Raw genomic sequence first — 57671 nt, forward strand, 5'->3', positions numbered from 1 at the left:
GGACGGATTCGAACCATCGAAGGCAGTGCCGGCAGATTTACAGTCTGCTCCCTTTGGCCACTCGGGAACCCCTCCAGAGGATTTTTATACTTAGTAAGATGTTTTCCCAACTCATCTCCCAAGTGCGGAGCGAATCATAGCAAACTCGCTCAGGCTGTAAAGCGTTTTTCTTACGTTTTTACGTTGAATGCTGTCTTTTTGGGCAAAGATGGTAGAAAGTCAGCGTTTTGTTTGTCCTTTGAACAGAAGAGAAGCGCGCTTTTTACTTGAATTTACACTACTTGACGTTAAACACCGTATCTACTGATAAACTGTAAGCAGTTTAATGACATAAGTTTATTCGTTTAGAAGTCAATATCATGAGCATGAAAGCCACGTTATCGTTATCTGTTTTAACGCTTTCTATATTACTGAGTTCTCCATCGGTTTGCGCTGCGATGCGAGGAGGCTCAGCGGTTACCGTTGTGACTGAACAAGTAGAAACGCACGAGATCAATCAATCCTTAACTCTTATCGGCAAATTAAAGGCAGCGGAGTCTGTGGTTGTCGCATCGGAAGTCGCCGGCAAAGTGAATCAAATCGCTGTTAAAGCGAATCAAAATGTTCAGCAAGACCAGTTATTAATTAAGTTAGATGACGATAAGGCTCAAGCCGCTTTGATTGAGGCAAAGGCGTATCTAAAAGATGAACAGCGTAAGTTAAAAGAGTTCCAACGTTTGGTTAAGCGGAATGCGATTACTCAAACTGAAATCGATGCACAAAAAGCCAGTGTTGAAATAGCACAAGCGAGGCTAGATGCTGCTCAAGCCAATTTAGCTGATCTCCATATTACTGCTCCATTTTCTGGCACTGTTGGTTTTATCGATTTTAGCCGCGGCAAAATGGTCAGTGCGGGTACTGAACTTTTGACGTTGGATGATCTTTCCGTCATGGAACTGGATTTACAAGTACCGGAGCGCTATTTATCGATGCTTTCTATTGGTATGGAAGTCATCGCTAAAACCAGTGCATGGGGTAGCCAGATCTTTACTGGTCAAGTCACAGGTATTGATACGCGTATCAGCGCCGAAACACTGAATCTTCGCGTGCGTATTGAGTTTGATAACCCAGAAAATCAATTGAAGCCGGGCATGTTGATGAACGCTTCACTAGCATTTCCTGCTATTAAGGCGCCAATCATTCCTGTTCAAGCACTTGAATACTCCGGAACTAAACGTTTTGTATATGTAATTGATGAAAATAACAAAGCTACTCGTCAAGAAGTGTCGCTAGGTGCTCGTGTTGGTAACGAGGTGGTGATCGAATCTGGTGTTGAGATTGGTGACAAGATTGTGGTTCAAGGCATTGTTAACATGCGTGATGGTGTCGAAGTGAAAGAAATTGTCGCGCCACTAAAATCGAACACCACGGATGTGACACGCAATGACAGTGAATCGGATGAGGAAGAAAACTAATGTTACTGTCCGACGTTTCAGTTAAACGCCCTGTCGCGGCGTTGGTTCTGAGCATGCTGTTGTGTGTGTTTGGCTTTGTGTCATTCACCAAATTAGCCGTTCGTGAAATGCCTGATATAGAAAGCCCTGTCGTTTCTATCAGTACGCGTTATGAGGGTGCATCGGCGACTATTATTGAAAGCCAAATTACCTCCGTTTTGGAAGACCAGCTTTCTGGGATCAGTGGGGTTGATGAAATTAGCTCCACTACTCGTAACAGCATGTCGCGTATCACGATCACGTTTGAGCTAGGTTACGATCTCAACACAGGTGTGAGCGACGTGCGTGATGCCGTAGCTCGTGCTCAGCGCTCGCTACCTGATGAAGCGGATGACCCTATTGTTTATAAGAATAATGGCTCGGGAGAGGCGTCGCTCTACATCAATCTCAGTTCTGCAGAGATGGACCGTACTCAATTAACCGATTATGCCGAACGTGTATTGATGGACCGCTTTAGCCTGATCTCTGGGGTTAGCTCCATTGATCTCTCCGGTGGTTTGTACAAGGTCATGTACGTGAAGCTTAAGCCAGAACTAATGGCTGGACGTTCAGTTACAGCTTCGGACATTACATCAGCTTTACGAAGTGAGAACCTAGAAAGCCCAGGTGGTGAAGTTCGCAACGACTCAACAGTAATGTCCGTGCGTACGGCTCGTACTTATAACACGCCTGAAGATTTTCAATATCTTGTCATTAAACGCGCAAGCGACAATACACCTATCTATTTAAAAGATGTAGCAGATGTCTTCATTGGTGCAGAAAACGAAAACTCAACCTTCAAAAGTGATGGTGTAGTAAACATCAGTCTTGGTGTGGTACCGCAGTCAGACGCAAACCCGTTAGAAGTAGCGAAGCTGGTTAGGTCTGAAGTCGATAACATCCAGAAGTTCTTACCAGAAGGTACACGTCTTGCGATAGATTACGACGCGACAGTATTTATCGAGCGTTCAATCGAAGAGGTGTACAGCACGCTATTTATCACAGGCGGCCTGGTGATTTTGGTGTTGTACATTTTCATCGGCCAAGCGCGTGCAACCTTAATTCCTGCGGTTACGGTGCCTGTTTCTCTGATTTCTTCGTTCATTGCCGCGTACTACTTTGGGTTTTCTATCAACTTGATCACCTTGATGGCGTTGATATTATCGATTGGTTTGGTGGTGGATGACGCAATTGTGGTTGTAGAGAATATCTTCCACCATATTGAACGCGGTGAATCGCCATTACTCGCCGCATATAAAGGCACCAGAGAGGTTGGTTTTGCTGTTATAGCAACAACATTAGTGCTGGTGATGGTGTTCTTACCGATCTCCTTTATGGATGGCATGGTAGGTCTACTATTTACAGAGTTTTCTGTATTGCTGGCTATGTCTGTCATATTCTCCTCTTTGATTGCCCTGACGCTGACTCCTGTATTAGGTAGTCAGATTTTGAAAGCGAATGTAAAACCAAATCGATTCAATGAAGCGGTTGATCACTTGTTTAGCAAGCTTGAGAGTGGCTATCGCGCATTATTGAAAGGCGCATTGAAAGTACGTTGGGCTGCTCCGCTGGTGATTCTAGCTTGTTTGGGCGGTAGCTATTTCTTGATGAATCAGGTACCGGCCCAACTGACCCCACAAGAAGATCGCGGTGTGATATTCGCGTTTGTGCGCGGTGCAGATGCTACGTCATACAATCGTATGTCAGCCAATATGGATATTGTCGAAGACCGATTGATGCCATTACTAGGGCAAGGTTATCTGAAGTCATTCAGCATCCAAACGCCAGCGTTTGGTGGCCAGGCAGGAGACCAGACAGGCTTTGTGATCATGATTCTAGAAGATTGGAACGAACGTGATATCACGGCTCAGCAAGCCCTTAACAAAGTACGGAAAGAATTGGCAGGTATCCCAGATGTTCGAGTGTTCCCATTTATGCCAGGTTTCCAAGGTGGTTCGAGTGAGCCAGTTCAGTTCGTATTAGGCGGCTCTGATTACGGTGAGCTCGTTGTTTGGGCTGAAATGCTAAAGAACAAAGCAGAAGAATCACCAATGATGGAAGGAGCAGAGATAGATTACTCGGAAAAAACGCCTGAGTTATTGGTTACAGTTGACCGACAGCGTGCCGCAGAGCTAGGAGTCAGTGTTCAAGACATTTCTGACACCCTAGAAATCATGCTCGGTGGTAAAAGCGAAACGACTTATGTTGAGCGTGGCGAAGAGTACGATGTGTATCTTCGCGGTGATGAAAATAGCTTTAATAATGCTGCAGATTTAAGTCAGATTTATCTGCGTACGAATAGCGGTCAGCTAGTGACGTTAGATGCGGTCACAAAAATTGAAGAAGTGGCGGCCTCTATTCGTCTTTCTCACTACAACAAACAGAAGTCCATCACTATTACTGCCAACCTGTCGGAAGGTTATACATTAGGAGATGCGCTGAATTACCTAGACCAGGAAGCCATCGACAACTTACCGGGTGACATTTCGGTGAGCTATTCGGGGGAGTCGAAAGACTTTAAAGAGAACCAAGCGAGTGTTGCTGTTGTGTTTGCATTGGCACTACTAGTGGCGTATCTCGTGTTGGCGGCTCAGTTTGAAAGCTTCGTAAACCCGTTAGTGGTCATGTTTACGGTGCCGATGGGTGTATTTGGTGGCTTCCTTGGTTTGGTTATTATGGGCCAAGGTATGAACATTTATAGCCAGATCGGCATGATCATGTTGATTGGTATGGTGACGAAAAACGGTATTTTGATCGTAGAATTTGCCAATCAGCTACGTGATCGTGGCGTTGGGTTTGAAAAAGCGATCATTGATGCAGCTGCGCGACGTCTACGTCCAATCTTGATGACTGCGTTTACCACACTTGCTGGCGCAATTCCGTTGATCGTATCGACAGGGGCGGGTTATGAGAGCCGTATTGCCGTGGGTACGGTAATCTTTTTCGGGATGGGGTTTGCGACATTGGTGACCTTGTTTGTTATCCCGGCAATGTACCGATTGATTTCGGCGAAAACACAAGCACCAGGTCATGTAGAAGCAGAGTTAAACAAAGCAATTAGCCATGATACGAAGGGCCGTGTTGCCCACCCCTAGCAGTAGCACGTAAAGCTTTGATTGAAAACGCCGGGCAATTTTTGTTCGGTGTTTTTTTATATAGATAGTGATTACTTATAGATTTAATGATTATTTTTGTTTATTATTTCGCCACTTCTTCGAGGGGCACAGGACTCGCTCATCGTTTTGACTGAATGTTGGATCTTGTTAGGTTTAATGCTAGGAAAGCAGCCTATGCCTATTATTATTGAGGTGTTTCCTTGAAAAAAGTACGTGGTAGTTACATGGTCGAAATGGTTTTAGTTGCGGGTGTTATGGCGTTGCTAGCAACTACCGCACTTCCAACGTTGACGAATGCATTAAAAGATCGTCAAGATGGTATTTTGCATTCTCTCGATGCTGGTCAACCAAGCAACCATGTGAACAAAGAGGCAACAGAAACGTTCTCTGTTCAGTAAATGACGACATACTATAGAATCTAAAAGAAGCCGAGGTAAAACACTCGGCTTCTTTGTTTTTCAATTATGGAAACTTGGTGCTATCTAATGTTAGAAGCGTTTCCCTAGGCTGATTTGTACACCTTCGTAGCTGTCGTAAAAATCTTCAAAACCCATATCCGCGACATTATAAATGTACTCTGCGCGTAACCAGATATCTTTGCTCATATCCCAATGGACACCAGCACCGATGTTGAATAGTGCGCCTGAATCATCTGTGACTTTTTGTTCGTTTGGAACATACATTTCAGCTTGAGTGCCAAGCGCAGTTACGCGACCAAACAGTGACAGCGGCGTATCGCCTAAGTTATCACTTGTTACAACAGCAGACATACCTGCTTGGTAATAGTGAAGATCTAAGTCAGTTTTTAGAGCATCGTTCTTAAGTTCATTTTGTGAATAGCGCAGAACCCCTTCAAACGCGAGGTATTGGTTTACATGGTAACCCCAGCCAACTGTGATATGTGGTGTTGACCACTCATTGTCTCTATCCGAGCCGAAGTACGGTGTATCAAAACCAACGTTACCAGTACCCAGATAAAAATAAGATTGATGAGCTTGTTCTTGAGCAGCTAAAGTTGGCACGCTAATGGTCAAGGCAGACAATAATAGAATGGCGTTTTTCATAACTAGACGATAACCTTGGTAAAAGACCGTTGTAATGATTTGTTTAAATGTTAATTTAATCAATAGGATGGATGGTAATTATCATATCAGCTTTTATCAAAGGTAGTGATTTTAGAATGGGAATTGTTGCGCTAAAGCATACTTCTTACTCATGACTACCGACTAACTAGATATGGTGACGAAAGCTAGTTAAATAAGAGAGAAGGAAAGGAAAGTGGCTGAATTCAAATACAAAAACTTGACTCAAGAAGAACAAGATAAGTTAGACGCGGCGACATTTCGCCGTTTATTGGCGCATTTAGATGCCAACAAAGACGTACAAAACATCGACCTGATGATCCTTGCGGGCTTCTGTCGCAACTGCTTTAGCAAATGGTATAAATCTGAGGCTGAAAATCTCGGTTTGGATTTAGATATTGATGACGCTCGCGAACGTGTTTACGGGATGACTTACGATGAATGGAAACAAAATCATCAACCAGCGGCAACGCCAGAACAATTGGCTGCGTTTGAAGCGCGCCAGAAAAAGTAAAACCCAGCGATAAAAACAGCCCGCATGAAGTTGGGCTGTTTTTAAAGTCCAGTTTGCACGTTAAGCGTTAGTTGAGCCGCAACAAGCTGGCTCAACGCAACCTTTTGCTTGAATGACTTCGAGTTGAGCTAAGTAAGGTTGAATATCGCCGATGTTCTCTTTTACCCATGTTAAGTCATAATACGTATCTAGGTAACGCTCTCCAGAATCACATAGAAGCGTCACGATAGAACCCTTCTCACCGCGTTGTTTCATCTCACAAGCCAATTGCAGCACGCCGTAAAGATTGGTGCCTGTTGATGCGCCGACTTTACGCCCAATCAGCTGAGATACCCAATGGGCAGTTGCCACACTGGCTGCGTCTGGAATTTTGCGCATTTCATCAATGACACCAGCAATAAAGCTTGGTTCGACACGTGGTCGCCCGATACCTTCAATTTTGCTGCCAGTATCACCTTTCAATGAGTGATTTCCTGACTGGAAAGCGTCGTAAAACACTGAGTTTTCAGGGTCTACCACGCAAAGCTTGGTGTCGTACTTTTGGTAACGAATAAAACGGCCAATGGTTGCTGATGTGCCGCCTGTTCCAGGGCTCATCACTACCCAGCTAGGAATCGGGTGATCTTCTAACTCCATTTGGCTAAAGATAGAGTTCGCGATGTTGTTGTTACCGCGCCAGTCAGTCGCACGTTCAGCATAAGTAAACTGATCCATGTAGTGACCATTTAGCTCTTGAGCCAAGCGTCGAGACTCGTCATAAATCTGATCTGAGCGCTCTACAAGATGCGCTTTACCACCGTAAAACTCAATTTGTTCAATCTTTTTACGTGCGGTGGTTTTCGGCATAACAGCAATGAACGGTAAGCCAAGTAAACGCGCAAAATACGCTTCCGAAACGGCAGTGCTGCCTGAGGACGCCTCGATTACAGTGGTTTCAGGACCAATCCATCCATTACAAATAGCATAAAGAAACAATGAGCGCGCCAATCGATGCTTAAGAGAGCCTGTAGGGTGCGTACTCTCATCTTTTAGATAGATATCGATACCATCAAGAGAAGGTAGTTCGAGTTTAAATAAGTGAGTATCAGCAGAACGTTGGAAGTCTGCTTCAATTTTACGCACTGCATTGTTGATCCAATTGTGGTCAGTACACATGGCGTCTCTCCTTGGGAAATCGATAGATAAGTATTAGATAGGGATAATTTATCTATAATTTTCGAGAAAAACTTTGCTATTGTTACTCTTAATAAAGATATCTGTAGAAAAATTTTCTACATTTTATGGGTTTTATAGAAATGAGTTTAGATCGAATAGATAAGCAGCTACTTGCTTTACTACAAACCGACAGCACCTTGTCATTAAATGACGTGGCTGAGCGAGTCAATCTTACTACAACACCATGCTGGAAGCGCTTGAAAAGGTTGGAAGAAGAGGGCTACATCGAAAAACGCGTGGCGTTGTTAAGTGCAGAAAAGCTCGAGCTATCTTTCATTGCATTTGTTCAGTTAAAAACGATTGATCATTCCGAAGGTTGGTATCACCATTTTGTTACAACTGTGAGTGACTTTCCTGAGGTAATGGAGTTTTATCGTATGGCTGGCGAGTATGACTACATGATGAAAGTACTAGTCAAAGATATGAAGTGTTTTGACGAATTCTATAAGCGGTTAGTTAATAGCGTAAAAGGGCTATCTAATGTGACTTCAACATTTGCTATGGAGTCCATTAAATACACAACAGAGTTACCAATCCTAAAATAGCTCGCCCTATAAGAATTCTATCTAATGTTAATTCTACCTTTTAGTTTTTTAAATGTTAAAAGGTAGTTTGATTATGCTTTTAAAACTATTTCCTACCAGATTTTTATAAATATAAACGATATTTATTCTCTCTTCTATTTTTCATTAACCATTTGTTTTTACAGTCCATTAATCCTGTACATCATAATGAAAGAAAAAATAACGCAATTTTTTCTCTTTCTTTTTCATGTTTTATTTTATTGAATATTAATTTTTACTAAATTAATGGAAGAGTTTGATTTAAACGTTTGCTTTTTGTTTTTTCATGTAATTTGGTCGCTATTTTTGAGTATTTGTTTTTAGGATTAATACAGTAGCAATTACTTAAGTAATAAAGTACTCAAAAATGGGGATAGTGATTAATAAAACATCGTATTATTATCGCCCCATCTTGTATGTAACAAAGTATTACTAAAAATGAACAGAAATTACTATTTGCTTTTTCTCGCAGCTTTACTCGCTGGCTGTGGCGGTGGGGGAGACTCTAAGCCGAACAATACGAAGACACCAACTACGATAACAAAGCAGAACCGTCCGCAATTAAAAGTTGAAGACACGGTATTGAAGTTTGAAGGAGTGGGAACGGTTACTGAAGCAAAACTGAGCAATGTACATGGGTCGGTATCTTACCAAGTCATTGACTCTAATCCGCCAAATGTCGTGAAAATTAATGACTCAGGAATACTACAAATTCTGCGCCCAGGAACGGCGACTATTCTTGCTACAGATAGTAGCTCTGCTTATGAATCTTCTGAAGCAAGATTTTCTGTCACTGTAGAGCGAGGCATCAATACTGAACTTTCAGTGAGTGATCTGAATTTCAATGCGATTGAGTCAGAAGGAAAAACGTTGATCGTCCGTGGCCAAAAAGGCGAACTGAGTTATGAGGTAGAAAGTGGTCATAACTTGATTCGTGTTGATGAGAACGGTTCGGTATATTCATTAGGTTCAGTTGGTCAGGCATCGGTGCTGATTACCGATTCAGGTAACGACTTTTACTTGCCGAAACAAGTTCGCGCTGCGGTTAAACTGCATGCAGTAGCTCCGGGGCAATTACAGTTCGCTTTGCTTGAAGACGAGTATCGAGAAGGGTTGACGTTAGAACCAGTGCGTCTAGATAAAGCTCAAACGCAACGTATTTCTTACAAAATTATAAATAGCGTACCAGACAGCAAGGTGGCCGAGTTGCTAGATCCTGAAACGGGTTTGCTTCTTGTTCATAATGTTGGTCGATTAACGGTTGAAGCGACTGCAACTTACAGCGACGCGTTTCTGGATAAACAGCAAACAGCGCAATTTTTTGTGGATATAAAACAAGGCAAGCGTCAAGAAATCAGCGCAGCGGATATCGTCACAACTTATGAGGAAGGTGGACGAATTTTCCCTAAGGTGACGAACGCCTACGGTGACTATGAGCTGAGAATCATTCGTGGTGAAGACGTTGTTGCTAAAACTGAAAATGGTGAAGCATTACTGATCAAAGGTGTTGGTGCTGCTGAAGTGGAAATTTACGAGCATGACATGCGTAATTATCCTGCAAGCAAAACTCGTTTTGATCTTGAAGTTAATCGCGCGCCTCATCCCGTTATAAAAGACATTGAAATGCCGCTTACCTATCAACCAAATCTTTCAATCCCTCTGGCGTTTAAAGGGCAAAAAGGTAACGTAAATCTAGTTAGCAGCTTACCTAATGGCTTACGAATGACTGACGGCAAGTTGGAGGTAGTGACTGCGGGTGAGTACGACCTTAAGTTTGAAGACGATGGTGGGGAGTTCTACCAACCTATTCAATTTAAGGTCGTCATCAAAGTTGCAAAGGCTGAAGGCCAACCCATGGCAACGCACGATTATGACGCTGTATACAGCAACAAATACAGTTTTGATCTTCACCGTGATTTTGGTTTGAGTGCTGACGAGCAAATTGAGATTGTAGATAACACCGCACCAGATGTTGTCGGTGGTTTTAGTGAAGGACGTCTCCATGTGTATAAAGCGGGTAAAGCGACGTTAACTGTGCGCAGAAAAGAGAGCGCGAATTATACCGTTGGTCCTGATCAAAAAGTCTACGTGACAATTCTGAGTGCGCCGAGTCGAATTGAAGTTCAATCCGATGTGGAAGAGATTTGGAAGGTTGACCAAACATTTCTTGCGCCGGAAATCTCTGGTGTGGTCGGGGAGCTTACTTATCGATTTGAAGACAACGCAGCAACAGATGTGGTTTCCTTAAACAACCAAACGGGTGCCATGAAAATTCTCAACGCGGGTAGCACAAAAATTATTGTTTCGGATGCGGGGGACGATAAAGTTAATCCGGGTGAAAGCAGTTTCTTGGTCACGATTAAACCAGGCGCAAACCCTGTATCGATTGCTTATCCAACCGTAGACTTTTCAGCGGGTACTATTATCTCACCAGTGATGAGTGGTGGTACTGCGAAGGCAAGTTACCGCCTTATTAACCAAAAAGATCCTGTGGTAGAGTTAGTTTCCCCTGATACGGGGCGCTTGAAGATTTTACACGCAGGCACGTACCAAGTAGAGGTTACTCTTACTGGACGCAACTACAAAGCTAAAACAATCGTCGTAAATGGCACTATTAACAAAGCGAAGCACCCTGGTTTAAGTACTTCTACAATGAAGGTGGAATTTGAACCATTTAAAAAGGTTAAGCTAGATTTTGGTACACCAATAGGAAAACGCAGCTATCAAATATCCGGCTCAACAACTAACGGTGTCGCTTCATTAGATGTTAATAAGGAAGAGCTGACATTACTTGACCTCCCACCGATAAATAAACGTTGGATTTCTCTTGACGTTTCGGAAGGGGAATCTCGAGATTACGAAGAGCTGGAAAGTAAGAATGTTCAGGTTTTTATAAGCTTCGCTGACAAAGGTGTTGCGGATCAATATGAATTGTTTGAGAAAGAACAAACGGTGTTGATTAGTACTCTGAATAAGCTTGAATTTTCCAATTTAGAAGAAAGTGAGTTTGGTTTGATGAACGTTCGTTCAGTGCGTGAGCCAACGGACGAAGAATTGAAATTATACGGCAAAGGTAAGGTTGCGAAGCTTATATTTAAGCCGGTGGGTAACGATGACCCAACTCTAATAAAAGCTGCGTGGGTACATGTGGCTCGATTTGATGGATGTACATCAGAACTGTTCGAAGATGATCTCAAGCCTTTTCAAGCAATTGACTACGATGACTCAGGATACTGTACCAGCGGCAGCACGATTCGTATGACTCGGTTCTTAATAATTGATGACTCGAAGATGGAAAAGGTAGAGTATGAGTTAGTAGCGCCTGTGATTATTTATCGCCGCGGCCAACGCGAATTTTTGCCAAGTGATAAAGGATCGTTTTTAGAGAGTAAGCCTGGTGGCTTTTATTTGGAACCTGGTATGATTCATAACGGAAACGAATTTGGAAAGCCGAGAACATTGTATGAATGGTCGGTTATTAACATGAAGTATCAACCAAATTAATCATCGTTTGATACCCATTAAAAAAGGAGTGCGGAACAGCACTCCTTTCTTCGTCTAGCGAACACGAGCTATTTCGTGTAGCGCATCACCCCTTCTTGCACGGCGGTCGCCACTAAGTGACCTTGCTGGTTGTATATTTCGCCACGGACCAACCCACGAGTATTGCTCGCCGTTGGGCTCTCTATCGCATATAGAAGCCATTCATCCATCTTAAACGGACGATGGAACCAGATAGAGTGGTCAATGGTGGCCACTTGAAAGTTAGGCGTCATTAATGAGACTTCATGTGGATGCATTGCTGTCACAAGGAATCCCCAATCGGATGCGTAGGCCAGAAGGTACTGGTGAATTAGCTGATTCTCTGGCATTTCACCATTAGCACGAATCCAAAGGTACTGTTTGGGTTCTGCTTTTTTGGGCTTCAAAGGGTTGATAACCGTAACGGGGCGAGTTTCGATTGGCTTTTCCCCGCAAAATGTTTTGCGTAAGCGTTTGGGTAGAAATTCTGCAATATGGCTTGCGAGCTCACTCTCTGAGGCAAAGTTTTCTGGACCAGGGATATCTGGCATTTCTTTTTGATGATCAAACCCAGGTTGATCGCCATGGTAGGATGCGGTTAAGTAAAAAATAGGGCGTCCATTTTGAATTGCCTTTACGCGTCTAGTGCTAAAGCTACGGCCATCTCTCAGATTTTCTACGTCATAAATAATAGGTTTTTCTGGATCGCCAGGGTACAAAAAATAGCTATGGAAGGAGTGTACCGTGCGTGTTTCTTCAACGGTGTAGCGCGCAGCAGAAAGTGCTTGCCCAATTACTTGACCGCCATAAACTTGAGGCAAACCTAGGTTTTCACTTTGGCCACGAAACAAGCCTTCTTCTAATTTTTCGAGTTGTAGTAGGCTGAGCAATTCTCGTAGTGGTTTACTCATTGTGTCTCCTCACCGTTGTCTTTCATTCCAAGTTACCTCAACAGCCTCACTCTTGTGAAGTGGCATAGTTAAGAACTATTGAGTAACTTAGAAATAGTATTGTTCCAATTATGAAACAAAATCAATTGTTTGATAAATTCTAACTCAGTCAAACTATTGTCAAATAAAGTGACAGGAAGCAGACAGTTTTATATTCCACACCTATAATTGCTTCGGTTTAATGCTCTTTTCGAGGAATATATGAAAAAAACACTACTACTTGTTACTTCTCTACTCTTTGGGGTTGCGTTATTGGGTTGCCAAACTTCTCAAAATACAGAAATGGAATCTACAGAGGCGTCAATGAAGACGATTACAGGTACAGTGGCTTATCGCGAGCGGATTGCCTTGCCACCAAACGCAGTGGTTACTATTGCGTTAGAAGATGTGTCCTTGGCGGATGCGCCAGCAAAAGTGTTGGCGAAACAGACATTCGAAACGGAAGGTAAGCAAGTTCCTCTTTCTTTTGAGTTGAGTTACGATAGCAATGAAATCAAACCAAACCATCGTTACAGCGTTCGTGCTCGCATTGAGGTAGATGGAAAGCTGCGTTTTATCAGCGACACACATAACGGTGTTATTACAGATGACGCACAAACTCACCAGTTAGATATTCGTCTAGTTGGCACACGTTAATACGACGTAGTGAGAACAAAAAATGGCAGCTTAAGGCTGCCATTTGTATTTTTTAAGTGAAGTTTTGCCAACTTCCGATACTTCAATCCCTTCTGCTTCTAATTTCTTTTTTTGTCGCTCTAAGTCTCTGCCTTTTAAAGATATTTTTCCTTGGCTATTTACCACTCTAAACCAGGGGAGTTTACTGCCTTCTGGTAAGTTGCCCAGTGCTTTACCAACATGTCTCGCATAGCCCGGATAACCGGCCATTTTTGCAATTTCCCCATAGGTGGAGACTTTTCCTTTTGGAATTTGGTGAATTACAGCAAAGATTTGCGCTAAAAATTGGTCCATACTCAAAAGTGTCTATTTTGGATTACTAAGGAATGGTAAACCATTGGACTTGTATATTGCTAACGGTTCTTAACCCTTGTGTTGCCAGCGACTCACTTTGAAGAATTACATTTTCTGTTCTTTAGTGTCGTTGGTTGATGAGCCTTAAACAGCATGAAGCAAACGCAAGCTAAGCTTGAATCTAGACCCTCTCAACGACTTTCAATCCCAGTTTTTGCCGTTGAGTTACCAAGTAGGTGGGGAAGCCAGGAGGCGCTATGATTTTATCGACACTTCAATTTTTCGTTACGACCTTACTCGCTGTTGTCTGCGTTCGGGCGATGAGTTTGAGCGAGGGTGACATTCCCGTTCTTGCACTTATGATCCCCGCGCTGTGGGTTCTGCCACAAGGTGGGTTCGCTGGCCTAGTATTACTGGGCGCGATGATGGCTTTTGGTGCGACACTCTCAATGCAGCCAATTGCTTTGTCGGTTGGTGTTTTGATCCTTTTCCCACTTTTAATGGTGGTATTTTCTCGTAGAAGCTCTTTAGGTGTGTTGCTCACCGCTGGTCTTATTGTACTTACACTGCAAGTTGGTCTTATGGTCACACAGCAAGGCGGTAAGCTGGATGGGTCTGCTTGGGTTACAGTGGTTCAAACCATTGCGGTTATGGCGATGTGGTGGTCGGCTGCGCATTGGACGCCATCCAATAAACACAGCTGGTGGCCGTTGTTTTTGTTGCTCCCATTGTGGATTGCAGGCCTACCGTACGCCGTTCTTATGGCGTTAAGTTTGACGGGAATGTTAGCGTCAATGGAAGCACTTGCGAAGCTTCAACATACCATTCGTTGGAGCAAATTATTATGTTGGACATTGCCGACTGTGGGTTTTGCCGCTTTAGTCGTCAGCCCGACCGCGGATGTGCCAAACCCTGTTTTCGTGGTTTGGATCTGTTTGTTAGGGACGGCTTGGATGACTGACTATATTTTACGTAGTAGCGATGAACAGGCTGAATTATGAATTTTTAGTCAGGTAAAAAGTGACATGTGCGGCAGAGTATCGAATTGGTTGTGGAACAAAATGGAGATTAGTATATGTTCTTCATTTCATATTTACTACACTTCCAATAATAATAACCACAATATAAGTGGTTGATTTAAGATAAGTTTGTCATGACAACTTTTGCTCGAACACTGTTGCTTTTTGCATGTTGCCTCTTGAGTTTGAATGTAAAAGCCGAAGCCCCTTTAATTGCTCATTATAAAGTCGCGACTGAAGCGGATGATGTCGTCACTCGTGTTCTTTTCAATGCTGCTTCAAAGGAGTTTGGCTTTATCGTTCAATACGTAAACTACTCCAGCTTTGATGCCATTCTAAATTCAGTAGCGAATGGGGAAGCGGACTTTGCTGCGAATATCACTTACACACAAGAACGTGCTCAACGTTTTAGTTATTCCCGCCCAACAAATATCGAATATACCTACCTCTTTGGTTTAAAAGATTCGACGTTGAGTGACATTTCGCGTGTTGGCGTCCCCAAAGATACAGTTTATGCCCAATTACTTAAACAACACTACCCTGAGCTAGAACAGATCTCTTATCAAGGTCACGAACAAGCAGTAACACTGCTACGTTCAGGTGCTGTGGACGGCGTTGTCGATGCCATTAACCAGCTCAAGCCGATGCTGATGGAGGGGTTTGACGCCAAGATGCTCAATGATCAGATTTCGATAAAGCCCGTATCCATCATCAGTAAAAAAGATCATCATCTTGAGGAGTTGGACACGTTCGCCACGTTTATTCACGGAGAAGCGGTGCAAAAGCAGCTTCGCGAAGAAATTTCCCAGTATCAATTTGAATTAAGGCGAGCAGCGTTGCGTGAGTCTATTCGTTTATTGCCCCTTGATTTTAATGAACCAATACGGATTAAGCTCGAATCTATCTTTCCATATGTTGTATACAACGCAGATGGTAGTGTCGAAGGGATGACGGCTGATGTAGTCCTGAGAAGCTGTGAGATCTTGGCTTTAAACTGCTTGATCATTAGTGAGCCTGGTGAAAGCTGGGGTTCTATGTACCATGAGTTTATCCAAGGTAATTTCGAAATTTTGGCGCCGTTAACGGTCAGCCGTGAGCGGCGCGCATTTAGCTACTTTCCAAAGCCCCATTACGCGCCAGCATCGGTGATGGTCAAGCGTTTAGGTTACAAGCCGAGCACATACTCTCATGTTTCACAGTTGATATCTGAGCGGATTGGCGTGGTTAAGGATGACTTTTTCGATCAAATGATGACGCAACTGTTACCGCTAAAAGAACTCAAACGTTATCGTACTCAACAAGAGCTCATTCAGGGGCTATTAAATGAAGAAGTCGATTACATTCCGATGGATACGGCGATGCTCAATCATTTTTTACGTCTCAGTGAACTGGTTCCGATAGAGCAGGATACCGCTATTGGCGAGTTTTATGAGTCACAACTCTCTGTTGGATTGGTCGCGAATGAAAAAGGAGCCATGCTTGCGCCTTTCTTCAGTCGAGCGATAGCGATGTTAGAAGTTGATAAGATCATTGCTCAGTACGATGTACGCCCAGATTGGCGTACCGCACTTGAATATGAGATTCGATTAGCGACGCAAACACAAGCTGTGTTTATCTTTGTATTATTGTTTGCTATTTGTGTTTCGCTTTATCTTTACCGTCAATCGAACACTGACAACTTAACAGGGTTAAGGAACCGTCGTGCGTTGCAAGTAAAGTATCGAAAAGGAGTAAACAAAGATCTATCCATACTTTACTTAGACATTAATCATTTCAAACGAATCAATGACACTTATGGGCATCGCGCTGGGGACGAAGTTTTACAACTACTGGCACTAAAAATTCATTATGTCTGGTCGGGAAGATGTTATCGAATTGGAGGGGATGAGTTCATATTGCTGGGTTATCCAACGCAAGCCGAGTTAACTAGAGCAATGAGAGAGCTCAGTAGAATCGACGTGAAAGGCAAATTATGTAGTGATTTGGAGTCTATAAGTATCTCTATTGGTTTCTCTGCAAAAAGGGAACGGCACATGAGCTTAGAGCAAGCGATGCATTTGGCTGATGAAGACATGTACATGAGTAAGCAGTCCTCACGGCACGACTCCTCTTATCGTGACTGTACGGTTTCATCATAAAGGAATGAATTGATCGAGTTTTGTCCAAACGATAATGAAATGATGAAATTCAAGGTTTTTGCTCTTGCATTATGAGAGCTGATACTGAATAATCGCCCCATCGATTGAGGCAAGACCTCTCGAAAAGAATTATGGGGCTCTGGTCCTCTCGCAACAATAGCTCGTGAACTCGGTCAGGTCCGGAAGGAAGCAGCCGCAGCGTGTGACTTGTGTGCCGGGATGTGGCTGGGGTCCCACCCTTTGAAAGCCCTGCGTTATCGCAGGGCTTTTTTCGTTTTTGAACCTTCTTTTATTTTGGCTACGCTTGGTGTTCAACGTCTTCTGATGATCAAGCTTCTTGAGGTTATTTAGGTATAATTTATAATCTCATCCGCTTGATACCGAATTTTCGTGAAGATTGTTTAGGGTACGCTCGCCGAATAACCATTTTCACCTGGGATACTTTAATGATTTCAAAAAACCAATTAAAACTGCTTCGTGCTTTAGGTCAAAAGAAACAGCGTAAAGCGCATGGCTTATTCCTAGTTCAGGGTGAAAAGAACGTACTAGAGCTAGCAAGTAGTTCATTGAAGGTGAAGCAGGTTTTTGCAACAGCGGCATTTCTCGAACAAAATGCTGGTACGCTAAATCGTTTTGATTGTGTTGAAGCATCGCTTGATGAATTGACCAAAGCGAGCACGCTTGTGAGCAATAATGCGGCCATTGCTGTGGTTGAAATTCCGAGTGTAAAAGAGCCTCAAGCGAAAGGATTGATGATTGCGCTAGATGGTGTATCCGACCCTGGTAATCTAGGTACGATTATTCGTGTTGCAGACTGGTATGGCATCAAGCACATTATTGCGAGTACAGATTGTGCTGATCCTTATAATCCTAAAACGATCAGTGCGACCATGGGCAGCTTTGGCCGCGTACAAGTGAGTTTGGTGGATTTGCCAAGTTACTTGGAACACGCCAAATTGCCAGTATATGGCGCGTTTTTGGAAGGAGAGAGCGTTCATAAAACGGATTTCGCTGCTGAAGGTATTTTGTTGATGGGCAGCGAATCTCATGGTGTGCGAGAAGCCGCAGCAAAATTCGTGACAGATAAGATCACGATTCCGGCGTTTGGCGGTGCCGAATCACTGAATGTCGCGATGGCGACTGGCATTATTTTAGACAACATGCGCCGCCAACATAGCTAACGCAACAATTACTTAATAACAAAGCCAGTCAATTTGACTGGCTTTGTTGTATTTATTGCCTAGAAAAATCAGCCTGGCTGAATCTTGCGTTTAACGAAATACAGTGAATGTTGTTCGGTGAGTTAATTTTGTTTTAGTTCAATAGGCTGTGCCTATAAATAAAATTACTCCTTTCCATTTAGTAAAATCAGGAAATTAGGCGACACTTATCTAAAGGCCGCAATAAAATGCCCTTAAGGAGATAAGAATGCATTCATTAAAAGTAAAAGATTACATGACGTTGCAAGCGGTGACTTTCACGAAAGATATGTCACTTTCGGCAGCTTTAAACAAAGTAATGCAAAGTGTCACACTAGGTGGCCCTGTCATTGATGAAAATGAAAAAGTGGTTGGGTTTTTATCGGAGCAAGACTTATTAGATAAGTTGGTGAAAACAAGTTATCACTGCCAAGATACACATACGGTACAAGAGTGTATGCATGATGATGTTTTATCTGTTTCTCCAGAAATGTCAGTAATTGAACTGGCTGACATGATGAAAGTTGGAAAGCCGAAAATGTATCCAGTGGTGGATGGCAAAGGTAAGTTGGTTGGTGTTATCACAAGAAGAGACGTGCTGCGTGCCATCGGAATGACATTAAATGAGTGTTTTAAGCATCCCGTTTAACCTCTCTGTTTAAATTTTACGGAATATTGCTTTTAAACTGGTTTGGAAAGACGCTTCGGCGTCTTTTTTATTTTCTATCGCCGAACTGTACAAATTTATCTTGACCTTGGAGCTTACTCTAAGGTTTATCCTTAGCAATAGGTAAATCACCGATACCAATAAGGAAAAAATTATGTGTACAAAACATCAAGGTTGCCAATCTAGCAAAATCAAAGCTGTGGTGCCGCTTGGTGCAAGCGAGTCATGCTGTGCGCCAGTAAAATCTTCGCTCAATATCTCTCAGGCCAGTGTTGATGTTTCTGAAAGCTCTTGCTGTAGTGGAGGAGGCTGCAGCGTTGACACAGGCGAGGAAGACGATCCCACAAGGGAGAGTAATTCCTCCGTTCGGAACGCTTGGCTTGTGTCAGGTATGGATTGTCCATCTTGTGCGCAAAAGCTTGAAAAAGCCATTACGTCTTTACAAGGCGTCAGCCAAGCCAAGGTTTTGTTTGCAACAGAAAAACTGGTCGTCGATTTTGATGGTCTAGAGCTGATAGCTACGATAGAGCAGACAGCCCAAAAAACGGGTTTCCCGCTCTCTTCACTGGATGCTCCAAAACCAATCACTACAAAGAAAGGCTGGCTTGGCGTCATAAGAGACAACATCCAAATTCTCTCGATTGCTGGTGCAATGGCTACTGCGGCAGTAATTTCTAAGATCGACCCTCAAATAAGCGCTTGGTTATTCACTTTGACGTGTTTACTTGGTTTATACCCAATCGCGCTCAAAGCATTTAAGTTGGCGCGTAGCGGTACGCCTTTTGCGATTGAAACGTTAATGAGTGTAGCGGCGCTCGGCGCTTTATATTTAGGTGAAACCGCCGAAGCCGCAATGGTGTTATTGCTTTTCCTTATTGGTGAAAAGTTAGAAGCATATGCATCATCTCGCGCGCGAAGCGGTGTCCAGGCGTTAATGGACTTAGTCCCAGAAAATTCAATTTTAATAATTGATGGTGAACGTAAAGAAGTACCAGCTGCTCAGCTTAAACCAGGGGATATCATAGAAGTCGCCCCCGGAGGTCGTTTGCCTGCCGACGGTGTTTTGCAAGATGCGCTTGCGAGTTTTGACGAAAGTGCGTTAACGGGAGAATCTGTTCCCGTTGAGCATCAAACCGGTGGCAAAGTGATGGCCGGGGCTGTGGTTGTCGATAAAGTGGTTCGTTTACAGGTGACTTCCCGTCAGGGCGAGAATGCGATAGACCGAATTCTTCATTTGATTGAAGAAGCAGAATCCCGTAAGGCACCATTAGAACGCTTTCTTGATAAATTTAGCCGTTGGTATACGCCACTAATGATGTTGGTGTCTCTGATGGTTATCGTTACACCGCCATTACTATTTGCCCAACCGTGGGAAACGTGGATCTATCGAGGACTCGCCCTGCTGTTGATTGCTTGTCCATGTGCATTAGTAATTTCAACACCTGCGGCGATCACTTCTGGCTTGGCGGCAGCGGCTAAGCGGGGCGCATTGATCAAAGGTGGAGCGGCGCTTGAGTTGCTTGGCAAGGTTGAGTCTGTCGCATTTGATAAAACTGGGACACTGACGCAAGGTAAACCAGAAGTGACTGACGTCTTTGCTTTTGATATGGATGAAGACAAGTTACTTAGCCTAACTGCGTCAATCGAGGTTGGTTCAAGTCATCCTCTAGCGGTTTCTTTAGTTACCAAAGTGCAAGAGCAGGGGCTTACTATTCCTGAAGCGTTGGATAAAACCGCGCAAGTAGGCTCTGGTGTCACTGGTTACGTCGATGGAAAAATGGTCCAAGTGGTCACGCCTTCAAAGGCAGACTTTCCACTTTCTCAAGAAGCCAAAGAGCAAGTGGTTACGTTGGAACAACAAGGTAAAACGGTTGTCATTGTGCGTTTCGATGACGAGGTCATTGGCGTGATCGCATGGCAAGATACATTGCGCTCAGATGCCCAGCAAGCCATCGCAATGTTGAAGGAACTTGGGGTCACGTCGGTGATGCTAACGGGTGACAACCCGAGAAGTGCAGAAGCAATGGCAAATAGAATAGGCTTGGATTATAAAGCGAGTTTGTTACCTGCAGACAAGGTGCATTACGTCGAGAAGCTATCACAACAACATACCGTTGCGATGGTGGGAGACGGTATCAATGATGCTCCAGCCATGAAAGCTTCGAGTATCGGCATTGCGATGGGAGGCGGTACGGATGTTGCGCTCGAGACTGCTGATGCGGCGTTAACACACAACCGTTTGATTGAGCTACCTGCCATGATAGAACTGTCGCGTGCGACGCTAAGTAACATTCGTCAGAATGTCGCGTTAGCGCTAGGTTTGAAAGGTGTATTCTTAGTGACAAGTTTACTTGGTGTAACTGGGTTGTGGGTTGCTGTATTAGCCGACAGTGGTGCAACAGCACTGGTGACATTGAATGCGTTGAGATTACTTCGTTTTGAGTCCAAGCAGATCAAATAACTGACCTAACCATTGATCCCACTCATTAATAGCCCGAGGCATTCGTGTATCGGGCTTTTTTTAACCGTATTCACCTGATGCGATCAGACGTTTTTCTCGTCCTTGAAATCACGCATTGCTATGCAACAAAATGATCTAATGCCCCTTAAAGTGTGATCAATACCAGTTTTGTTTGAAATTTCATTTTCATTACATTTTGTCATTGTGATTGTGATCACTCTATGTTGGTGAAAGGTTCGCTACAGTGCATCTGTACCCAATAACTGATTAATGAGCTTATTGTTCATAAAATAAGCCACAATAAGGAGCGACTTATGTCTCAAGCTGTATTCCATTTAGGTATTACTGAAGCTGATCTTAATGGTGCGACTCTAGCGATCATTCCTGGTGACCCAGCGCGTGTTCAAAAAATCGCAGAACAAATGGAAAATCCAGTATTTCTAGCAAGCCATCGTGAATACACGCTATACCGTGCAGAGCTAGACGGTAAACCTGTTGTGGTTTGTTCTACAGGTATTGGTGGTCCTTCTACCTCTATCGCAGTTGAGGAATTGGCACAGCTTGGTGTTCGCACTTTCCTACGTGTTGGTACAACGGGTGCAATTCAACCGCATGTAAACGTGGGTGACATGATCGTAACGACGGGGTCAGTTCGTCTTGACGGTGCGAGCCTACACTTTGCTCCTATGGAATTCCCAGCAGTTGCTGACTTTGAAGTAGCAACCGCAATGAAAGCAGCGGTAGAAGAGTCTGGCGCTACAGTTCACATGGGTGTGACTGCATCAAGCGACACGTTCTACCCTGGTCAAGAACGTTACGATACGTTCTCTGGTCGTGTTGTTAAGCGTTTCCAAGGCTCTATGCAAGAATGGCAAGACATGGGCGTACTTAACTTCGAGATGGAGTCTGCAACACTGCTAACAATGTGTGCGAGCTCTGGTTTAAAAGCGGGTTGTGTGGCTGGTGTTATCATCAACCGTACACAAAAAGAGATTCCAGATCATTCAACTCTGAAAGAAACGGAAGCGCGTTCAATTAAAGTGGTTGTAGAAGCAGCGCGTAAAATGCTTTAAGCCTCTATAGTTGGCATTTAAACAAACAGAAAAAACCAGAGGCTAACCTCTGGTTTTTTTCTACTTATAGAAATGCGTACAGCTAAAATTTAGGTATAAAAAAAGCAGCATTAATGCTGCTTTTTATCGTTGTGAATTTTAGCTTTTCTTAATGGCACTATATCTCGTCTGAACCGCCCGCGTCTTTAAACCAAGCCGTTAAGTGCGTTCTTAAATCTTTAAGCTCATCAGGGCCAATCAGGGCTAGCCCTAAGTCTTCAGCACGAGTAATGTCATTGTGACGAAGAGGACGGAAGCTCACCAACATTGCGCGCGCTTGCAAGCCACCTAATAGATCGCGAAGCGATTCTAACTTATATAAAGTATCGTCGCCGTCATCTCTCATGCCTTTGGTTTTGCACTCGATGATGTGCAGCTTGTTGTTTACAACTGTTGCGACATCTAACTCATTGCGTACTTCACTTTCACCAAGTTTACGATAAACCTGAACATTTAACGATCGATCTTGGATCGTCGGCATGGTGTCTTGGATTTGCTTCACGGTGCTGTGAACCAAAGTTTCTAACCACTCACCGTTTGAAAAGCGTCGAGCATCTTCATCTGCAAACGTTAAAACGCCATTCTCATAGGTGGCGATTTCTGCTTCTACTAAATCTGAAAGCAACATGTTGAGCTCACGGTAGCCCTGCTGTTTTTCGGAGAGCTCGACATCAAGCTTTTGTTCTTTGCGGCATGTGGTTGCAAGGTAGTTAAGTGTTGCTAGACCTGGCCCAAGCTCAAGCGCATTTGAGGCCCATCGTTCACCAAGTTCATACAATTTTTTATCAAGAAGAGGTGGTAAATCAACGTGGTGAAACTCGCCGCGTGCACCAAAGATAGTGAGGTAATCTGCAATCGTAATGTGATCTTCGACTTGGGTATCTTCTTTGCCATCAGGGTATAACCAACAAAGCTTATCGCTACTAGGCTCAACCACAAAAATTGGCCAGCGATAGGTACGGAAAACTTCGTACACCGACAACAAGCGATGACGAAGACCACAGCTCGCGTTCAATTTTACATCTTCGCCGCGTTCATGAAGGTCTTTTGCCAGTTTTTGAATTGCTTGTTTGATCAGAGATGTATTAACAGCGGATGGAATTTCAAAAAATTCAGAAGTAATTTCTCGTTGAGCTAAAACGGCACTCAGTCGGTCAAATATATCTAACTGGCTCTTGTCTCCGATGAAGACGATATGTGTGCTTAGCGTACGATTATCTAATAGAGGAGTGACCAATCTCACTGGGTCTTGGTCGATAATACCAACATGAACAGCCATAGATTTTCCTTTTTATGAGGCCGCTCGAAAAGAGTTGTGCAAGGGGATGAGCTGGCCTTATTAATCATATGTAGACATGGCCGACAAAAAACAAGGGCGACTTAACAAAAAGTCGCCCTTATACAGTTGATTGCACTAATTAATGCTCTTAATTATAAAGTATTTATAACTTAAAGCGGTGGACCAATTCATTTTGCTGATGAGCCAAGTGGGTCAGTGATTCACTGGTTTGTGCGATACTCGACATGGCTTGGAAACTTTCATCGGCGATGCTGTTGATATCTTCGATGCTGCGAGCAATGTCTGTTGATGTTTCACTTTGCTCTGCTGCTGCTTGTGAAATGTGCGTACTCATTTGGCTGATCTCAATGATTAGCGCCTGGATCTCTTCCATTGAGCTGTTCGCTTTTGACGCTTGCTCAACCGACATCTCCATATCGCTCATACAGCTTTGTATGACTTGGTTTGCCGATTGTGAGCTAGATTGCAGATTACTGATCATGGATTCAATTTCAGTGGTTGATTGAGTCGTTCTTGATGCGAGTACTCGTACTTCATCTGCCACTACCGCGAAGCCGCGACCTTGTTCACCAGCGCGAGCCGCTTCAATTGCCGCGTTCAATGCCAGTAGGTTGGTTTGCTCCGCAATGTTGCGGATCACATCAAGGATAGACCCAATTTGACCACTCATCTTTTGTAGCTCAGAAACTGCGGAGACCGATTCGTTCAAACGTGTTTCTAGTTGATTAATGGTTGAGATGTTACTGCTCATAACATTTCTGCCTTCTTCAGAGGCAGATTCGACGCGTTGCACCATTTCTAGCGAGCCTTGCGCACTTTGCGCGACTTCCTGCACTGAATGAGACATTTCTGTCATCGCGGTAGCGACGTTTGCCGTTTGTTCGCGTTGAGAGCTCAATTTAATTTGTGCTTGCGAAGAGGTGCGTTCGTTGGTTGTCGCGGTTGACGATAGGTTTTCTGACGCTTCGTTGAGTTTCACCAAGATCTCGTGAAGGTTGTCGGCGAGTGAGTTAATGTGTCCACTCACACGGCTGAATTCGTTGTTATAGCGAATATCGATACGCTGTGTCATATCACCTTCAGTCAGGCCTTCTAACACTTTTAGAATACGAGTCAACGGCTCGCGAACGCTTTGTGCGATGTGGTAGCCAATCGCTGTCGCGAGTAAAACGACAATAACGCCAATGATGATGGCTTTCGTTACACCGGCCGAATATATGTCACCTGCATCTGCCAATGATTCATTGAGCTTATCTGTTGCGGTTGTCGTAAATTGCTCAAGAATCGCCATGGTTGAATCCACTTTATTTGCTAGGTTGGCGATATTGTTATACAAAGCGGCGCGAGCATTGAGGTAATTATTATGTTGGTCTAGCACACCGCCACGCATACCGACGTCACGAGTAAATTGCTCTACAGATTCGCCAAATGCTTTTTCTAGCTCAGGAAGCTGAGTCACCAACCCGCGGAATGCGTAATTCAAGTGCGTTACTGCTTTGCGGTTTTTAGCTACGGCTTGCGTAACAAACTCAGGGTTGGAACTGGCGAGGGCATCAGAGGTAATTACTTCGGCATCTTTTAACTTGATAAAGTAGCTCTTTGCCATGACTTTGACAGAAATGCTGGTTTGATCTGCCACATATTCTTTAAGACCAACCGAAAGTTCGGTATTCAGTTTTTGGAAGCGGCGTGAGGATTTTTGCACTTCTTCTTGAGCCGCGAACATTGCTTCGTAGTTGTCCATGGCCTCTAGAGCTTCTGTAAAATAGCTCTGCTCTAACGTTTTTAACTGTGAAAACGGTTCGGCAAGAGAAGGGTAGATTTGGCTTGCGGTTTTCAGTTGAGCCAATGTGGATTCGAAGCGCTGTTGAGATCTAGCAAATTCCTGACGCATTTCATCCATGCGTTGTTTATTCTCTGTTGTCAGGAAGTCTTTAAATGATTTGTCGGCAGAAAGCAGCTCAACACTGGTTTGATTAGATAACGATACCAACGGTAGGGATGATTTAGATACCGTGCCAAATTTTCCGTGAATATCACTCATTCCTCCCATCATAATGGCAATTGTGACGGCAAATAGGATGATGATCAGTGCAAAGCCGGCATACATCCTTTTAATAACTGAACCTCGCATAAGTGAGTTTCCTCTCCCAAAAATAGACAAGCTACCCAAGCATTTTTGAGTTTACTTGGGTATAAAAATAATAATTGTCTTAAAAAAGTAACAAAATTCATTGGATTGTATTCAGTTTGTGACGCGCATTTTATGACGCACACGACAAAAAAAGCCTCGTTAATTAGCATTTGATTAATAATGTTAAGTGAACACTGTTTTTATTGAGCTCCGCTTTTGGTTGGCGCATACTAATTGGGGTCTAATTACGTTTATAAAATGGAGTCCTCATGGCGGAAGAAACGATCTTTAGTAAAATTATTCGCAAGGAAATCCCTGCCGATATCCTTTATCAAGATGATTTGGTGACTGCGTTTCGCGACATTAACCCTCGCACACCAAGCCATATTCTCATTATTCCGAATAAACTGATCCCAACAACGAATGATGTAGAAGCTGAAGATGAAGCAATGATGGGGCGTTTGTTCACTGTTGCTAGAAAGTTAGCGAAAGAAGAAGGTATTGCTGAAGACGGCTATCGCCTAATCGTTAATTGTAATCCACATGGTGGCCAAGAGGTTTACCATATTCACATGCACCTACTAGGCGGCCGCCCTCTAGGTCCAATGGTATTGAGCTAAGCTTTTAAAAGTGGGTGGCGATTCACCCACTTCTTTTTCCTGTCGAATGACACATTTGTGGAGATAAATGTGAAACTAGGTGTAAAGCTGTTAGGGCTGATGAGCTGGGCTTTAATGGCCTCTGGCTGCGCGAATTTATCTGCGGGCAATCTGTTTAGCCATTACAGCAACCAGAATCAAGAAGTTTATCAAGCCGTTGTTGCAGGGGAATATGCCAAAGCAAAACAACTTCAATCAAGTGAAGTGGGTGGCGAGATACTTGGCAATTTTGAAAAAGGTCGTATCTCTTTTCTTGCTGAAGATTACCCGACAAGTTTGAATGCGCTAGAAAGCAGCGATCGTGCCGTACGTGTCCAACAAGATCGAGCGACGATATCTGTGTCAGACACGGCAACGAGCGTCGGCTCTCTCGCAGTGAACGACAATCTCCAAGACTATCATCCCGCCGATTACGAACTTGGCTTTTTGCACCTGTATCTAGGACTAAATTACTTACAGAAAAACGATTTAGAAGGAGCACTAGTTGAAGTGCGTCGAGCTAATCAAGTTCAGGAAGCGGCAAGAAAGGCGCGTGAAAAAGAGCTAAAAGCAGCAGAGAAAGACCTTAACAAGCAAGGCATGTCTGCCAATTTAGGCAGTGTGTTAGCGAACTACCCTGATGCTGGTAAAAAACTAAGCGCGGTACAAAATGGTTATCTGTTCTATCTTTCTGGCTTGTTATATGAAGCGTCGCGAGACTTAAACAGTGCTTATGTTGATTACCGACGAGCACTCGCTGTAATGCCAGACAACAAGCAAGTTGTGGAAAGCACCTTATACGCTGCTAAGAAGCTGGGCATGCGTGAAGACTTGCGCATGCTAGAGAAGCGGTATGGCAAAGCACCTTCTGGATTAACTCAGTCACAAGGGCGAGTCATCGTTATTGATGAGCAGGGTGTTGTTGAGGCGATGAAAGGGTGGCGTATTGATTTACCGATTTACGACAGTCGCGATAATGGCGCGATTTATTCGTTGGCGCTTCCTTATTATCAGAACCGAGGTGCTCAACGTTTTAGCGATGTTGTTTTAAATGGTCAGGTATTGCCTTCCAGTACGCTGACTGATGTTAATGCGATGGCGCAAAACGCTCTTAATGAACGTCTTACTACAATAGTGATCCGTCAAGCTCTTCGTGTTTGGGCAAAAGATCGAATCCGAAAAGAGGCGGCGAAAAAAGGCGATGATGTGGGCAACATACTTTTCAATGTATGGAACACATTGACCGAACAGCCAGATACGAGAAGTTGGCAAACATTGCCAGCGCAAGTGAAAACGGCTTCAAAAATCGTGAAACCGGGAACACAAAGTTTAAACTTGGGTGATCAAACCTATCAGTTTGAAGTGCCTGCACAGCAGACTACATTGGTATGGGTATCTCGTCAGGGAGCACACTCAACCGTGTGGCATAAACAGCTAGGGAGACTGTAATGAAAGCATGGCTTGTTTGTTTAGCAATGGCTATTGGTTTAGTTGGATGCGCCGAAAACACGGCTGGTATTCGAATTGATGGCCAAACGCAAAAAGTATTTTTTAATGATAACGTTTTAGGTAGTCGCTTATTAGTTGACAACATCACCACCACTTACGTTGATGATCGCCCACGAGGAGTCGTGCAGCTGAGTAGCAATTACAAAGGTGATCAGCACATTCTTTACCGATTTTATTGGTATGACAACAATGGTTTAGAAGTGAATACCAAACCTGGTCCGTGGCGAAAAATGATTGTGCGAGGATTTGAGCAAGTCACGTTATCTGAAGTTACTGTGAATCCAAATGGCACAAAATTCCGTGTGCAAATTAGAGAAGCACAAGACGATTAATCTTAACGGCTCTGCCGAAGCTGCCGCGCTAACGATGCGCTGGTATTGAAAAACTAAGGAACTCTCATGAAAAAAAGTATTATTGCTCTTTTAGGTCTTGCCGTCATTTTAGGTGGCTGTTCTAACAAAGTCTCTTACGGCGATGCGCAAGCAACAGAAACCACGACTATCGATTTTGGCTCAACAGATTTACAAAAAATCGCGGCTGAAATGGTGGATAGCATGATGATGTCGGGCTCTGTAGCAGCAATTACTCGTGACCAACGTCCTATCGTTTTTGTTGAGCGAATTAAGAACAAAACCAGTGAACATATTGACACTGAATCCATTACTGACACGATCTCTACTAAGATGTTGAACTCAGGTAAGTTCCGTTTTGTTGATATGGATCGTGTTGAGTCTGTGCGTGAACAACTTAACTTCCAAAACACGGATGAGCTTGTTAACCAAAGCACAGCTATCCAATTTGGTAAAATGGTTGGTGCTCAATACATGCTTTACGGCAACCTATCTAGCATTGTGAAAAATGCAGGTAGCGATAAAGATGTATACTACAAGATGACCATGCGCCTAATGGACCTAGAAACAGGTTTGATTGAGTGGGCGGATGAAACTGAAATTCGTAAAGCGCAATCTAAGAGCCTATTCGGTCTTTAATCGAACAGGGTGGAGAAGTCATCAATGGCATGGTTTTCTTGGCAACAAGCAAAACAGTTAGATCCGAGTCTTAATGCTCTCGATGGCTTCTTTACGGAGCCTCCGGTAAAAGTACAAACTGTTACCGGGGGGCTAACCAACCGCTGTTGGCGGTTGGAATCTTCTCAAGGCCTTGCATACATCTGGCGACCGACCAGTCATGTCTGCAAGGCTTTTTCAATTTCTCGTCACAGTGAATATCAAGTGCTGAATGCAGTCTCTTCATTGGAAATTGGCCCCAAGCCAGTTTTTATTCATGAGCAAGGGTTGCTGGTGGAATGGATAGAAGGAGAGGCTCTGACGGAGTCAGGCTTAGCACTAAGCAATTTATTATCCATTGCGGCGAAGATTCATCAATATCCGATAAGCGCAATTCCTTTGGTTCCATTTTCATATATTTCTCGCATCGATCATTATTGGCTTGAGCTTGGTGGTCAGTATGTGGGGACGGAGTTTGAGGCTTTGTACATGAAGTGGCGCACGGAACCGAACGTTGCACCTGTTCCGCTGGCCCTATGTCACTTCGATCTGGGGTGTTACAACCTAGTGCGAGGAGAGAATGGGGTGAAAGTCATTGATTGGGAGTATGCCGGGATTGCTGACCCTAGGCTTGATTTGACCTTAACTATTCAGGTCGCGAATTCGCCTGTGGAAGAAGCGGTAAAGCAGTATTGCCAAATTCGAGGTGTCGAAGATGTGTCTCTTTGGCTGAGAGGTGTAAAAGCTTGGCAACCAAGAACCTTGGTGATGGCGATGCTCTGGTATCTACTTGCCTATAAATTGTGGGGAGATGAACAATACTTAAACAGTGCGTATGAGTTGAAAGGCTCATTGTGTATGGAAGATCACTGTTTTGAGAACTCGTGATATTTTCCCCTTTAACAGTAAGGAAATAGTGGTAGTTTTAATAAAAGTACCAGATACACACAGGGAGAGGTACACATGATTATTTACTTACACGGCTTTGACAGTACAAGCCCGGGTAACCACGAAAAAGTTCTTCAACTGCAATTTATCGACGACGACGTTCGTTTTATCAATTACAGCACCCTTCACCCAAAGCACGACATGCAACACTTGTTAAAAGAAGTGTCTAAAGTTATCGATCAATCTGATGACCCAAACCCGTTAATCTGCGGGGTTGGTTTAGGTGGTTACTGGTCTGAGCGAATTGGTTTTCTATGCGGTATCAAGCAAGTGATGTTCAACCCGAACTTGCACCCAGAAAAAACGATGGCTGGTCGAATCGATCGTCCAGAAGAGTACGAAGATATCGCAACAAAATGTGTTGATCAGTTCCGAGCGAAAAATCAAGCTCACTGCTTAGTGATTCTCTCTAAAGATGATGAAGTGCATGACAATTCGAAAACGGCAGCTGAGCTAGAAAAACACTATCAAATCATTTGGGATGAAACTCAGTCTCATAAGTTCAAAAAAATCTCTCATCATTTACAAGCGATAAAGGCATTTAAAAATACTTATTAATGTTGAGTGTAGACAGTAAAGCGGCGTTTTTATCGGCTGCTTTGCTGCGATTCCTTCTCTTGAGTATGCCGAGCCACTGTCTCTTTGAAAGGCACATTTTCTTGGTTTAACGCTTTGAATATTGTGTTCTCCTTACCGTTTTCTTACTTCCCTCCTATGTAGCACGAACACCTTGTTGTAGAGTAGTCGAAAAGTAGTCAATCCGTACTCGTTACACGGATTTTGGTTGCCTTCAAAGTTGGTCTCTATATAATGAACCGGACTAAAATAATTTGATAAATATCAAAAAAAATTGAGAGCGAGTAATAAACTTGCCCAAAAAATTCTGGCGTCGTATGCGTACCAGATAAACATGCCAAACCCTGACAAGTCATTGATAGATAAAGAATCAAGGTGAGTGGCAGTTTTTTAATCCAAGTAATTGAGACACCTCTAAGAACCAAGAATTCATCGGTTGGATGGATGCCACAAATATTTGTGAGTCATGCATCGAGCTGAACCCCATATATTCATTTTTGTAGAGGAAAATCATTGTGACACGCATTATCGTTGTAGGCGGCGGTGCAGGTGGTCTTGAGTTGGCAACTAAGCTTGGTCGAACTCTAGGTCGCAAAAACCGTGCGCAAATTACGCTAGTCGATCGAAAAGCGAGCCACTTGTGGAAGCCATTATTGCATGAGGTTGCTACAGGTTCTTTGGACGAAGGAGTAGATGCACTGAGCTATCGAGCTCATGCAAAAAACCACAGCTTCGACTTCCAAATGGGTAGCCTTCAAGACATCGACCGTGAACGTAAAGTGATCATCTTAAGTGAGCTTAAAGACGAACACGGTGAACTTCTTATGCCAAGCCGTGAGCTAGAATACGACATTCTAGTGATGGCGATTGGCTCGACATCAAACGACTTCAACACGCCTGGCGTTCGTGAAAACTGTATTTTCCTAGACAGCCCTGAGCAAGCACACCGTTTCCGTACAGAAATGAACAACGAGTTCCTAAAGCTGCACGCGAAAAACGGTAACGGTACGGTCGATATTGCGATTGTTGGTGCTGGTGCAACTGGCGTTGAACTATCAGCTGAGTTACATAATGCTGTTAAAGAGCTGCGCACTTATGGCTTCGGTGATCTTGATTCTAGCAAGTTGAACGTCAATCTGATTGAAGCAGGTGAGCGTATTTTACCAGCGTTACCTCCACGTATTTCTTCTGCTGCTCATCAAGAGTTGGTGAAGTTGGGCGTAAACGTGCGCACCGCCACTATGGTGACTAAAGCTGAAAAAGATGGCCTTACTACAAAAGATGGTGAGAAGATCCCAGCTCAAATCATGGTTTGGGCTGCGGGTATCAAAGCTCCAGACTTTATTAAAGATATCGCTGGCTTAGAAACGAACCGTATCAATCAGCTTGTAGTGAAAAACACACTACAGACAACACGAGATGATGACATCTTTGTTATTGGTGACTTAGCACAATGCACCCAGTCTGACGGTTCGTTCGTGCCGCCACGCGCTCAAGCTGCACACCAAATGGCAAGCCAGGCATTTAGTAACATCGTCGCGAAGATCAACGGGCGCGAGTTGAAAGACTACGTATATAAAGATCACGGTTCATTAGTGTCTCTAAGTCGCTTCTCAACCGTTGGTAGTCTGATGGGGAACCTAACTAAAGGGTCGATGATGGTAGAAGGCCGTATTGCTCGTGTCGTTTACATCTCATTGTATCGCATGCACCTAATGGCGTTGCACGGTGTATTCAAAACCGGTCTGATGATGCTCGTCGGCCGCATTAATCGCGTGCTGCGTCCAAACCTTAAGCTGCACTAAGGTTTTAAATCCACTCTGTGTGGATGTGTTGTATCTTAAAAAATGCAGAAGCCACCGCAAGTCGGTGGCTTTTTGTTTATGTTAGATCTGTCGGTAAAAGTGAGAACACAACGCCATCTTTAGGCTTACCCTGAAAAATAAACCGGTTTCTGGCGATGGCTTCTTTTTGTGCACCGACGGACTCAATTAAGGCTTGGCTAGCTTCGTTGTCGGGGTCACAAACAATCTCTAGTCGAGTTAAACTTAGCTTTGCGAAGCAGAATTCTGCTAAGGCTTTAACGGCTTCTTGGGCATAGCCTTGCCGTTGATAGCGGTCGGCAACCCAGTAACCAATACTCGCCATATTAAACGTATGATATAACTCATTAACCGCTGCCATTCCAACCAAAGTGTTACTTTGCCGCTTATAGATACCGAAACCAAAAGCCTCAGTTTTGACCCAGTTAAGACGGGTTGCCAACAGAAAGTCCTGCGCGGTTTTCAATGTGACGTTTTTATCACACCAATCAAGCCATTGGTGCAGCGAAGGGGATTCTGCAAGTAATCGTTGTAGTGAATGTGCTTCTTCAGCAGGGATGAGCTTGAGCGCTAAGCGGGGCGCAATGATTTCAAAGTCTGGACTCATGAACTAATACGACTTCCATGTTGAGTGTAAGTAAATTGAAAGCTGTCTATTTATACTTGAACGCAGCTATTTTCCTTGCTCTGCGTTGGTTAGGAATAATTGAGGTATAGCAGATAAAAACAAAGCGCAGCTTTGCTGCGCTTTGTCGAACCGCTCGTGCTTATCGAACCCGACGAACTTGAATGATCATACCCATCAACGGGTTATCTAGGTAATGAGTCTCGCTGCTACGCATACGACGTTTTTGATCCATTCGATAACTCTTCAGGAATTTCTCTTCGGTTACTGTCGGCGATATTTCTGCCAAGTTACCGACTTGGACGTTACCATCTACTTCACCTAAGTCATCCGCCAATTGCTCAGTTGAGGTTGGTTCAAAACGCACCTCTCTAACACTTGGTTCGCGCAGATCTAGTGTTGTTTCGGCGAAGAGGTAATGCTGTACGTATATTTGGAATCGACCATCTAGTTCATATAAAGGGCCATTGACCGTCTCTTCACTGTAACCGTCGCTGGAAAATGTTTGATTGCCATTGATTGGGCGGCCATCTGCTTGATAAGAATCAGAGAAATCTCGCCCGCCAACGATGCGGAAAATTGGGGCGCTAGATTTACCTCGGTCACCTTGACGCCAGGCTACGTGTTTAAGCACTTTAAAGCCGGCATGATTATTTAGTGCCGCTTCTTGCGCGTTGAGACGGAAAGAAGAACTTGGCAAAAGTGTCACGCCTTTAGAGCGGCGGTAGGATTCACTCTCTAGGCTACCGACATTTTCCATATCGATTTTTGGCAGTTGATTCGGCCAAGATTCTGTTGTGCTTTCAGCGTCGACTGCTCGCTTGAAAATGATCACTTCAATATCAAATTGGCGCTGTGCCCAAGAGGGCATTGAGACACATAGAAGCAATAACGGGATCAGTATTCTCATTCGACTATTAGCTCGTTGGTAATAAATTCTGTTTAAAATCATTCAGTAAGTCTTGAACAAACTGAATGCGTTTACGTCGGTCCACCAATGGTACGCTAAACTTGAACTTAGTTGGACCTTCCATTGCAAATTTTTGCGGCTGTGATTGCAGCAGTTTAACTAAATACGCTGGATTTATGTCAGCATCAGGGTAAAACTCGATAAATCCACCTTTATCATGGGCTTCTATCTTTTTCGCTTTTAAACTACCAGCCGAAATTTTCAATTCTGAGACGGCAAGTAAGTTCTTTGTTGCGTCTGGAAGCAGACCAAAGCGATCAATCAGTTCCACTTTTAGCTCTGATAGTTCATCACTGCTTGTGACACTCGCAATGCGTTTGTACATCGACAGTCGTGTGTTTACATCCGGAATGTAATCATCTGGTAAGAGCGCTGGGATTCGCATTTCCACTTCAGTTTGCTCACGAAGCAGCTCATCCAAAGATGGCTCCTTGCCTTCTTTTAATGCTTGCACTGCTTGTTCCAGCATTTCCATATAAAGTGTAAAACCAACGGATTGAATTTGCCCACTTTGCTCATCACCAAGCAGCTCACCAGCACCACGGATTTCTAAATCGTGGGTTGCTAACGTAAAGCCAGCACCTAAGTCTTCCAGTGAAGCAATCGCATCAAGACGCTTGATGGCATCTTTGGTCATGGCTTTTGGATGTGGCGTTAATAAGTAAGCATAGGCCTGATGGTGTGAACGTCCAACACGGCCACGCAATTGATGCAACTGCGCCAAGCCAAGATTGTCCGCACGATCCATGATTATGGTATTTGCCGTTGGTACGTCGATACCGGTTTCGATGATGGTTGTACACACCAACACATTAAAGCGCTGATGGTAGAAGTCATTCATGATTCGCTCAAGTTCGCGCTCGCGCATTTGACCATGAGCCACGGTAATGCGTGCCTCTGGGATGAGTTTCTGTAAGTCTTCTGCCGTTTTTTCAATGGTTTCAACCTGATTGTGCAGGAAGTAAACCTGACCACCACGCATAATTTCACGCAGTACCGCTTCACGGACCACTGGCTCTTCTTTTTGTCGAACAAAGGTTTTAATGGCTAAACGGCGTGCAGGAGGTGTAGCGATGATCGACAGGTCTCGCATGCCACTCATTGCCATATTCAGTGTGCGTGGAATTGGTGTTGCGGTGAGGGTAAGAATGTCCACATCCGCACGCATTGCTTTGACCTTTTCTTTTTGACGAACCCCGAAGCGGTGTTCCTCATCAACGATCAACAAACCTAAATCTTTGAATTTAATGTCGCTCGAAAGCAGCTTATGCGTACCAACGACAATATCGACTTTACCATCGGCAACGTCTTGCAAAATGACTTTTTGTTCTTTGGCAGATTTAAAACGAGACAGTACTTCAACTCGGATTGGTAAGTTGGCAAAACGGTCACGGAAGTTTTCGAAATGCTGCTGAGCAAGCAAGGTTGTTGGTACGAGTACGGCGACCTGTTTACTATTATCCGTTGCGACAAATGCTGCGCGCATAGCGACTTCCGTTTTACCAAAGCCCACGTCACCACATACTAAGCGATCCATCGCTTTTGCCTGGCACATGTCTGACAATACGGCATTGATGGCCATCGCTTGGTCATCTGTTTCTTCAAACGGGAATGTTGCTTTAAATGTTGCGTATTGCCCACGATCTAGCTCAAATTTGAAGCCAGGTTTTAATTCTCGTTTAGCATACACATCCAGCAATTCTGCCGCGACATCACGCACTTTTTCTGCCGCTTTACGACGTGCTTTTGCCCACGCTTCACCACCTAATTTATGCAGTGGCGCACTCTCTTCAGCGCCGCCAGAATAACGGCTGATAAGATTCAGTGATGAAACTGGCACGTAGAGCTTGGCATCGTTTTGATACTCAAGGGTGACGTATTCCGTTTTCATACCACCGGCTTCAAGTGTTTGTAAACCGATATAGCGGCCAATACCGTGATCAATATGAACCACAGGTTGACCGGGTTTTAGTTCCGCAAGATGGCGAATAACGGTGTCACTGTTGACGGCTTTTTTATCTTTGCGGCGTCGCTGGATAACACGGTCACCGAGTAGATCACTTTCACAGATCAGAGCGAAGTTCAGCTCTTCGTGAATGAAACCATGCTCTGCTGCGCCTAAGACCAAGCTGAATCGATCACCCGAGTCTAGAGCTTGGTAAAGTGAGCCATGTACGACTGGCCGAACTTTGATGCCTTGCAACAGCTCCGTTAGTGCTTCACGACGACCTTCTGACTCTACCGAGAAAACGATTTTGCCGCTGAATTGCTCACTAAACTGACGAAGGCGCGAGAGCGGCTCTTTATTTTGTTGTTGAACGCCAAGCTCGGCTAACGATTGTACTGGTAGGTTTTGACGACCGGCACGCTTAACCACTTTATCTAGGCTCAATTGAGCGATAGGGAGCTGTTTTAGTTGACTGAAAAGTTCGTCTTTTTTCAACCAAAGCTGTTCAGGAGTCAAAAGAGGACGCAGCGGATCAACTTTTTTCTGGTCGTATCGATATTCGACATCGGTTAAGAAAGTATCGACCGCAGATTCGATATCACCATATGTGATGACTTGAGAGTCTTCTGGCAAATATTCAAATAAAGTCTCGGTATGGTCAAAAAACAGCGGCTGCCAATACTCAATACCAGCGGGCCACGTGCCTTTGGTCACTTGCATGTAGATTGATTCAGGCTCGCGGCGTGCGTCGAACTGGGTGCGCCAACGTGTACGGAAATCTTCAATCGCTTCTTTAGTGGTTGGGAACTCATGTGCAGGCAGCAATTGGATTTGCTGAATATCGTCGATAGAGCGTTGGTTCTCTGGATCAAACGTGCGAATGGTATCTATTTCATCATCAAAGAAGTCGATGCGGTACGGGTCATTGCTGCCCATAGGAAAGAGATCCAGAATAGACCCACGACTTGCATATTCACCTGGTCCAAAGACTTGATCTACATGGCGGTAGCCAGAATTTTCAAGTTGTACACGTAACTTCTCTAGCGAGAGCCGATCACCAGTTTTCACCATTAAAGTGTGTTGCAACAGAAAATCACGTGGCGATTGGCGTTGCAATACTGTACTGACCGGGACGATGGTTATGCCATCACGTTGACTTGGCAGTTGGTATAGGCGTGCGATACGTTCAGAGATGATTTCTTGATGCGGAGAAAAGTTATCGTAAGGCAGCGTTTCCCAGTCGGGGAACAGGCTTACCGTTTGGTCGGTGAATTGCTCAATCTCTGCCTGAAGCTTTAAAGCGATTTGCGGGTCAGGCACAACGAGTAGCGAGTGACTCGAATGCTGCTTGGCTAGCTCTGCAATGGCTAGAGGTAGAGCTGCGCCCGGCAAATTACCTAGCTGTTTTTTGTCGCCACGCTCTGAAGGGTTGGTGACGGAAAGAATCGTTGCTTTTGTCATAGGAATTATTTTTTATCTCGCTCCATCGAGCGCTGACGTAAAAGTTTTTGTTGTTGATACAGTGCCGCCTTTATCAGTAAATCTTGATCAGATTCTCGGAGCATCTTGTATCTAAGCGTGATAATGAAATCTTGCTCTGAAGCATCACATTCTTCTACTTGAGCGTAACAATAAATCGCCGCAGCAGGGTGATCGAGGAACAGTTTAACACGAACGAGTTGTTGAGTAGTTAACGCTGTATCTGAGCGGAAACTGAGTTGACTAGCACCAAACTGCGTCGTTTGATATCGAATGGAGGCGTCATCTTGTTGTGAAAGCATAAAGCTCAACAAGAGGTTAAGTTTCGCGTTTTGCGTATCAAGCAAGTTGATCACATGCTTTAACTCTTTGTTTTTCAGCTCTAGACGCGCGTTGTCTGCCAACATATCTAAGTGACTAAATTCACTGGCGACAATAAATGGTGCTGGAATTTCGGAGGCAAATGTTTCTTCATCTGGCAAAGCAAAGTCCGCACTCAACGTTTCGACGTTGATGGTGAGGTTATGATGGACGGTAAAGTATTCTTGCTCTGTCATATAGTCGATCCTTTTGCCAGTGAGCGCTCCCTGTTCACTCAACAAACAAAGAGAAATAGGGCACTGATTATCGCTAACTGAATGAAGTTATCAAGTTTAGCCGGTTTGTCCTTGAACTTTTTGCCCTAAATACAGACTTATTGCATGTCGTTGACAAATTTAGCGATTCTCTTGTCTTCTTAATGAGAAGAGTAAGGTAAGATAATCCGCTAAAGCTTTATATCAAAACAACCAGTTGGTTTGTCTTATATGTATCATCCTATCTCATTGTTTATTGGCTTAAGGTATCTTCGGGGACGCTCTGGAGATAGGTTCAGCCGATTTGTTTCTTATATGTCGACGGCGGGTATTACGATCGGTGTAATGGCGTTGGTGACGGTTCTTTCTGTGATGAACGGGTTTGAATCGCAGTTAAAAGAACGCATTTTAGGTGTGCTACCTCATGCCGTTGTTTCGCAACACGATGGAAAAACGCCTATGACCGAGTCTGCCCCTCCATTTGTTCAAGCGATGTCGAGTGAATCTCAGCCGGAACCTATCGTTAGAGGAGAGGCTGTTATTCAGAGTTCTGCACAGCTGACGGCTGGTTACCTCATCGGTATTGAACCTAAGAAAGGCGATCCGATTAGCAACCATTTGATTGCCGGACGATTATCGTCACTTCAAGCAGGTGACTACAATGTATTTTTGGGTCACAGTTTGGCGCGTTCACTAAAGGTCTCAATCGGGGATAAAGTGCGCTTGATGGTGACCAACGCAACGCAGTTTACCCCACTTGGCCGTATTCCTAGCCAGCGAAACTTTACTGTCTCAGGCATTTTCAATACGGGATCGGACGTTGATGGTCAATTAATGATTGTGAACATGACGGATGCATCTAAGCTGATGCGTTTCCCTAAAGACACGGTTTCTGGTTGGCGTGTCTTTTTCTCTGACCCATTTATGGTGACGGATTTTGCTGACCAACCCATGCCTGATGGATGGGAATGGAGTGATTGGCGCGAACAGCGTGGTGAGCTTTTCCAAGCGGTGAAAATGGAAAAGAACATGATGGGACTTATGCTAGGTCTAATTGTGGGTGTCGCTGCATTCAATATTATCTCCGCTTTAATCATGGTGGTAATGGAGAAGCAATCAGAAGTCGCAATATTGAAAACTCAAGGCATGACTCAATCTCAAGTGATGACCATTTTCATGGTGCAAGGTGCAAGCAGTGGTGTAATTGGCGCGATTGTTGGTGGCGCTGCGGGCGTGATCTTGTCACTTAATCTAAATGCGATTCTTGAATCTGCTGGTGTGGCGCTATTCAGCTTTGGTGGTCATCTACCCATCTTGATTGATTCACTGCAAATTCTTTTAGTGGTGGTATTGGCGATTGCTCTTAGCCTTGCTGCTACGCTTTATCCTTCTTATCGAGCATCTTCTGTTAAACCTGCTGAGGCACTTCGCTATGAATAAGCTATTAGAATGTCGTGATATTCGTAAAGTCTACCGAGAGGGTTCGTTAGATACGGAAGTGTTGAAAGGCGTAAGTTTCGATATCGACAAAGGGGAGTTGGTTTCTATTGTTGGCTCTTCTGGTTCGGGAAAAAGTACCTTATTGCATATTTTAGGTGCGTTAGATGACGCAACTCATGGTGAAGTTGATTTTCTAGGGCAAAACCTATCAGCTTTGAGCTCGAACAAACAGGCGGCATTACGCAACAAGCACCTTGGTTTTGTATACCAGTTTCATCACTTGTTGGCTGACTTTACTGCGCTTGAAAATGTGGCGATGCCACTGATGATTGGCGGTGCTAAAGTAGCGGATGCAAAACAGGCGGCTAAAGCGCTGTTAGATAAAGTTGGTTTGAGTCATCGGATGCAACATAGACCCTCCGAGTTATCGGGCGGTGAGCGTCAGCGTGTTGCGATTGCGCGTGCATTGGTGAATAAACCTGACCTGGTCTTGGCTGATGAACCTACGGGGAACTTAGATCACAATACGGCACTGTCTATCTATGATTTGATGCGCGAGCTCAATAAAGAGTCAAACATTGCATTTTTGGTTGTCACGCATGACAAAGAGCTGGCAGCAAAAATGGATCGTCAAATGCACATGCAAGATGGTTTGCTCGTAGATCGTTTTGTGACTGATACAGCATCTGCGGAGGGCTAGTTTTGTTTACCTCTTTAGCTTTGATGATTGGTGGTCGCTTCAGTCGAGCGAAAAAGCGCAACAAGATGGTGTCTTTCATATCGCTTTCTTCGACTATTGGTATTGCGGTTGGCGTTGCTGTGATCATTATCGGTTTGTCTGCAATGAATGGCTTTGAGCGCGAGCTGCAATCGCGTGTGTTGTCTGTGATCCCACACGGCGAGTTAGAAGGTGTTAATGGACCACTTCAGGACTACACCAAAACGATGAATCAAGCTCTAAAACATGAACATGTTGTTGCGGCAGCACCGTATGTTCGTTTTACGGGTTTGGCAGAAAAAGGCAGTAAGCTAAAAGCGATAGAAGTTCGTGGTGTAGAGCCTACTTTCGAGCAAGCGGTGTCGAGTTTGTCGAATTTTATTGACCAAGCTGCTTGGCAAAACTTTTATGCTGGTCAGCAGCAAGTGATCTTAGGCCGAGGTGTAGCAAACGAGCTAAATGTCGGCGTGGGGGATTATGTGACGTTAATGATTCCGCAAACAGGCGGCGCAAATAAAGTGCAGGCTCCTAAGCGTGTGCGCGTGAAGGTGTCAGGGTTCTTAACGTTGAATGGCCAAATCGACCACTCTCTAGCGTTAGTACCATTAGCTGATGCGCAGCAATACGCGAGGTTAGGGGAAGGGGTCACAGGCATTTCACTAAAAACTGACGATGTTCTCAATGCGCCTTCTATTGTTCGCGAGGTTGGTAGCATGGTTGATGTTTACGTGTATTTGAAAAGCTGGCAGCAAAAGTTTGGTTTTTTGTATCGCGATATTCAGCTCGTGCGCACCATTATGTACTTGGTGATGGTACTGGTGATTGGCGTGGCATGTTTTAATATTGTGTCTACGTTGATGATGGCAGTGAAAGACCGAGCGGCGGAAATTGCAATTTTGCGAACAATGGGAGCAAAAGATAGCCTAATCAAACGGATCTTTGTTTGGCAAGGTGTATTCTCTGGTGTATTTGGTAGTCTCGTCGGCAGTGTTATCGGTGTCTTAGTGGCGTTAAACCTGACTCCGTTAATTAAAGGGTTAGAGAGCTTAATTGGTCATCAGTTTTTATCGGGTGATATTTACTTCGTCGACTTCTTACCATCACAACTACACTGGCCAGATGTGGCATTGGTGTCAGTGACGGCGATAGTGCTTAGTTTACTTGCGACGTGGTATCCTGCTTCGCGTGCCGCAAGGTTGAATCCGGCGGCTGTACTGAGTTCTAAATAGCGGATTGTTTTACAATATGCGAAAAACAAAAAGGACCGAATTCGGTCCTTTTTTGTATTTATCCTACTTGAGTAACATCGCGTTTCATTCTAACTGTTAGATGCCCCTCAACTGATAGCTCAAATGCTGATTTTTACGCAGTAAGGTCTTATCTTATTTTACGTTTTTGCCAGCTCCGTACCACCGAGTAGCGCCAAAGCCCTCGAATTCCGAAGTAGCCAATAATCGCGGATACAACCCCACAAATTGCGCAGCCCAATAGAAATGGAGGTCCAATGGTGCTCATTTGCTGCATGATGAATTCCCACGATAGTTCAAAGTGAAAAGGTTGCGGGGGAAGACGCATCACTAGAGCACCTAGCTTGTACGCAAAGTAAAATAGCACAGGCATAGTGATAGGATTGCTGATCCATACCAAAGCGACGGAGAGGGGCAGATTGACACCCAACATAATGGCCAAACCAGCGGCCATGATCATTTGGCTCGGCAGCGGAACAAAAGCCATAAATAACCCGACAGCAAAAGCCCCTGATGCCGAGCGGCGGTTTAAGCACCACAAGTTCGGGTTGTACAACACATTGCCGAAGACCTTCAATGCTTTTTGGCGTTTGATCAATTCATGATCTGGCATGAAGCGTTTTATCAGCTTTCTAGGCATAGGACAGCATGACTCTCTCAGAAAAAAGTTGGACCTTGGCGTTATTTGTAGCGAGCGTAATCTCGTCGGCTTGGTGGCCGACAATACCAGATTGGCGTTGGTTGCTGCTGGGAATAATAACCACTGGCTCAATAATCAAATTACGTCGTGGCTTAATTAGCATAGGCGCAATTGCGGGCTTTATGGTTGTCATCGTCCACGGCAATGTATTGGAGTCTCAGAGACAAGCCCTTTTTCAAGCAGGGGAGAATATTACCATAATTGGTAAAGTTGACAGCCCTTTTACGCAAATAAGTCACGGTTATGAAGGTATTGTCGCTATAGAAGCGGTAAATTCTCAAACTCTGTTACCTTTTCTTAAACCTAAAATCCGTCTTATTACGCCTTTTCCACTCGATGTTAACAGTGAGTTTACGACATCCATCTCGTTAAAGCCGATTACAGGTCTACGCAACGAAGCTGGCTTTGATGCTGAAAAGCACGCGATGGGTAAAAATATTATCGCCCGAGCGGTTGTTAACAAAGATGCTAAGTGGATTGTTCGTTCTAATGTATCTCTGCGTCAATCCATTATTGCCGATGTCGCTGATGATGTGTCTTCCCTTCATCATTTCTCGTTAATAAGTGCGTTAGTTTTTGCTGACCGTTCTTGGTTGTCTAAGGAAGATTGGCAAGCGCTCAGGGACAGTGGTTTACTGCATTTGGTCTCCATTTCTGGTTTACATATTGGTATGGCGTTTACTTTTGGGCTAGTCGTGGGCGGTACCGTTCGTTATCTATTACCCCAATACCAGTTGTTACCTAGCTTATATGGGCTGATCTTCGCTGTTGCCTACGCTTGGTTAGCGGATTTCTCTCTGCCTACTACGCGAGCAGTGTCGGTATGCGTTGTTTACGTTCTCCTGAAGTATACTCTGGTGCACTGGACTTCTTGGCGAGTTCTTTTGCTTGCAGTATCTCTACAACTGCTTGTCCAACCTTTTGCATCCTACAGTATGAGCTTTTGGTTATCGTACCTCTCCGTTTGTGCGGTATTGTTCGCAATTAATTTGATTCGACATCAAAGGGGAGGTTGGAAAGCGCGATTAAAAGCGTTATTGCTTACTCAATTGATGTTGAGCGCTTTAATCGTACCTGTTAGTGGCCATTTCTTCTCCGGTTTTAGTTTGTCCTCAATAGCCTACAACTTGGTATTTATTCCTTGGTTCGGATTTATCGTTGTACCTTTGATGTTTCTAGCCCTGTTCTCATCTTTGTTTCTTGAAATGATAGCGAAGCCTCTGTGGCATTCGGTGGACTGGTCATTACAGCCATTGAGCACGTCAATACAGTACGCAATAGGTTCTTGGCAACCTATTAGCATGGAAATGACAATGCTGGTTATGGCGATAGTGGTTTGCTTAATATTTCAACGGTTCATGTCTCAGTACGCGTGGTATTTGTTACTCGGCATCGTTATTAGTATCAAGCTTGCATCGGAGTATGAACCGCATTGGCGTATCGATGTATTAGATGTAGGTCATGGCCTTGCAGTGGTTGTAGAAAAAGACGACAAGGTGTTGCTGTATGACACTGGTAAAGCATGGCAAAGCGGCAGTATCGCAGAGCAGGTCGTCACTCCGGTTTTGCATCAACGAGGTTATGAAAGCATAGATACACTGATTCTAAGCCATTTCGATAATGATCACGCAGGCGGCCGCTTTTTCATTGAAGATGCCTTTTCTCCACAGCGTAAACTTAGTAGTCAATTCTTTATCGGATATGAGCCTTGCACTAGAGGTGACCAATGGAAATGGCAAGGATTAAACATGGAAGTGCTCTGGCCTCCTGCACTTGTTCAACGTGCGTATAATCCGCACTCCTGTGTATTACGACTTACTGACCCTATTTCTAACTTTAGTATGCTTTTTACTGGTGATATTGAGGCCATTAGCGAGTGGATTTTGCTTAGAGAACCCGGAAAGTTACAAAGCGATGTGGTGCTAGTCCCTCACCACGGGAGTAAAAGTTCATCGAATCCTCGATTTATCGAGGCGGTGAGCCCGAGTGTGGCGGTTGCTTCTTTAGCAAAAAACAATCGATGGGGAATGCCAGCGGAAAGTGTCGTTGCTTCATACCGAAAGCTTGGCATTACTTGGCTTGATACTGGTGAGGGTGGTCAGGTAAGCTTCTTTATTCACCGTGATAATTGGCGCTCAGAAACCAAACGTAGCGATACATTTGAGCCTTGGTATAGGCAGATGCTGCGTAAGGGAGTAGAATGAGAGTCTTAATGTAAGAAAATAAAGCACTTCTATGTCGATAAATACTGATGAAACGACTTGGCAGACGTTTAAGCGTCTATGGCAATTTATTCGCCTTTATAAGTCAGGTCTTGTCGTTGCAGTCATTGCATTAGTTATTAATGCCATATCAGATACCTATATGATTTCCCTACTAAAACCACTACTCGATGAAGGTTTTGGGAACGCTGAATCTGATTTTTTACGCACGCTTCCATTGATTATTTTTGCCATGATGTTCATCCGTGGCATAAGTGGATTTGTCTCCACCTACTGTTTGAGCTGGGTATCTGGCAACGTAGTTATGCAAGTCCGTCGCATGGTGTTCAATCACTTTATGCACATGCCAGTGTCATACTTTGATAAGGAAAAGACGGGCAACTTATTGTCGCGTATAACCTACGACTCAGAGCAAGTATCAGCGGCAACTAGCCAAGCGTTGGTGAGCATTGTCCGTGAAGGTGCAAGTATCATTGGTCTGTTAGTTTTGATGTTTTACAACAGCTGGCAATTGTCGCTAGTGCTGTTTGCTGTTGCTCCCGTTGTGGCATGGGGTATTGGTGTTGTTTCTAAACGTTTTAGAAAAATATCCAAAAATATGCAGACCATGATGGGTAACGTAACTGCATCAGCAGAGCAGATGCTGAAAGGCCATAAAGTTGTGTTGAGCTATGGCGGCCAAGACATCGAACGTAAACGATTTGAAAAAGTCAGCAACCAAATGCGTCAACAAAGCATGAAGTTGGTGACGGCTCAAGCGGCGGCTAACCCTATCATCCAAATGATTGCATCACTTGCAATTGTTGCCGTTCTTTATTTAGCAAGTATTGATTCGATTAAAGAGCAACTGACTCCAGGTACATTTACTGTTGTGTTCTCTGCAATGTTTGGTCTGATGCGCCCACTTAAAGCGCTGACTAACGTTACTTCTCAGTTCCAACGTGGTATGGCCGCGAGCCAAACGCTCTTCGCGTTAATTGACCTCGAGCCTGAGAAAAACGAAGGTAAGTTGACAGTTGAACGCGCAAATGGCGATGTTTCAGTTAAAAACGTAAGCTTTACTTACACTGGTGCAGAAAAACCAGCATTGGAAAATGTCAGCTTCGATATTCCAAGAGGAAAAACGGTGGCGCTAGTTGGCCGTTCTGGCTCAGGTAAAAGTACCATCGCGAACTTGTTCAACCGCTTCTATGATGTTGACAGTGGTTCTATCACATTAGATGGGCATGATATTCGTGATTACGAGCTAAAGAATTTACGTCAGCAATTTGCACTAGTATCGCAAAATGTTCATTTGTTTAATGACACGATAGCAAACAATATTGCGTACGCAACGGATGGCCAATATGAGCGCAGTGATATCGAGAAAGCGGCAACACTCGCGCATGCGATGGAGTTCATCGGCAAAATGGATGATGGACTTGATACCATGATTGGTGAAAATGGTGCTAGCTTGTCTGGTGGTCAACGCCAACGTGTTGCGATTGCGCGAGCTCTATTGCGTGATGCTCCAGTGCTGATTCTTGATGAGGCAACTTCGGCTTTGGATACCGAATCCGAGCGAGCTATTCAAGCTGCACTTGATGAGCTGCAAAAAGACAAAACGGTACTTGTAATAGCGCACCGCTTATCCACAATCGAGAAAGCCGATGAAATTCTTGTGGTTGATGATGGTGCCATCATTGAACGTGGCAACCACGCTGAGCTTATTGAGAAAAATGGTGCGTATGCACAATTGCACCGTATTCAGTTTGGTGAATAAGCGCGGTGATTGAAAAAATCTGGTTTGAAAACCATCCAATAAAATACCTCTTGTGGCCGCTTTTGTGGCCACTGAGTTTATTATTTGGAGCGATAAGCAAGTCAAAGCGAAAGCAATACCAAACTGGCCGCAAGCAAGCTTATAATGCGCCTATACCTGTTGTTGTGGTTGGCAATATCACTGCTGGTGGCAATGGTAAAACACCAGTTGTTGTGTGGCTTGTTGAGCAACTACAGCAAATGGGCTTTAAGCCGGGGGTTGTTTCTCGTGGTTATGGGGCAAAGGCTCCTGCCTATCCGTTAGTGCTAAAAGAAGATACGCCAGCGAAGCATTGTGGCGATGAACCTAAGTTGATTCATCGCCGTACAGGAGCACCTGTTGCGGTAGATCCTGTGCGTTCAAATGCAGTGAAAGCACTGCTAGATTTGGATGTGGATATCATAATTACGGATGATGGATTACAACATTATGCGTTAGGCCGTGATATTGAGTTAGTGATTGTGGATGGGAATCGCCGGTTTGGGAATGAAAGCCTGATTCCATTAGGTCCTTTACGTGAAGGTATTGAGCGACTTAAAGAAGTCGACTTTATCATCACCAATGGCGGTCAAGCGCATACGGGCGAAATCGCAATGGCTTTAGCACCCTCTAAAGCTATTAATCTTAAGACTAAGCAACATGTGGATGTCTCGGAGTTGAAAGATCTCGTCGCATTTGCGGGCATTGGGCATCCTCCGCGTTTTTTTCATACACTAAACTCGATGAACGCAGATGTTAAAGTCACAAAAGGTTTTGCTGACCATCAAGACTTTGATCAACAAGAATTAGAAGCATTGGCTCAACAAGGGACCAATGTGATTATGACCGAGAAAGATGCCGTCAAGTGCAGCCATTATGCGCAAGATAATTGGTGGTATCTGCCTGTATCTGCCCAGTTTGAATCAAACGATGCAGAGCAAATTTTAAATAGAATAAAAGAGGTTAAAGCGGCTTATGGATCACCGTCTACTTGAGATTGTAGCTTGCCCTGTTTGCAAAGGTAAGCTGACGTACGATAAAGATAATCAAGAGTTGATCTGCAAATTGGATCGCCTTGCTTACCCGATCAAAGAGGGTATTCCAGTTCTGCTAGAGCCTGAAGCTCGCACTATGAGCATGGATGAGGGACGCTAATGTCTTTTACGGTTGTCATCCCTTCGCGCTACGCATCGAGCCGTTTGCCTGGTAAACCGCTAGCGGATATTGGTGGTAAGCCTATGGTTCAGTGGGTTTATGAACAAGCGCTACAAGCGGGTGCGGAAGATGTCATCGTTGCAACTGATGACGAGCGTGTTGCGAAAGCGGTTTCGTCATTTGGTGGTAAAGTTTGTATGACCTCTCCCCACCACGAATCAGGTACGGAGCGTCTTGCAGAAGTTGTTGAAAAAATGGCTATTCCGTCAGACCACATTATTGTTAATGTGCAAGGGGATGAGCCTTTGATTCCGCCGTCCATCATTCGTCAGGTTGCTGATAACTTATCTGGGTGTGAAGCCCCGATGGCGACGTTAGCTGTAGAAATAGACTCGGAAGAGGAAGTGTTCAACCCGAACGCTGTTAAAGTTGTCGCAGATGAGCAAGGCTATGCGTTGTACTTTAGTCGAGCAACCATCCCTTGGGATCGCGATAACTTTGCTAAACAAGACAAAACCATTGCCAACCCATTAATGCGTCATATTGGTATTTATGCTTATCGAGCTGGTTTCATTAATACGTATGTCAATTGGGCACCAAGTGCATTAGAGCAGATTGAGTGTCTTGAGCAACTGCGAGTGCTTTGGTACGGTGAAAAAATTCATGTGGCGGTAGCGAAAGAAGCACCAGCGGCAGGGGTTGATACGCCCGAAGACCTAGAAGCCGTGCGCGCGATTGTTGCAAAGCAAGCGTAACAAATGCTCAGATAGATTTAAGAATAAACAAGGCTCCTGAATTAGGAGCCTTTTTGTTTTACTTGTATCGAGGTATTAGTTAAATGTTAGTGTCGTATTGGTTCCGTTTAGGGCAGGTCGCTAAGACCTCTCGGTGACCGGTGTCTTTCACTTCTTGGAGAATGACATCAAAGCCCCATAATCGATACACGTGCTTTAGAACTTCTTCGTAACTATCATCAAGTGGGATGCGGTTGTGAGGAACGTACTGCAACGTAAGCGATCGATCACCACGGACATCGACATTAAACACCTGAATGTTTGGCTCAAGATTAGATAAGTTGTACTGAGCGGCTAGGGTTTCTCTAATGCGTTTATAACCCATCTCATCGTGTATCGCAGCGACTTCAATAAAGTTCTTATGATCATCATCGTTGATCGCAAACAACTTGAAATCACGCATTAATTTCGGAGAAAGGTATTGGCTAATAAAGCTTTCATCTTTGAAATTATGCATCGCGAAATGCACTGCATCTAACCAGTCGGTTCCTGCTAGGTCTGGAAACCACTCTTTGTCCTCATCAGTTGGTTCTTCACAGATACGCTTAATATCTCGGAACATGGCAAAGCCTAACGCGTAGGGGTTAATGCCATTAAAGTAAGGACTGTTATAAGGCGGCTGAGCCACGACACTGGTGTGGCTATGTAAGAACTCTAGAATGAATTTTTCAGACACCAAGCCCTCATCATAAAGATGGTTGAGTATGGTGTAGTGCCAGAACGTTGCCCAGCCCTCATTCATGACTTGCGTTTGTTTTTGCGGATAAAAATACTGACTGATCTTACGGACGATCCGAACAACTTCACGTTGCCACGGCTCTAGCAACGGCGCATGTTTTTCGAAGAAGTAGAGCAAGTTTTCCTGAGGCTCGCTTGGGAATCGCTCTTTAATGTCTTCCTCTTTCGTCTTGGCTGTCGGTACGGTGCGCCAAAGCTCATTAACTTGAGATTGTAGGTATGCTTCGCGTTCTTCTTGTCTTGCTTTTTCCTCTGTAATTGAGATTTTCTCTGGACGCTTGTAGCGGTCTACACCAAAGTTCATTAACGCATGACAAGAGTCGAGCAGCTTTTCCACTTCTTTTACGCCATACCGTTCTTCACACTCGGCTAAATACTTTTTCGCGAACAGCAGATAGTCGATAATAGAGCTGGCGTCAGTCCACGTTTGGAATAGGTAATTACCTTTGAAAAAAGAGTTATGGCCGTAACACGCGTGCGCTATCACGAGTGCTTGCATTGTTACCGTATTTTCTTCCATCAAATAAGCAATACAAGGGTCGGAGTTAATCACAATCTCGTAGGCTAACCCCATTTGACCATGTTTATAGTTCTGCTCTGTTTGAATGAATTTTTTACCAAATGACCAGTGGTTGTAATTGATTGGCATGCCGATACTTGAATAGGCATCCATCATCTGCTCTGAAGTAATCACTTCTATTTGGTTAGGGTAAGTGTCTAGGCGATAATGCTCCGCGACACGCTTAATTTCTTTGTGGTACCGCTCTAACAGCTCAAATGTCCAATCTGGTCCATCTGGCAACACTTTACTGTTACGCTTCTTAGGCGCCTCTCCTGAGAGGTTTCTCGTTGCGGTATTCATCGCTAGCCTCCTTACGCCGTTTCTTTTTGGAATAGTTCACGAAAGACTGGGAAAATATCCTCCACAGAGCGAATGTTTTTCATTGCGAAATTAGGAAACTCTTCAGTGAGTTTTTCGTACTCATGCCATAGAGTTTGGTGCGAGCGCCGCGTGATCTCTATGTAAGAGTAGTACTGACAGTTTGGAAGTAATTTGTTCACTAACAGATCCCGGCATCTTGGCGAATCATCTGCCCAGTTGTCACCGTCGGATGCTTGAGCTGCATATATGTTCCACTGACCAATCGGGTATCGCTCTTTTACTATTTCATCCATTAACTTGAGCGCGCTAGATACAATGGTACCCCCGGTTTCTTGTGAGTAGAAAAATTCGTGCTCGTCCACTTCCTTCGCTTGGGTATGGTGGCGGATAAAGACGACTTCGACATTCTCGTAGGTACGAGTTAAGAACAAGTACAAAAGAACATAGAAGCGTTTTGCGATGTCTTTCGTTGCCTGGTCCATCGAACCGGATACGTCCATTAGACAGAACATGACCGCTTGGCTCGATGGTACCGGGCGTTTCTCATAGTTCTTGAAGCGTAAGTCGAAGGTATCGATGAAAGGCACGCTTTCGATTTTCTTGCGCAGTTCTTCAATTTCAGCCTTCAAGCGGTTCTCTTCAAACTGCTGAGCAGGTTCAATATTTTTGATGCGAGCAAGTTCGTCTTCTAACTCTTTAAGAAGTCGTTTCTTACCAGCAGTCATTGCAGTACGGCGCGCAAGAGATTGTTGCAGAGAACGTACTACGGCGATATTGGAAGGGATACCGGCAGTTTGAAAGCCTGCACGGTGTGTTTTCCATTCAGTGATTTTGGCAATTTGGTTTTTTTCTAGATTAGGCAGCTCGAGATCTTCGAACAAAATATCGAGGTACTCATCTTTTGATATTTGGAATACAAATTCGTCTTGGCCTTCTCCATCTGGACTGGCGTTCCCTTCTCCTGAGCCGCTACCCTGACCGCCACCTTTGGGACGCTCAATTTTATCACCAGTAATGAATTGGTCGTTACCGGGATGAACTCGTTCGCGAACACCACCTTTGCCTTGATGAAATATAGGCTCGTTGATGTCTTTGTGAGGGATAGAGACGTCTTCGCCCGTTTCCGTATTCGTAATCGAGCGTCGATTCACTGCGTCTGCTACCGACTCTTTTATTTGCTCTTTGTGGCGCTTCAAGAAGCGCTGTCGATTAACAGCGCTCTTGTTCTTGCCATTGAGCCTTCGGTCTATAAATTGCGCCATGAAATAGCCCTCTTCATGTTTCACAAGCGACCTAACTCAATACTGGGTTAGGATGACTTACGTACTCGTAGGTACCACTCAGAAAGTAGGCGAACCTGTTTCTCGGTATAGCCTTTTTCCATCATGCGAGCGACAAAGTCGTCGTGCTTCTTCTGATCTTCAGAAGAGGTTTTCGCATTAAATGAGATAACCGGAAGTAGCTCTTCGGTATTGGAGAACATTTTCTTCTCGATTACTGTGCGCAGTTTTTCGTAGCTGGTCCAAACCGGGTTTTGACCATTGTTATTCGCTTTCGCACGAAGCACAAAGTTAACGATTTCGTTTCGGAAATCTTTCGGGTTAGAAATACCAGCTGTTTTTTCGATCTTCTCTAGCTCAGCATTCAGTGAAGAGCGATCAAATAGCTGACCAGTTTCTGGATCTCGGTACTCTTGGTCTTGAATCCAGAAGTCTGCATAGGTGACATATCGATCGAAGATGTTTTGGCCGTATTCAGAGTAAGACTCAAGATAAGCGGTCTGAATCTCTTTACCGATAAATTCAACGTATCGAGGCACTAGGTAGCCTTTCAAGAACTCGAGATATTTCTCTGCTGTTTCAGCAGGGAACTGTTCGCGCTCAACCTGTTGTTCAATCACATAGAATAGATGTACAGGGTTGGCTGCCACTTCGGTTTGGTCGAAGTTAAATACGCGTGACAAAATCTTAAAGGCAAAACGTGTTGAGAGACCGTTCATACCTTCATCGACACCAGCATAATCACGATACTCTTGATAGCTTTTTGCCTTTGGATCCGTATCTTTCAGCGTTTCACCGTCGTATACGCGCATCTTAGAGAAGATGGACGAGTTCTCGGGCTCTTTAAGCCGAGAAAGAATACTGAATTGTGCCAGAGTCTCGAGCGTGCTTGGTGAACAAGGGGCTTGAGACAACTCACTGTTTTCAAGAAGTTTTTGGTAGATTTTGACTTCTTCTGAAACACGTAGACAGTAAGGTACCTTCACAATATAAACACGGTCCAAGAACGCTTCATTGTTCTTGTTGTTACGGAAGGTCTGCCACTCAGATTCGTTTGAGTGAGCCAGAATCATACCGTCGAATGGAATCGCAGAAAGGCCTTCTGTACCGTTGAAGTTGCCTTCTTGCGTTGCTGTTAACAGCGGGTGAAGCACTTTGATTGGTGCTTTGAACATCTCAACGAATTCCATTAAACCTTGGTTTGCTTTACACAGCGCACCGGAGTAGCTGTAAGCGTCTGGATCGTCTTGCGAATAGTGTTCAAGCTTACGAATATCGACTTTACCAACCAATGATGAGATATCTTGGTTGTTTTCATCGCCTGGTTCAGTTTTGGCAATACCGATTTGGTCAAGGATAGAAGGGCGTACTTTCACTACTTTAAATTTGGTGATATCACCACCAAACTCGTGAAGACGTTTAGCGGCCCAAGGAGACATTATCGAGCGAAGATAACGGTGCTCGATGCCATATTCTTTTTTCAAAATATCGCCATCTTCTGTGGCTTTGAATAGGCAGAATGGATGGTCATTCACTGGGCTGCGTTCGCCGTTAGCAGTAAGAACATAAATAGGCATCTGTTCCATCAGAGCCTTAAGCTTTTCTGCAAGCGAAGACTTACCGCCACCTACAGGGCCGAGTAGGTAAAGAATCTGCTTACGCTCTTCTAGGCCTTGCGCCGCATGTTTTAGGTAAGACACAATTTGTTCTATGGCATCTTCCATGCCATAAAAGTCTTTAAAGGTTTCATAACGAGAGATAACACGATTCGAGAAGATTCGGCTTAGTCTCGGATCCTTTGCCGTATCGATTATCTCTGGTTCACCAATCGCCATCAGTAGGCGTTCTGCTGCATTAGCATAAGCGCTTTTGTCATCTTTACACAGGGCTAAAAACTCCTGTAACGACATCTCTTCATCTTTTGCAGCTTCATATCTTGATTGATAGTGGTCGAAAATACTCATGTCGCTTTCCCCTTTAATAGTCAGTCTACCGACGAACGTTGATTCAGGCTTTCCACCAACAGTTATGCTCGTTGTTGTTTGAATATACGTCCTGTTATCACATTTGGTTCGTACAGAATGTAAGATTGGCGACACCAAAGACTTTGCTTTATGGACGGTTTTTTCGTTACAACGGTGAGCGGTGGATATGAATTTTTCAATCACAGCCTTTCTCTACTTAAGCCTAGTCGGGGATTTGCAATTTTGCTTAACAATTATGAATTTATTGTAAAAGTGACATTTGAATCACTCTTTTATTAAGGACGAATTTATGTCGTGAATAGGTGCAATAGAAATCAAATATTTGGCAAAGACAGAAGAGTCTCAGTGATTCGTTGTTCTACATTGAGCAAGGTAAGTGAAAGAGGTAGGAAGAGAGCAAAGTCTTAGATAAGTTTGTGACAGGGTAAATAACAAGGAGAGCGGGCGCTCTCCTCATTCTTAGACGACCATTTTATGCGCTGAAGATTTGCGCTAGTTCGTTTTCACATAAATGATACTGACGAGGGCAGTTACGCCAAGTTTGCAGCATACGGCGGTATTTATCTAGCATCGGCATTTGGCTGTTAAAGTGATGATCTGCCTTGTCAAACTGAGGGTACAAACCTTCAGAATCGATGAGAAAACGTACGTAATGTACTTGTTGCGCTTCTGAAGCGATATCAAATCCCAAGAACTTCAAGCGACGTTGATCCACGTTGCTACGATCTTCATCGTCTAGCATGTTGTAAGACTCTTGCATCGCATGATACATCTCCATAACGTCGATGATCTCACGACACTCTGCTTCTGAGAGGCAGCCGAAATCTTTGTTCAACTCTCGCATTTGTAGTTCATAACCACGTTCAACGATCGTTTGTAAGCGTTTGTATTTGGCCGCATTACTTGGATCAAGTTGAGACATAAGGTTGTATTGGTTTGATAGAATCAAACGTTGAGCGTTTGACATTTCCATGGTGACCTCACTAGATATCTAATACATTTTTAATGTGCTTAGGTTAACGCTTAAGACATGAGTGAAACATGATCTCAACACATATTTAATACTAAAAAATGGCAAGAACTGTCACTTTTGACCAGTTTGAAAACACTTATTTATGGTAATGATTGTATATGTAGTCTCGGTCTGAAAATACTCTCAGCCACTCTGGCTTGAATACGGTTAAAACCGCCAGTGCCATACCATTTAATAGACCTTCTGGAAAGGCGAGCAACGGCACAAAAACAAAGTAGTTATGTTGAATGGTTTCCCAATCGTAGTGACCAACTGATAGGTGATAAAAAGAGTTAATGATGAGGTGCAGACTTCCTGTTATCGCGCCATTGAAAAATCCAGCAACGAAGATGAAAACAAAAATGTTTCGTGGCAAGTAGTGGTAACTCAGAAGAAACACTAAGTAACTAATGAAAATCGGAATTAGGGCAGATAGAACTAACGACGTGGGTAAGAGTAGCAAGGACACATCATGTAGTAGGTGGTTGACCAACATAGCGGGAATGCTGAGTAGAAATGCCATGCGCCAACCATACATCATCGTCAGCGTTGTTAGTGCAAGAAAATGAATCTGTAATCCTTCTTTTACACCTGCTTGAGCGGCCCATAAAATACTGAAAAAGAAGAGCGTTGCAAAAACGAGGTGCTGAAATCCTTTTTCTTTTTCCAGTTTGGGCCAAACGACTTTTTTCCAATCTGGTAGGCAGTAGACTACTACTATCCAAATTGAGACAACAAGAGAGCCTAAGTTAAACAAATCCATGTTACTTCCTTCCTATGCGAACATGACGCAATCATTTCTATCGTTCTTTTTATACCTAAATGACCGCAGAGAAACTCACTGATAAGGCTTAGATATAATCAAAAAAATACCAGCAATAAGCTGGTATCTTAAAGAGGTTAGTCTTGCGGTTCACTTAGTATTTTACGTTATCGTTGTATTGAGCAAGAATGGATTGAATTTCATCCATGGTTTCTTTCGGTGGCGGGTTTACGCCTTCGAGTGGGTATTCTAAGCCTAACGCTTCCCACTTATGAGCCCCTAATTTGTGGTAAGGAAGTAACTCGACCTTTTCGATGTTATCCATGTCTTTAATAAATTCACCAAGCATGTGTGCTGCTTCTGGGTCATCTGTGTAACCAGGCACGACGACATAGCGAATCCATGTTTTCTTTCCGATTTTTTGCAAGTAACGAGCAAAGTCCAATGTGCGTCGGTTGGATACACCGATGAGATCTTGGTGCACTTCGTCTTTCATGTGTTTGATGTCAAGCATGACTAAGTCTGTTGCATCCAGTACTTCATCGATAACATCAGTGTGCTTACGAACATAACCGTTAGTATCTAGACATGTATGAATGCCTTCGGCTTTAGCTGCGCGGAAAAAATCACGTACGAATTCCGGTTGAAGCATCGCTTCGCCGCCAGAACAAGTAACGCCACCACCTGATGCATTCATGAAGTGGCGGTAACTTTTCGCTTCGGAAATGATTTCTTCAACCGTGACTTCTTTGCCATCATGCGTGTCCCAAGTATCGCGGTTATGGCAATACTTACAGCGCATTAAACAACCTTGCAAGAAGACGATAAATCGAATACCAGGTCCGTCTACGGTACCACATGACTCAAATGAGTGAATACGACCAGCTGTTGACATCTTTTGCTCTCATTACTAGTAAATTCTAGCTGTTATTTTATTACAAAAAGCAGGGTTAAAACAGCTTTGTCGGTACTAAAGGCAAGGTTATTTGAAGAAAGAAAATAGATGGAGCCAATCTACATAAACGCTTGAACACGAGGTGGTTAATACCTACCCCGAGAACTTGCCGTGTATCTAGATTGACTTCGATGCTGGGATAATCCAGTTTTTAGAAAAAGGCGAACACGGAGAACGAGCCTGTCCCATAAACATCGGTTTGGGCTTCTTCATAATCCGGTGTTTTAATCGTAAAGGTGATGCTTGCACCGTAATTTTGGTTGTACCAAGATACCCCCGCGACGGCACTTGCTTGCCAATTTTGCAGTGTGACGTCGTATGGCGCTGACGGTTCAGGAATGCCAGGACGATCTCCTTCGATAGTCATGTCATTAAAGCGGTAACGACCTTCAAACCCGGTGAACAAGAACCAACTCGACGTGTTCTGAGCGATCATACTTGCTGAGAAAGGGCTTTCGACACTGATATTGGCGGCTCCGATGCTATTCGCTAGGTTTGCACCCCAACGAAACATGACGCCTTGAGAGACATCACTACGGAAGTTACCCGCATTGATGTCGTTAATGTTGGTGATCTCCCATTGTGTTTTTTGTTCTTCGCTGCGCATCAATTTGTTAAATACGCGGTAACCAAGGCTGAACGCCACTTTATCTTCAATCTGGTAATCCCAACCTTGAGGGTCCGTCGATCCTGTTATGCCGTGAACGATTTCTTGCGCCTTTTCTGATAGCGAACTTTCACCCGTAGCTCCTATGGTGAAATTGTACCGTACAGCTTTGTCACTCGTTAGGGAAAGGTAGTTGATTTCGGTGTGTAGGTAACCGGCATATGGGCGATCATTGATTAGTGGATAATCGGCTTCAATGTCGCTTGGAGTCCACATTTTGTGGCCAAGAACCAACTCTATTTTATCGATATTGGCGTGCTCTGAGTTAGCTAGACTCAGCCATTTCCATTGGCTTTCTTGTATCAGTTGGTCTGTCGCGTACGAAAGGAATACACCATTCGTATAGTCTTGATCGACGCCAAAAATACCATCGTTGTCGATGGTAAAAGAAACCGTAGACTTAGTGGATGCTATTGCAACTGGAGAAAGAAGGGTAAGAATAATTAATTTACTAAATCTCATAGACTTTATTTGCTAACTTTTTTCGCATCATACGTAAGAATGCGGGCAAAAGTCTTTCGCGATATCACAACTTTCATTCAAGAAATAAAAAAAGGCTGATGCTACTTAGCATCAGCCTTTGTTGTATTACTAGAACGTTATTTCGCTATAGTCTTATAGAGACTCAGTGAATGTACGTGCGATTACGTCAGCTTGTTGCTCTGCAGTTAGAGAGTTGAAGCGAACAGCGTAACCAGATACACGGATTGTTAGCTGAGGGTATTTCTCTGGGTGCTTAACTGCGTCTTCTAGAGTTTCACGGTTAAGAACGTTCACGTTTAGGTGTTGGCCACCTTCGATACCCGCTTCGTGGTGGAAGTAACCATCCATCAGACCAGCAAGGTTAGCGCGTTGTGAACCCTCATCTTTACCTAGTGCGTTAGGTACGATAGAGAATGTGTAAGAGATACCATCTTGTGCGTCAGCAAACGGCAGTTTAGCAACTGAAGTTAGTGATGCTACAGCACCTTTCTCGTCACGACCGTGCATTGGGTTTGCACCTGGAGCAAATGGAGCACCAGCACGACGACCGTCAGGCGTGTTACCAGTTTTCTTACCGTAAACCACGTTTGAAGTGATAGTAAGAATTGACTGAGTAGGGATTGCATCACGGTAAGTCTTAAGCTTACGGATTTTGCCCATAAATACAGAAACAAGTTCACATGCAATGTCATCAACGCGTGGGTCGTTGTTACCGAATTTAGGGTAATCGCCTTCGATTTCGAAGTCGATTGCTAGACCGTCTTCGTCACGAATTGGCTTAACTTTTGCGTATTTAATTGCAGATAGTGAGTCAGCTGCAACAGATAGACCAGCAATACCACAAGCCATAGTACGCTTAACGTCACGGTCGTGTAGAGCCATTAGCGCCGCTTCGTAGCTGTACTTATCGTGCATGAAGTGGATAGCGTTTAGTGCAGTCACATATTGTTTCGCTAGCCAATCCATGAAGTGGTCCATTTTCTCCCACAGTTCATCGTAGTTAAGAACATCGCCTTCGATCTTAGGCATTTGCGGGCCAACTTGGATTTTTAGCTTCTCATCCACACCACCGTTGATGGTGTAAAGCATTGTTTTCGCAAGGTTCGCACGAGCACCGAAGAACTGCATTTGCTTACCAACAACCATTGGAGATACACAACATGCGATCGCGTAGTCGTCAGAGTTCATGTCTGGACGCATTAGGTCGTCATTTTCGTACTGAATAGAAGAAGTATCGATAGATACTTTCGCACAGAACTTCTTGAAGCCTTCAGGTAGTTGCTCAGACCAAAGAACAGTGATGTTTGGCTCTGGAGAA

At 44.1% G+C, this 57671-nt stretch carries 47 protein-coding genes, 1 tRNA gene and 1 other RNA gene (1 of these 49 running past the window's edge); 29 read left to right on the plus strand and 20 right to left on the minus strand.

What is annotated here, in order from left to right:
* Positions 1 to 67, minus strand: a tRNA-Tyr gene (locus R7M92_RS05630).
* A 292-nt stretch (positions 68 to 359) separates the two neighbouring features.
* On the opposite strand from R7M92_RS05630, the gene R7M92_RS05635 reads away from it, so the two are divergent.
* The 3 genes from R7M92_RS05635 (at position 360) to R7M92_RS05645 (ending at position 4986) form a co-directional block, all read left to right on the plus strand.
* Positions 360 to 1454, plus strand: coding sequence for an efflux RND transporter periplasmic adaptor subunit (locus R7M92_RS05635; RefSeq protein ID WP_318132926.1), 1095 nt, complete (start codon positions 360 to 362; stop codon positions 1452 to 1454).
* Entirely contained in the window at positions 1454 to 4567 is a 3114-nt protein-coding gene (gene vmeF / locus R7M92_RS05640) for a multidrug efflux RND transporter permease subunit VmeF (RefSeq protein ID WP_222712387.1), read from the plus strand. The genes R7M92_RS05635 and vmeF overlap by 1 nt, the downstream gene beginning before the upstream one ends.
* Before the next feature lie 221 nt (positions 4568 to 4788).
* The gene (locus R7M92_RS05645) at positions 4789 to 4986 is read left to right on the plus strand and encodes a type II secretion system protein (RefSeq protein ID WP_031781369.1); all 198 of its coding nucleotides are present in this window, start codon (positions 4789 to 4791) and stop codon (positions 4984 to 4986) included.
* A 90-nt stretch (positions 4987 to 5076) separates the two neighbouring features.
* Here the strand turns inward: R7M92_RS05645 and R7M92_RS05650 are convergent, their stop codons facing one another.
* Positions 5077 to 5652, minus strand: coding sequence for a porin family protein (locus R7M92_RS05650; protein ID WP_005378589.1), 576 nt, complete (start codon positions 5650 to 5652; stop codon positions 5077 to 5079).
* A gap of 214 nt (positions 5653 to 5866) precedes the next feature.
* Between R7M92_RS05650 and R7M92_RS05655 the strand changes: the two genes are divergently transcribed.
* Positions 5867 to 6184, plus strand: a complete 318-nt coding sequence (locus R7M92_RS05655) for a DUF1244 domain-containing protein (protein ID WP_005378586.1) — start codon at positions 5867 to 5869, stop codon at positions 6182 to 6184.
* 60 nt (positions 6185 to 6244) lie between these two features.
* Here the strand turns inward: R7M92_RS05655 and R7M92_RS05660 are convergent, their stop codons facing one another.
* Positions 6245 to 7339, minus strand: a complete 1095-nt coding sequence (locus R7M92_RS05660; RefSeq protein WP_005389952.1) for a PLP-dependent cysteine synthase family protein — start codon at positions 7337 to 7339, stop codon at positions 6245 to 6247.
* Between the two features lie 140 nt (positions 7340 to 7479).
* On the opposite strand from R7M92_RS05660, the gene R7M92_RS05665 reads away from it, so the two are divergent.
* A complete protein-coding gene (locus R7M92_RS05665; protein ID WP_025998626.1) occupies positions 7480 to 7944 on the plus strand; it encodes an Lrp/AsnC family transcriptional regulator in 465 nt (154 codons plus the stop codon).
* A gap of 456 nt (positions 7945 to 8400) precedes the next feature.
* A complete protein-coding gene (locus tag R7M92_RS05670) occupies positions 8401 to 11466 on the plus strand; it encodes a cadherin repeat domain-containing protein (protein WP_318132929.1) in 3066 nt (1021 codons plus the stop codon).
* A 68-nt stretch (positions 11467 to 11534) separates the two neighbouring features.
* Here the strand turns inward: R7M92_RS05670 and tesB are convergent, their stop codons facing one another.
* On the minus strand, positions 11535 to 12395 hold the full coding sequence (gene tesB, locus R7M92_RS05675; RefSeq protein ID WP_005378575.1) for an acyl-CoA thioesterase II: 861 nt from the start codon (positions 12393 to 12395) through the stop codon (positions 11535 to 11537).
* A gap of 240 nt (positions 12396 to 12635) precedes the next feature.
* Between tesB and R7M92_RS05680 the strand changes: the two genes are divergently transcribed.
* Positions 12636 to 13070: a YbaY family lipoprotein gene (locus tag R7M92_RS05680; protein WP_258657366.1), complete on the plus strand. Its 435-nt coding sequence runs from the start codon at positions 12636 to 12638 to the stop codon at positions 13068 to 13070.
* Positions 13071 to 13100: 30 nt separating this feature from the next.
* On the opposite strand, the gene R7M92_RS05685 is transcribed toward R7M92_RS05680, so the two are convergent.
* Entirely contained in the window at positions 13101 to 13403 is a 303-nt protein-coding gene (locus R7M92_RS05685; RefSeq protein ID WP_005378570.1) for a DNA base-flipping protein, read from the minus strand.
* A gap of 257 nt (positions 13404 to 13660) precedes the next feature.
* Between R7M92_RS05685 and R7M92_RS05690 the strand changes: the two genes are divergently transcribed.
* The 7 genes from R7M92_RS05690 to udp all read left to right on the plus strand — a co-directional run bounded on the left by R7M92_RS05690 (position 13661) and on the right by udp (position 21960).
* Entirely contained in the window at positions 13661 to 14404 is a 744-nt protein-coding gene (locus tag R7M92_RS05690) for a hypothetical protein (RefSeq protein WP_318132932.1), read from the plus strand.
* Positions 14405 to 14556: 152 nt separating this feature from the next.
* Entirely contained in the window at positions 14557 to 16560 is a 2004-nt protein-coding gene (locus R7M92_RS05695) for a GGDEF domain-containing protein (protein WP_213903576.1), read from the plus strand.
* A 137-nt stretch (positions 16561 to 16697) separates the two neighbouring features.
* Positions 16698 to 16794: signal recognition particle sRNA small type (gene ffs, locus R7M92_RS05700), an RNA gene on the plus strand.
* A gap of 212 nt (positions 16795 to 17006) precedes the next feature.
* A complete protein-coding gene (locus tag R7M92_RS05705) occupies positions 17007 to 17741 on the plus strand; it encodes an RNA methyltransferase (protein WP_005378485.1) in 735 nt (244 codons plus the stop codon).
* Between the two features lie 247 nt (positions 17742 to 17988).
* Positions 17989 to 18408 (plus strand): CBS domain-containing protein, encoded by a 420-nt coding sequence (locus R7M92_RS05710; RefSeq protein ID WP_258476891.1) that lies wholly within the window; start codon positions 17989 to 17991, stop codon positions 18406 to 18408.
* 172 nt (positions 18409 to 18580) lie between these two features.
* Positions 18581 to 20887 (plus strand): zinc/cadmium/mercury/lead-transporting ATPase, encoded by a 2307-nt coding sequence (locus R7M92_RS05715; RefSeq protein WP_213868313.1) that lies wholly within the window; start codon positions 18581 to 18583, stop codon positions 20885 to 20887.
* Between the two features lie 314 nt (positions 20888 to 21201).
* Positions 21202 to 21960: a uridine phosphorylase gene (gene udp / locus R7M92_RS05720; protein WP_017820007.1), complete on the plus strand. Its 759-nt coding sequence runs from the start codon at positions 21202 to 21204 to the stop codon at positions 21958 to 21960.
* A gap of 157 nt (positions 21961 to 22117) precedes the next feature.
* On the opposite strand, the gene R7M92_RS05725 is transcribed toward udp, so the two are convergent.
* Both R7M92_RS05725 and R7M92_RS05730 read right to left on the minus strand, forming a co-directional pair.
* A complete protein-coding gene (locus R7M92_RS05725) occupies positions 22118 to 23278 on the minus strand; it encodes a DUF1887 family protein (protein WP_064353735.1) in 1161 nt (386 codons plus the stop codon).
* A 163-nt stretch (positions 23279 to 23441) separates the two neighbouring features.
* Positions 23442 to 25433: a methyl-accepting chemotaxis protein gene (locus R7M92_RS05730; protein ID WP_086046599.1), complete on the minus strand. Its 1992-nt coding sequence runs from the start codon at positions 25431 to 25433 to the stop codon at positions 23442 to 23444.
* Positions 25434 to 25702: 269 nt separating this feature from the next.
* On the opposite strand from R7M92_RS05730, the gene hinT reads away from it, so the two are divergent.
* The 7 genes from hinT to R7M92_RS05765 all read left to right on the plus strand — a co-directional run bounded on the left by hinT (position 25703) and on the right by R7M92_RS05765 (position 31916).
* Positions 25703 to 26053, plus strand: a complete 351-nt coding sequence (gene hinT, locus R7M92_RS05735) for a purine nucleoside phosphoramidase (RefSeq protein ID WP_005378473.1) — start codon at positions 25703 to 25705, stop codon at positions 26051 to 26053.
* A 69-nt stretch (positions 26054 to 26122) separates the two neighbouring features.
* Positions 26123 to 27520 carry a hypothetical protein gene (locus R7M92_RS05740; RefSeq protein ID WP_318132936.1) on the plus strand — a complete coding sequence of 466 codons (1398 nt, stop codon included), beginning with the start codon at positions 26123 to 26125 and terminating at the stop codon, positions 27518 to 27520.
* Entirely contained in the window at positions 27520 to 27912 is a 393-nt protein-coding gene (locus R7M92_RS05745) for a YcfL family protein (RefSeq protein WP_005378469.1), read from the plus strand. Before R7M92_RS05740 ends, R7M92_RS05745 begins: the two co-directional genes overlap by 1 nt.
* A 66-nt stretch (positions 27913 to 27978) precedes the next feature.
* Positions 27979 to 28569, plus strand: a complete 591-nt coding sequence (lpoB, locus tag R7M92_RS05750) for a penicillin-binding protein activator LpoB (RefSeq protein ID WP_005378467.1) — start codon at positions 27979 to 27981, stop codon at positions 28567 to 28569.
* A gap of 24 nt (positions 28570 to 28593) precedes the next feature.
* Positions 28594 to 29475, plus strand: a complete 882-nt coding sequence (gene thiK, locus R7M92_RS05755; RefSeq protein ID WP_149191934.1) for a thiamine kinase — start codon at positions 28594 to 28596, stop codon at positions 29473 to 29475.
* Positions 29476 to 29550: 75 nt separating this feature from the next.
* On the plus strand, positions 29551 to 30093 hold the full coding sequence (gene ycfP / locus R7M92_RS05760; RefSeq protein ID WP_005378464.1) for an alpha/beta hydrolase YcfP: 543 nt from the start codon (positions 29551 to 29553) through the stop codon (positions 30091 to 30093).
* A gap of 533 nt (positions 30094 to 30626) precedes the next feature.
* Positions 30627 to 31916, plus strand: a complete 1290-nt coding sequence (locus tag R7M92_RS05765) for an NAD(P)/FAD-dependent oxidoreductase (RefSeq protein ID WP_005378463.1) — start codon at positions 30627 to 30629, stop codon at positions 31914 to 31916.
* 76 nt (positions 31917 to 31992) lie between these two features.
* Here R7M92_RS05765 and R7M92_RS05770 read toward each other — a convergent pair whose 3' ends face one another.
* The 4 genes from R7M92_RS05770 to R7M92_RS05785 form a co-directional block, all read right to left on the minus strand.
* The gene (locus tag R7M92_RS05770) at positions 31993 to 32541 is read right to left on the minus strand and encodes a GNAT family protein (RefSeq protein ID WP_318132938.1); all 549 of its coding nucleotides are present in this window, start codon (positions 32539 to 32541) and stop codon (positions 31993 to 31995) included.
* Between the two features lie 160 nt (positions 32542 to 32701).
* Entirely contained in the window at positions 32702 to 33469 is a 768-nt protein-coding gene (locus tag R7M92_RS05775) for a peptidoglycan binding protein CsiV (RefSeq protein ID WP_021707672.1), read from the minus strand.
* A gap of 7 nt (positions 33470 to 33476) precedes the next feature.
* Entirely contained in the window at positions 33477 to 36938 is a 3462-nt protein-coding gene (gene mfd / locus R7M92_RS05780; RefSeq protein ID WP_054576370.1) for a transcription-repair coupling factor, read from the minus strand.
* A 5-nt stretch (positions 36939 to 36943) separates the two neighbouring features.
* On the minus strand, positions 36944 to 37513 hold the full coding sequence (locus tag R7M92_RS05785) for a hypothetical protein (protein ID WP_017634743.1): 570 nt from the start codon (positions 37511 to 37513) through the stop codon (positions 36944 to 36946).
* Positions 37514 to 37762: 249 nt separating this feature from the next.
* On the opposite strand from R7M92_RS05785, the gene lolC reads away from it, so the two are divergent.
* From lolC to lolE, 3 genes are read left to right on the plus strand one after another with little or no spacing between them, the layout of a single operon-like run.
* On the plus strand, positions 37763 to 38971 hold the full coding sequence (lolC, locus tag R7M92_RS05790) for a lipoprotein-releasing ABC transporter permease subunit LolC (protein WP_031778997.1): 1209 nt from the start codon (positions 37763 to 37765) through the stop codon (positions 38969 to 38971).
* Positions 38964 to 39671: a lipoprotein-releasing ABC transporter ATP-binding protein LolD gene (gene lolD / locus R7M92_RS05795; RefSeq protein WP_005378457.1), complete on the plus strand. Its 708-nt coding sequence runs from the start codon at positions 38964 to 38966 to the stop codon at positions 39669 to 39671. Before lolC ends, lolD begins: the two co-directional genes overlap by 8 nt.
* Before the next feature lie 2 nt (positions 39672 to 39673).
* Positions 39674 to 40918, plus strand: a complete 1245-nt coding sequence (gene lolE, locus R7M92_RS05800; protein ID WP_186584400.1) for a lipoprotein-releasing ABC transporter permease subunit LolE — start codon at positions 39674 to 39676, stop codon at positions 40916 to 40918.
* Between the two features lie 148 nt (positions 40919 to 41066).
* On the opposite strand, the gene R7M92_RS05805 is transcribed toward lolE, so the two are convergent.
* Positions 41067 to 41576: a DUF2062 domain-containing protein gene (locus R7M92_RS05805; RefSeq protein WP_005387834.1), complete on the minus strand. Its 510-nt coding sequence runs from the start codon at positions 41574 to 41576 to the stop codon at positions 41067 to 41069.
* Between the two features lie 8 nt (positions 41577 to 41584).
* Here R7M92_RS05805 and R7M92_RS05810 point away from each other — a divergent pair, with 8 nt between their 5' ends.
* From R7M92_RS05810 to kdsB, 5 genes are read left to right on the plus strand one after another with little or no spacing between them, the layout of a single operon-like run.
* Positions 41585 to 43840 carry a DNA internalization-related competence protein ComEC/Rec2 gene (locus R7M92_RS05810; RefSeq protein ID WP_262607024.1) on the plus strand — a complete coding sequence of 752 codons (2256 nt, stop codon included), beginning with the start codon at positions 41585 to 41587 and terminating at the stop codon, positions 43838 to 43840.
* A 31-nt stretch (positions 43841 to 43871) separates the two neighbouring features.
* Positions 43872 to 45620, plus strand: coding sequence for a lipid A ABC transporter ATP-binding protein/permease MsbA (gene msbA, locus R7M92_RS05815; protein WP_042522131.1), 1749 nt, complete (start codon positions 43872 to 43874; stop codon positions 45618 to 45620).
* A 5-nt stretch (positions 45621 to 45625) separates the two neighbouring features.
* A complete protein-coding gene (gene lpxK / locus R7M92_RS05820; protein ID WP_053303249.1) occupies positions 45626 to 46633 on the plus strand; it encodes a tetraacyldisaccharide 4'-kinase in 1008 nt (335 codons plus the stop codon).
* Positions 46614 to 46793, plus strand: a complete 180-nt coding sequence (locus tag R7M92_RS05825) for a Trm112 family protein (protein ID WP_005378451.1) — start codon at positions 46614 to 46616, stop codon at positions 46791 to 46793. Before lpxK ends, R7M92_RS05825 begins: the two co-directional genes overlap by 20 nt.
* Positions 46793 to 47548, plus strand: coding sequence for a 3-deoxy-manno-octulosonate cytidylyltransferase (kdsB, locus tag R7M92_RS05830; protein WP_005378450.1), 756 nt, complete (start codon positions 46793 to 46795; stop codon positions 47546 to 47548). Before R7M92_RS05825 ends, kdsB begins: the two co-directional genes overlap by 1 nt.
* 79 nt (positions 47549 to 47627) lie before the next feature.
* Here kdsB and R7M92_RS05835 read toward each other — a convergent pair whose 3' ends face one another.
* From R7M92_RS05835 to pflB, 8 genes are all read right to left on the minus strand, one after another.
* Positions 47628 to 49187: a SpoVR family protein gene (locus tag R7M92_RS05835; protein WP_005378449.1), complete on the minus strand. Its 1560-nt coding sequence runs from the start codon at positions 49185 to 49187 to the stop codon at positions 47628 to 47630.
* 11 nt (positions 49188 to 49198) lie between these two features.
* A complete protein-coding gene (locus R7M92_RS05840; protein ID WP_005378448.1) occupies positions 49199 to 50470 on the minus strand; it encodes a YeaH/YhbH family protein in 1272 nt (423 codons plus the stop codon).
* A 47-nt stretch (positions 50471 to 50517) separates the two neighbouring features.
* Positions 50518 to 52452, minus strand: a complete 1935-nt coding sequence (locus tag R7M92_RS05845; RefSeq protein ID WP_005378447.1) for a PrkA family serine protein kinase — start codon at positions 52450 to 52452, stop codon at positions 50518 to 50520.
* 493 nt (positions 52453 to 52945) lie between these two features.
* Positions 52946 to 53446, minus strand: a complete 501-nt coding sequence (locus R7M92_RS05850; protein WP_005378446.1) for a YfbU family protein — start codon at positions 53444 to 53446, stop codon at positions 52946 to 52948.
* Between the two features lie 136 nt (positions 53447 to 53582).
* Positions 53583 to 54248 carry an energy-coupling factor ABC transporter permease gene (locus tag R7M92_RS05855; RefSeq protein WP_053303246.1) on the minus strand — a complete coding sequence of 222 codons (666 nt, stop codon included), beginning with the start codon at positions 54246 to 54248 and terminating at the stop codon, positions 53583 to 53585.
* 154 nt (positions 54249 to 54402) lie between these two features.
* Positions 54403 to 55143: a pyruvate formate lyase 1-activating protein gene (pflA, locus tag R7M92_RS05860; RefSeq protein ID WP_005378444.1), complete on the minus strand. Its 741-nt coding sequence runs from the start codon at positions 55141 to 55143 to the stop codon at positions 54403 to 54405.
* 211 nt (positions 55144 to 55354) lie between these two features.
* Positions 55355 to 56332, minus strand: a complete 978-nt coding sequence (locus R7M92_RS05865; RefSeq protein WP_318132940.1) for a lipid A deacylase LpxR family protein — start codon at positions 56330 to 56332, stop codon at positions 55355 to 55357.
* 153 nt (positions 56333 to 56485) lie between these two features.
* Positions 56486 to 57671: the 3' portion of a formate C-acetyltransferase gene (gene pflB / locus R7M92_RS05870; protein ID WP_005378442.1), read on the minus strand. The gene runs 1091 nt beyond the window's last position; the window shows 1186 of its 2277 coding nt (coding positions 1092–2277); the start codon falls outside the window, past its right edge; it ends in the stop codon at positions 56486 to 56488.

The organism is Vibrio sp. Vb2880 (assembly GCF_033337975.1).
Classification (GTDB): Bacteria; Pseudomonadota; Gammaproteobacteria; order Enterobacterales; family Vibrionaceae; genus Vibrio; species Vibrio alginolyticus.

Coding starts and splice junctions, on each gene's coding strand:
- udp (WP_017820007.1), top strand. CDS start 21,202: ATGTCTCAAGCTGTATTCCATTTAGGTATTACTGAAGCTGATCTTAAT.
- R7M92_RS05785 (WP_017634743.1), bottom strand. CDS start 37,513: ATGACAGAGCAAGAATACTTTACCGTCCATCATAACCTCACCATCAAC.
- thiK (WP_149191934.1), top strand. CDS start 28,594: ATGGCATGGTTTTCTTGGCAACAAGCAAAACAGTTAGATCCGAGTCTT.
- R7M92_RS05680 (WP_258657366.1), top strand. CDS start 12,636: ATGAAAAAAACACTACTACTTGTTACTTCTCTACTCTTTGGGGTTGCG.
- lpoB (WP_005378467.1), top strand. CDS start 27,979: ATGAAAAAAAGTATTATTGCTCTTTTAGGTCTTGCCGTCATTTTAGGT.
- R7M92_RS05770 (WP_318132938.1), bottom strand. CDS start 32,541: ATGAGTCCAGACTTTGAAATCATTGCGCCCCGCTTAGCGCTCAAGCTC.
- R7M92_RS05805 (WP_005387834.1), bottom strand. CDS start 41,576: ATGCCTAGAAAGCTGATAAAACGCTTCATGCCAGATCATGAATTGATC.
- R7M92_RS05855 (WP_053303246.1), bottom strand. CDS start 54,248: ATGGATTTGTTTAACTTAGGCTCTCTTGTTGTCTCAATTTGGATAGTA.
- lolD (WP_005378457.1), top strand. CDS start 38,964: ATGAATAAGCTATTAGAATGTCGTGATATTCGTAAAGTCTACCGAGAG.
- kdsB (WP_005378450.1), top strand. CDS start 46,793: ATGTCTTTTACGGTTGTCATCCCTTCGCGCTACGCATCGAGCCGTTTG.
- R7M92_RS05730 (WP_086046599.1), bottom strand. CDS start 25,433: ATGCGAGGTTCAGTTATTAAAAGGATGTATGCCGGCTTTGCACTGATC.
- R7M92_RS05690 (WP_318132932.1), top strand. CDS start 13,661: ATGATTTTATCGACACTTCAATTTTTCGTTACGACCTTACTCGCTGTT.
- R7M92_RS05660 (WP_005389952.1), bottom strand. CDS start 7,339: ATGTGTACTGACCACAATTGGATCAACAATGCAGTGCGTAAAATTGAA.
- mfd (WP_054576370.1), bottom strand. CDS start 36,938: ATGACAAAAGCAACGATTCTTTCCGTCACCAACCCTTCAGAGCGTGGC.
- R7M92_RS05840 (WP_005378448.1), bottom strand. CDS start 50,470: ATGGCGCAATTTATAGACCGAAGGCTCAATGGCAAGAACAAGAGCGCT.
- R7M92_RS05725 (WP_064353735.1), bottom strand. CDS start 23,278: ATGGCTGTTCATGTTGGTATTATCGACCAAGACCCAGTGAGATTGGTC.
- pflA (WP_005378444.1), bottom strand. CDS start 55,143: ATGTCAACAGCTGGTCGTATTCACTCATTTGAGTCATGTGGTACCGTA.
- R7M92_RS05715 (WP_213868313.1), top strand. CDS start 18,581: ATGTGTACAAAACATCAAGGTTGCCAATCTAGCAAAATCAAAGCTGTG.
- R7M92_RS05685 (WP_005378570.1), bottom strand. CDS start 13,403: ATGGACCAATTTTTAGCGCAAATCTTTGCTGTAATTCACCAAATTCCA.
- R7M92_RS05845 (WP_005378447.1), bottom strand. CDS start 52,452: ATGAGTATTTTCGACCACTATCAATCAAGATATGAAGCTGCAAAAGAT.
- R7M92_RS05810 (WP_262607024.1), top strand. CDS start 41,585: ATGACTCTCTCAGAAAAAAGTTGGACCTTGGCGTTATTTGTAGCGAGC.
- R7M92_RS05710 (WP_258476891.1), top strand. CDS start 17,989: ATGCATTCATTAAAAGTAAAAGATTACATGACGTTGCAAGCGGTGACT.
- R7M92_RS05670 (WP_318132929.1), top strand. CDS start 8,401: ATGAACAGAAATTACTATTTGCTTTTTCTCGCAGCTTTACTCGCTGGC.
- R7M92_RS05825 (WP_005378451.1), top strand. CDS start 46,614: ATGGATCACCGTCTACTTGAGATTGTAGCTTGCCCTGTTTGCAAAGGT.
- ycfP (WP_005378464.1), top strand. CDS start 29,551: ATGATTATTTACTTACACGGCTTTGACAGTACAAGCCCGGGTAACCAC.
- R7M92_RS05775 (WP_021707672.1), bottom strand. CDS start 33,469: ATGAGAATACTGATCCCGTTATTGCTTCTATGTGTCTCAATGCCCTCT.
- R7M92_RS05835 (WP_005378449.1), bottom strand. CDS start 49,187: ATGAATACCGCAACGAGAAACCTCTCAGGAGAGGCGCCTAAGAAGCGT.
- R7M92_RS05635 (WP_318132926.1), top strand. CDS start 360: ATGAGCATGAAAGCCACGTTATCGTTATCTGTTTTAACGCTTTCTATA.
- lolC (WP_031778997.1), top strand. CDS start 37,763: ATGTATCATCCTATCTCATTGTTTATTGGCTTAAGGTATCTTCGGGGA.
- hinT (WP_005378473.1), top strand. CDS start 25,703: ATGGCGGAAGAAACGATCTTTAGTAAAATTATTCGCAAGGAAATCCCT.
- msbA (WP_042522131.1), top strand. CDS start 43,872: ATGTCGATAAATACTGATGAAACGACTTGGCAGACGTTTAAGCGTCTA.
- tesB (WP_005378575.1), bottom strand. CDS start 12,395: ATGAGTAAACCACTACGAGAATTGCTCAGCCTACTACAACTCGAAAAA.
- vmeF (WP_222712387.1), top strand. CDS start 1,454: ATGTTACTGTCCGACGTTTCAGTTAAACGCCCTGTCGCGGCGTTGGTT.
- R7M92_RS05745 (WP_005378469.1), top strand. CDS start 27,520: ATGAAAGCATGGCTTGTTTGTTTAGCAATGGCTATTGGTTTAGTTGGA.
- R7M92_RS05695 (WP_213903576.1), top strand. CDS start 14,557: ATGACAACTTTTGCTCGAACACTGTTGCTTTTTGCATGTTGCCTCTTG.
- R7M92_RS05850 (WP_005378446.1), bottom strand. CDS start 53,446: ATGGAAATGTCAAACGCTCAACGTTTGATTCTATCAAACCAATACAAC.
- R7M92_RS05650 (WP_005378589.1), bottom strand. CDS start 5,652: ATGAAAAACGCCATTCTATTATTGTCTGCCTTGACCATTAGCGTGCCA.
- R7M92_RS05865 (WP_318132940.1), bottom strand. CDS start 56,332: ATGAGATTTAGTAAATTAATTATTCTTACCCTTCTTTCTCCAGTTGCA.
- R7M92_RS05705 (WP_005378485.1), top strand. CDS start 17,007: ATGATTTCAAAAAACCAATTAAAACTGCTTCGTGCTTTAGGTCAAAAG.
- R7M92_RS05665 (WP_025998626.1), top strand. CDS start 7,480: ATGAGTTTAGATCGAATAGATAAGCAGCTACTTGCTTTACTACAAACC.